Annotated in this window: 52 protein-coding genes and 1 tRNA gene (1 of these 53 only partly in view); 26 read left to right on the top strand and 27 right to left on the bottom strand. The window is 72.1% G+C overall.

Annotated elements, in window-relative coordinates; genetic code table 11:
* The 3 genes from ACZ67M_RS33545 to ACZ67M_RS33535 all read left to right on the top strand — a co-directional run.
* A protein-coding gene (locus tag ACZ67M_RS33545; RefSeq protein WP_469853888.1) for an acyl-CoA dehydrogenase family protein crosses the window boundary here: on the top strand, positions 1–997 show its 3' portion. 155 nt of this gene lie to the left of the window's left edge; only the last 997 of its 1,152 coding nucleotides appear in the window; its start codon lies beyond the left edge, outside the window; it ends in the stop codon at positions 995–997.
* 77 nt (positions 998–1,074) lie between these two features.
* Positions 1,075–1,389 (top strand): YiaA/YiaB family inner membrane protein, encoded by a 315-nt coding sequence (locus tag ACZ67M_RS33540; RefSeq protein ID WP_125495536.1) that lies wholly within the window; start codon positions 1,075–1,077, stop codon positions 1,387–1,389.
* A gap of 61 nt (positions 1,390–1,450) precedes the next feature.
* The gene (locus ACZ67M_RS33535) at positions 1,451–2,104 is read left to right on the top strand and encodes a TetR/AcrR family transcriptional regulator (protein ID WP_307010813.1); all 654 of its coding nucleotides are present in this window, start codon (positions 1,451–1,453) and stop codon (positions 2,102–2,104) included.
* Here ACZ67M_RS33535 and ACZ67M_RS33530 read toward each other — a convergent pair.
* Positions 2,095–2,556, bottom strand: a complete 462-nt coding sequence (locus tag ACZ67M_RS33530; protein WP_125495538.1) for a MaoC family dehydratase — start codon at positions 2,554–2,556, stop codon at positions 2,095–2,097. The two genes, ACZ67M_RS33535 and ACZ67M_RS33530, sit on opposite strands and share 10 nt — an antisense overlap.
* A 112-nt stretch (positions 2,557–2,668) precedes the next feature.
* Here ACZ67M_RS33530 and soxR point away from each other — a divergent pair, with 112 nt between their 5' ends.
* Positions 2,669–3,178 (top strand): redox-sensitive transcriptional activator SoxR, encoded by a 510-nt coding sequence (gene soxR, locus ACZ67M_RS33525; RefSeq protein ID WP_361360610.1) that lies wholly within the window; start codon positions 2,669–2,671, stop codon positions 3,176–3,178.
* Between the two features lie 72 nt (positions 3,179–3,250).
* On the opposite strand, the gene ACZ67M_RS33520 is transcribed toward soxR, so the two are convergent.
* Positions 3,251–3,988 (bottom strand): 3-keto-5-aminohexanoate cleavage protein, encoded by a 738-nt coding sequence (locus ACZ67M_RS33520; protein ID WP_392014041.1) that lies wholly within the window; start codon positions 3,986–3,988, stop codon positions 3,251–3,253.
* Positions 3,989–4,077: 89 nt separating this feature from the next.
* Positions 4,078–4,683 carry a hypothetical protein gene (locus ACZ67M_RS33515; protein WP_234960815.1) on the bottom strand — a complete coding sequence of 202 codons (606 nt, stop codon included), beginning with the start codon at positions 4,681–4,683 and terminating at the stop codon, positions 4,078–4,080.
* A gap of 222 nt (positions 4,684–4,905) precedes the next feature.
* Here ACZ67M_RS33515 and ACZ67M_RS33510 point away from each other — a divergent pair, with 222 nt between their 5' ends.
* A complete protein-coding gene (locus tag ACZ67M_RS33510; RefSeq protein WP_469853887.1) occupies positions 4,906–7,713 on the top strand; it encodes a penicillin acylase family protein in 2,808 nt (935 codons plus the stop codon).
* Between the two features lie 16 nt (positions 7,714–7,729).
* Here the strand turns inward: ACZ67M_RS33510 and ACZ67M_RS33505 are convergent, their stop codons facing one another.
* The gene (locus ACZ67M_RS33505; protein ID WP_469853886.1) at positions 7,730–8,986 is read right to left on the bottom strand and encodes an exo-beta-N-acetylmuramidase NamZ family protein; all 1,257 of its coding nucleotides are present in this window, start codon (positions 8,984–8,986) and stop codon (positions 7,730–7,732) included.
* 172 nt (positions 8,987–9,158) lie between these two features.
* On the opposite strand from ACZ67M_RS33505, the gene ACZ67M_RS33500 reads away from it, so the two are divergent.
* Genes ACZ67M_RS33500 through ACZ67M_RS33490 form a run of 3 tightly spaced genes read left to right on the top strand, consistent with a single transcriptional unit; the run spans position 9,159 to position 12,222 of the window.
* Positions 9,159–9,929, top strand: a complete 771-nt coding sequence (locus ACZ67M_RS33500; protein WP_361360915.1) for an SDR family oxidoreductase — start codon at positions 9,159–9,161, stop codon at positions 9,927–9,929.
* Positions 9,926–11,593: a class I adenylate-forming enzyme family protein gene (locus ACZ67M_RS33495; protein WP_469853885.1), complete on the top strand. Its 1,668-nt coding sequence runs from the start codon at positions 9,926–9,928 to the stop codon at positions 11,591–11,593. Before ACZ67M_RS33500 ends, ACZ67M_RS33495 begins: the two co-directional genes overlap by 4 nt.
* A 35-nt stretch (positions 11,594–11,628) precedes the next feature.
* On the top strand, positions 11,629–12,222 hold the full coding sequence (locus ACZ67M_RS33490; RefSeq protein WP_122617354.1) for a TetR/AcrR family transcriptional regulator: 594 nt from the start codon (positions 11,629–11,631) through the stop codon (positions 12,220–12,222).
* 47 nt (positions 12,223–12,269) lie between these two features.
* Here the strand turns inward: ACZ67M_RS33490 and ACZ67M_RS33485 are convergent, their stop codons facing one another.
* From ACZ67M_RS33485 to ACZ67M_RS33460, 6 genes are all read right to left on the bottom strand, one after another.
* Complete coding sequence (locus tag ACZ67M_RS33485; protein WP_385797242.1) at positions 12,270–13,484, bottom strand: acyl-CoA dehydrogenase family protein; 1,215 nt, start codon at positions 13,482–13,484, stop codon at positions 12,270–12,272.
* Positions 13,485–13,490: 6 nt separating this feature from the next.
* Positions 13,491–14,516 (bottom strand): phosphotransferase family protein, encoded by a 1,026-nt coding sequence (locus ACZ67M_RS33480; protein ID WP_392239332.1) that lies wholly within the window; start codon positions 14,514–14,516, stop codon positions 13,491–13,493.
* Between the two features lie 92 nt (positions 14,517–14,608).
* Positions 14,609–14,920: a DUF202 domain-containing protein gene (locus ACZ67M_RS33475; protein WP_361360624.1), complete on the bottom strand. Its 312-nt coding sequence runs from the start codon at positions 14,918–14,920 to the stop codon at positions 14,609–14,611.
* 3 nt (positions 14,921–14,923) lie between these two features.
* Entirely contained in the window at positions 14,924–15,316 is a 393-nt protein-coding gene (locus tag ACZ67M_RS33470) for a YidH family protein (protein ID WP_122617350.1), read from the bottom strand.
* A 91-nt stretch (positions 15,317–15,407) separates the two neighbouring features.
* A complete protein-coding gene (locus ACZ67M_RS33465; protein ID WP_392239330.1) occupies positions 15,408–15,917 on the bottom strand; it encodes an NUDIX hydrolase in 510 nt (169 codons plus the stop codon).
* Between the two features lie 24 nt (positions 15,918–15,941).
* Positions 15,942–16,835, bottom strand: coding sequence for a DMT family transporter (locus ACZ67M_RS33460; RefSeq protein WP_392239328.1), 894 nt, complete (start codon positions 16,833–16,835; stop codon positions 15,942–15,944).
* A 254-nt stretch (positions 16,836–17,089) separates the two neighbouring features.
* Here ACZ67M_RS33460 and ACZ67M_RS33455 point away from each other — a divergent pair, with 254 nt between their 5' ends.
* Together ACZ67M_RS33455 and ACZ67M_RS33450 are read left to right on the top strand one after the other, a co-directional pair.
* The gene (locus tag ACZ67M_RS33455; protein WP_392104961.1) at positions 17,090–18,040 is read left to right on the top strand and encodes a hypothetical protein; all 951 of its coding nucleotides are present in this window, start codon (positions 17,090–17,092) and stop codon (positions 18,038–18,040) included.
* A gap of 34 nt (positions 18,041–18,074) precedes the next feature.
* Complete coding sequence (locus ACZ67M_RS33450; protein WP_469853884.1) at positions 18,075–19,613, top strand: APC family permease; 1,539 nt, start codon at positions 18,075–18,077, stop codon at positions 19,611–19,613.
* A gap of 39 nt (positions 19,614–19,652) precedes the next feature.
* On the opposite strand, the gene ACZ67M_RS33445 is transcribed toward ACZ67M_RS33450, so the two are convergent.
* From ACZ67M_RS33445 to ACZ67M_RS33430, 4 genes are read right to left on the bottom strand one after another with little or no spacing between them, the layout of a single operon-like run.
* The gene (locus tag ACZ67M_RS33445) at positions 19,653–20,693 is read right to left on the bottom strand and encodes an L-idonate 5-dehydrogenase (protein ID WP_392014474.1); all 1,041 of its coding nucleotides are present in this window, start codon (positions 20,691–20,693) and stop codon (positions 19,653–19,655) included.
* Positions 20,694–20,710: 17 nt separating this feature from the next.
* Complete coding sequence (locus ACZ67M_RS33440) at positions 20,711–21,472, bottom strand: SDR family oxidoreductase (RefSeq protein ID WP_469853883.1); 762 nt, start codon at positions 21,470–21,472, stop codon at positions 20,711–20,713.
* A 40-nt stretch (positions 21,473–21,512) separates the two neighbouring features.
* Positions 21,513–22,910 (bottom strand): GntP family permease, encoded by a 1,398-nt coding sequence (locus ACZ67M_RS33435; RefSeq protein WP_122617345.1) that lies wholly within the window; start codon positions 22,908–22,910, stop codon positions 21,513–21,515.
* A gap of 46 nt (positions 22,911–22,956) precedes the next feature.
* Positions 22,957–23,484, bottom strand: coding sequence for a gluconokinase (locus ACZ67M_RS33430; protein WP_361360636.1), 528 nt, complete (start codon positions 23,482–23,484; stop codon positions 22,957–22,959).
* A gap of 137 nt (positions 23,485–23,621) precedes the next feature.
* Here ACZ67M_RS33430 and ACZ67M_RS33425 point away from each other — a divergent pair, with 137 nt between their 5' ends.
* The gene (locus tag ACZ67M_RS33425; protein ID WP_361360637.1) at positions 23,622–24,323 is read left to right on the top strand and encodes a FadR/GntR family transcriptional regulator; all 702 of its coding nucleotides are present in this window, start codon (positions 23,622–23,624) and stop codon (positions 24,321–24,323) included.
* A gap of 14 nt (positions 24,324–24,337) precedes the next feature.
* On the opposite strand, the gene ACZ67M_RS33420 is transcribed toward ACZ67M_RS33425, so the two are convergent.
* Together ACZ67M_RS33420 and ACZ67M_RS33415 are read right to left on the bottom strand one after the other, a co-directional pair.
* Positions 24,338–24,709, bottom strand: a complete 372-nt coding sequence (locus ACZ67M_RS33420; RefSeq protein WP_469853882.1) for a YchJ family protein — start codon at positions 24,707–24,709, stop codon at positions 24,338–24,340.
* Positions 24,710–24,762: 53 nt separating this feature from the next.
* Positions 24,763–24,850, bottom strand: a tRNA-Leu gene (locus tag ACZ67M_RS33415).
* A 164-nt stretch (positions 24,851–25,014) separates the two neighbouring features.
* Between ACZ67M_RS33415 and ACZ67M_RS33410 the strand changes: the two genes are divergently transcribed.
* The 3 genes from ACZ67M_RS33410 to ACZ67M_RS33400 all read left to right on the top strand — a co-directional run bounded on the left by ACZ67M_RS33410 (position 25,015) and on the right by ACZ67M_RS33400 (position 27,828).
* Entirely contained in the window at positions 25,015–26,340 is a 1,326-nt protein-coding gene (locus ACZ67M_RS33410; RefSeq protein ID WP_361360917.1) for a M20/M25/M40 family metallo-hydrolase, read from the top strand.
* 169 nt (positions 26,341–26,509) lie between these two features.
* Positions 26,510–26,743, top strand: a complete 234-nt coding sequence (chpH, locus tag ACZ67M_RS33405; protein ID WP_122617341.1) for a chaplin ChpH — start codon at positions 26,510–26,512, stop codon at positions 26,741–26,743.
* Between the two features lie 170 nt (positions 26,744–26,913).
* Complete coding sequence (locus ACZ67M_RS33400; protein WP_469853881.1) at positions 26,914–27,828, top strand: chaplin; 915 nt, start codon at positions 26,914–26,916, stop codon at positions 27,826–27,828.
* Positions 27,829–27,884: 56 nt separating this feature from the next.
* On the opposite strand, the gene ACZ67M_RS33395 is transcribed toward ACZ67M_RS33400, so the two are convergent.
* Positions 27,885–28,073 carry a DUF5703 family protein gene (locus tag ACZ67M_RS33395; RefSeq protein ID WP_361360644.1) on the bottom strand — a complete coding sequence of 63 codons (189 nt, stop codon included), beginning with the start codon at positions 28,071–28,073 and terminating at the stop codon, positions 27,885–27,887.
* Between the two features lie 47 nt (positions 28,074–28,120).
* On the opposite strand from ACZ67M_RS33395, the gene ACZ67M_RS33390 reads away from it, so the two are divergent.
* A complete protein-coding gene (locus ACZ67M_RS33390) occupies positions 28,121–28,906 on the top strand; it encodes a hypothetical protein (protein WP_469853880.1) in 786 nt (261 codons plus the stop codon).
* A 42-nt stretch (positions 28,907–28,948) separates the two neighbouring features.
* Here ACZ67M_RS33390 and ACZ67M_RS33385 read toward each other — a convergent pair whose 3' ends face one another.
* Together ACZ67M_RS33385 and ACZ67M_RS33380 are read right to left on the bottom strand one after the other, a co-directional pair.
* Complete coding sequence (locus ACZ67M_RS33385; RefSeq protein ID WP_469853879.1) at positions 28,949–31,135, bottom strand: helix-hairpin-helix domain-containing protein; 2,187 nt, start codon at positions 31,133–31,135, stop codon at positions 28,949–28,951.
* On the bottom strand, positions 31,132–32,118 hold the full coding sequence (locus ACZ67M_RS33380; protein WP_361360650.1) for an aldo/keto reductase: 987 nt from the start codon (positions 32,116–32,118) through the stop codon (positions 31,132–31,134). The genes ACZ67M_RS33385 and ACZ67M_RS33380 overlap by 4 nt, the downstream gene beginning before the upstream one ends.
* A 113-nt stretch (positions 32,119–32,231) precedes the next feature.
* Here ACZ67M_RS33380 and ACZ67M_RS33375 point away from each other — a divergent pair, with 113 nt between their 5' ends.
* Together ACZ67M_RS33375 and ACZ67M_RS33370 are read left to right on the top strand one after the other, a co-directional pair.
* Positions 32,232–33,287, top strand: a complete 1,056-nt coding sequence (locus tag ACZ67M_RS33375; RefSeq protein ID WP_234960835.1) for an LLM class F420-dependent oxidoreductase — start codon at positions 32,232–32,234, stop codon at positions 33,285–33,287.
* Positions 33,288–33,512: 225 nt separating this feature from the next.
* On the top strand, positions 33,513–34,301 hold the full coding sequence (locus ACZ67M_RS33370) for a ferritin-like domain-containing protein (protein ID WP_361360653.1): 789 nt from the start codon (positions 33,513–33,515) through the stop codon (positions 34,299–34,301).
* 23 nt (positions 34,302–34,324) lie between these two features.
* Here the strand turns inward: ACZ67M_RS33370 and corA are convergent, their stop codons facing one another.
* Complete coding sequence (gene corA, locus ACZ67M_RS33365) at positions 34,325–35,320, bottom strand: magnesium/cobalt transporter CorA (RefSeq protein ID WP_469853878.1); 996 nt, start codon at positions 35,318–35,320, stop codon at positions 34,325–34,327.
* Positions 35,321–35,381: 61 nt separating this feature from the next.
* Between corA and ACZ67M_RS33360 the strand changes: the two genes are divergently transcribed.
* The 4 genes from ACZ67M_RS33360 to mshC all read left to right on the top strand — a co-directional run bounded on the left by ACZ67M_RS33360 (position 35,382) and on the right by mshC (position 38,874).
* On the top strand, positions 35,382–36,068 hold the full coding sequence (locus ACZ67M_RS33360) for a histidine phosphatase family protein (protein ID WP_361360657.1): 687 nt from the start codon (positions 35,382–35,384) through the stop codon (positions 36,066–36,068).
* Between the two features lie 79 nt (positions 36,069–36,147).
* Positions 36,148–36,738, top strand: a complete 591-nt coding sequence (locus ACZ67M_RS33355) for a DUF3090 domain-containing protein (RefSeq protein WP_122617332.1) — start codon at positions 36,148–36,150, stop codon at positions 36,736–36,738.
* Positions 36,702–37,532, top strand: a complete 831-nt coding sequence (locus tag ACZ67M_RS33350) for an SCO1664 family protein (RefSeq protein ID WP_469853877.1) — start codon at positions 36,702–36,704, stop codon at positions 37,530–37,532. Before ACZ67M_RS33355 ends, ACZ67M_RS33350 begins: the two co-directional genes overlap by 37 nt.
* 112 nt (positions 37,533–37,644) lie before the next feature.
* Positions 37,645–38,874: a cysteine--1-D-myo-inosityl 2-amino-2-deoxy-alpha-D-glucopyranoside ligase gene (mshC, locus tag ACZ67M_RS33345; protein WP_361360661.1), complete on the top strand. Its 1,230-nt coding sequence runs from the start codon at positions 37,645–37,647 to the stop codon at positions 38,872–38,874.
* Positions 38,875–38,961: 87 nt separating this feature from the next.
* On the opposite strand, the gene parJ is transcribed toward mshC, so the two are convergent.
* From parJ to ACZ67M_RS33320, 5 genes are all read right to left on the bottom strand, one after another.
* Entirely contained in the window at positions 38,962–39,954 is a 993-nt protein-coding gene (gene parJ, locus ACZ67M_RS33340) for a filament polymerization regulator ParJ (RefSeq protein WP_125492588.1), read from the bottom strand.
* Positions 39,955–40,106: 152 nt separating this feature from the next.
* A complete protein-coding gene (locus ACZ67M_RS33335; RefSeq protein ID WP_469853876.1) occupies positions 40,107–41,723 on the bottom strand; it encodes a glycerol-3-phosphate dehydrogenase/oxidase in 1,617 nt (538 codons plus the stop codon).
* Between the two features lie 8 nt (positions 41,724–41,731).
* The gene (glpK, locus tag ACZ67M_RS33330) at positions 41,732–43,270 is read right to left on the bottom strand and encodes a glycerol kinase GlpK (RefSeq protein WP_122617327.1); all 1,539 of its coding nucleotides are present in this window, start codon (positions 43,268–43,270) and stop codon (positions 41,732–41,734) included.
* Positions 43,271–43,352: 82 nt separating this feature from the next.
* Positions 43,353–44,147 carry an aquaporin gene (locus tag ACZ67M_RS33325; protein WP_161329864.1) on the bottom strand — a complete coding sequence of 265 codons (795 nt, stop codon included), beginning with the start codon at positions 44,145–44,147 and terminating at the stop codon, positions 43,353–43,355.
* Between the two features lie 304 nt (positions 44,148–44,451).
* The gene (locus tag ACZ67M_RS33320; RefSeq protein WP_122617325.1) at positions 44,452–45,216 is read right to left on the bottom strand and encodes an IclR family transcriptional regulator; all 765 of its coding nucleotides are present in this window, start codon (positions 45,214–45,216) and stop codon (positions 44,452–44,454) included.
* A 351-nt stretch (positions 45,217–45,567) separates the two neighbouring features.
* Here ACZ67M_RS33320 and metH point away from each other — a divergent pair, with 351 nt between their 5' ends.
* From metH to ACZ67M_RS33305, 3 genes are all read left to right on the top strand, one after another.
* Entirely contained in the window at positions 45,568–49,080 is a 3,513-nt protein-coding gene (metH, locus tag ACZ67M_RS33315; RefSeq protein WP_385797189.1) for a methionine synthase, read from the top strand.
* A gap of 129 nt (positions 49,081–49,209) precedes the next feature.
* Positions 49,210–49,911: an HAD family hydrolase gene (locus tag ACZ67M_RS33310; RefSeq protein ID WP_361360669.1), complete on the top strand. Its 702-nt coding sequence runs from the start codon at positions 49,210–49,212 to the stop codon at positions 49,909–49,911.
* A gap of 375 nt (positions 49,912–50,286) precedes the next feature.
* Positions 50,287–51,891, top strand: coding sequence for an ABC transporter substrate-binding protein (locus tag ACZ67M_RS33305; RefSeq protein ID WP_361360671.1), 1,605 nt, complete (start codon positions 50,287–50,289; stop codon positions 51,889–51,891).
* 99 nt (positions 51,892–51,990) lie between these two features.
* Here the strand turns inward: ACZ67M_RS33305 and ACZ67M_RS33300 are convergent, their stop codons facing one another.
* Both ACZ67M_RS33300 and ACZ67M_RS33295 read right to left on the bottom strand, forming a co-directional pair.
* Positions 51,991–52,662, bottom strand: a complete 672-nt coding sequence (locus ACZ67M_RS33300) for a response regulator (RefSeq protein ID WP_064727043.1) — start codon at positions 52,660–52,662, stop codon at positions 51,991–51,993.
* A gap of 15 nt (positions 52,663–52,677) precedes the next feature.
* The gene (locus ACZ67M_RS33295; protein WP_392014101.1) at positions 52,678–53,649 is read right to left on the bottom strand and encodes a RecB family exonuclease; all 972 of its coding nucleotides are present in this window, start codon (positions 53,647–53,649) and stop codon (positions 52,678–52,680) included.
* A 173-nt stretch (positions 53,650–53,822) separates the two neighbouring features.
* Here ACZ67M_RS33295 and ACZ67M_RS33290 point away from each other — a divergent pair, with 173 nt between their 5' ends.
* Positions 53,823–55,286, top strand: a complete 1,464-nt coding sequence (locus tag ACZ67M_RS33290; RefSeq protein WP_392014104.1) for a site-2 protease family protein — start codon at positions 53,823–53,825, stop codon at positions 55,284–55,286.
* Between the two features lie 125 nt (positions 55,287–55,411).
* Positions 55,412–56,314 (top strand): tRNA (adenine-N1)-methyltransferase, encoded by a 903-nt coding sequence (locus tag ACZ67M_RS33285; protein WP_122617319.1) that lies wholly within the window; start codon positions 55,412–55,414, stop codon positions 56,312–56,314.
* Positions 56,315–56,400 lie beyond the last annotated feature (86 nt).

The raw sequence follows: 56,400 nt of genomic DNA, 5'->3' as shown, positions 1-56,400 counted from the left end.
GCTCACCGTCGACGAGGAGTACGGCGGCTCCGGCGGCGACCACCTCGCGTACTGCCTGGTGACGGAGGAGCTGGGGCGCGGCGACAGTTCCGTGCGCGGCATCGTGTCCGTCTCCCTCGGCCTGGTCGCCAAGACCATCGCCGCCTGGGGCGACGAGGAGCAGAAGCGGCGCTGGCTGCCGGGGCTCACCTCCGGCGCGTACGTCGGCTGCTTCGGCCTGACCGAGCCCGGCACCGGCTCGGACGCGGGAAACCTCGCCACCCGGGCGGTCCGTGACGGCGACGACTACGTCATCAACGGCACCAAGATGTTCATCACCAACGGCACCTGGGCCGACGTCGTCCTGCTCTTCGCCCGCTCCACCGACGCCCCGGGCCACAAGGGCGTCTCCGCCTTCCTGGTGCCCACCGACACCCCCGGCCTGACCCGGCGCACCGTCCACGGCAAGCTCGGGCTGCGCGGCCAGGCCACCGCCGAACTGGTCCTGGAGGACGTCCGGGTTCCGGCCTCCGCGATGCTCGCGCCCGAGGGCAAGGGCTTCTCGGTCGCCATGTCCGCGCTCGCCAAGGGGCGGATGTCGGTCGCGGCCGGCTGCGTCGGCATAGCCCAGGCCGCGCTGGACGCGGCCGTGCGGTACGCCGGCGAGCGCGAGCAGTTCGGGAAGACCATCGCCCACCACCAGCTGGTGCAGGAGCTGATCAGCGACATCGCCCTCGACGTGGACGCGGCCCGGCTGCTGACCTGGCGGGTCGCCGACCTGATCGACCGCGGGCAGCCCTTCACCGTCGAGTCCTCCAAGGCCAAGCTGTTCGCCTCGGAGGCGGCCGTGCGCGCCGCCAACAACGCCCTCCAGGTCTTCGGCGGCTACGGCTACATCGACGAGTACCCGGTCGGCAAACTGCTGCGCGACGCCCGCGTGATGACGCTGTACGAGGGCACCAGCCAGATCCAGAAACTGGTCATCGGACGGGCGCTGACGGGGGTTTCGGCCTTCTGAGGGCCGGGGGTTCTGAGTACCTCGACTGAGTACGGCGGCGGATGTGGCCCGGACCACATCCGCCGATCCTTGTGTCCATGAGTGACACACCGGTCAAGCAGCAGAACACGGCGGCCTTCTACGGGCAGGCCGTCGCGTCGTTCTCGGTCGCCATGGCCGCCACCGCCATCGGCATCTACCAGCTCCAGGCCGACGCCTGGGTCCGTGCCTTCCTGGCCATCGCCGTCCTGTACCTGGTCACCTCGGCCTTCACGCTGGCCAAGATCATCCGGGACCGTCAGGAGGTGGGGCAGATCGTGAGCCGTGTGGACCAGGCGCGGCTGGACAAGATCCTTGTGGAGCACGACCCGTTCCACAAGCCCGGCGGCCCCTCCGCCGGGCAGCGCGCCTAAGCGCCCGCTCAGTATCGGCGGTATGGTGGTGGCTCCTGTCACCGAGAGGGGCGAACACGCGATGAGTACGGCGGCCGAGACGACGGGCGGCGACATCGAGCCGTGGGAAGAGGTCACGCCTGACGCGGCCCGGCGGCTCCTGGTCGCCGCCGTGGAGGCGTTCGCCGAACGCGGGTACCACGCGACCACGACCCGCGACATCGCCGGGCGGGCCGGCATGAGCCCGGCCGCGCTCTACATCCACTACAAGACCAAGGAAGAGCTGCTGCACCGCATCAGCCGCATCGGTCACACCCGGGCGGTGGCCATCCTGCGCTCCGCGGCCCAGGGCGACGGCAGTGCGACCGAACGGCTCGCCGACGCCGTGAGCTCCTTCGTCCGCTGGCACGCCGGCCGGCGCACGACCGCGCGGGTCGTGCAGTACGAGCTGGACGCGCTCGGTCCCGAGGCCCGGGAGGAGATCCTCACGCTCCGCCGGCAGTGCGACGCCGCGGTGCGCGGCATCATCGACGACGGCGTGGCGACGGGCGAGTTCGACGTGCCGGACGTCAAGGGCACCACGCTCGCCGTGCTGTCCCTCTGCATCGACGTGGCCCGCTGGTTCAACGTGAACGGCGCCCGGACGCCCGACGAGGTCGGCGCGCTCTACGCCGACCTCGTACTGCGGATGGTCGGGGCCGGGGCGTCCGGCTCCGACCGGTCCGCTCAGACGTAGTAGCGGGAGACGGACTCGGCGACGCAGACCGGCTTGTCGCCGCCCTCGCGTTCCACCGTGAAGGCGACGGACACCTGGATCCCGCCCGTGACGTCCTCGACGCCGGTGATCGTCGCCGTGGCGCGCAGGCGCGAGCCGACCGGGACGGGGGAGGGGAAACGGACCTTGTTGGTGCCGTAGTTGACGCCCATCTTCACGCCCTCGACCCTGATCAGCTGCGGCCCGAAGAGCGGGAGCAGCGACAGGGTCAGATAGCCGTGCGCGATGGTGGTGCCGAAGGGGCCCGCGGCGGCCTTCTCCGGGTCGACGTGGATCCACTGGTGGTCGCCGGTGGCCTCGGCGAACAGGTCGATCCGCTTCTGGTCGACCTCCAGCCAGTCGGTGTGTCCCAGCTGCTCGCCCACCGCCGCCTTCACCTCGTCGACGGATGTGAAGATCCTCGGCTCTGCCATGCTCCCGGCCTCCCGTGTGACGCGACTCTAAGCGACTGCTTAGCATGGTCGCCCGGGAAGCGCCTGTCAACGGACCGGACGGGTGACGGGCCGGGTGGGTAGGGTTCGAGGGGTGCCTCAGATTCCCGAGAAGATCCATGAGCTCACCGTCGGCCAGCTCGCCGCGCGCAGTGGCGCCGCCGTCTCCGCCCTGCACTTCTACGAGTCCAAGGGACTGATCAGCAGTCGCCGTACCTCGGGCAACCAGCGCCGCTTCAGCCGTGACGCGCTGCGCCGCGTCGCCTTCGTACGGGCGGCCCAACGGGTCGGCATCCCCCTCGCGACGATCCGCGAGGCGCTCTCGGAGCTGCCCGAGGGCCGCACCCCCACCCGGGACGACTGGGCCCGCCTCTCGGCGTCCTGGCGCTCCGAACTGGACGAGCGCATCAAGCAGCTCAACCGGTTGCGCGACCACCTCACCGACTGCATCGGCTGCGGCTGCCTCTCCCTGGACACCTGCGTCCTGTCCAACCCGGACGACGCGTTCGGAGAGAGCCGAGCGGGTTCCCGCCTCCTGGTGGAACGCAAGCCCCGGCACCCGTCCGGCCGCAACTGCGCCCCGACCCCGACGAACTGCGACTGACCCGCCTCCGCACATCCCGTCCGGCCCCTGACACCGCTTGTGCGGCGGCGTTCCGCCGCCCCGGCGTGGTGTTCACGCCCCGCCCCGCCGTGCCGAGGCCCACTCCTCAAGGCCCGCCCTCACCAGTTCGGCGTTGGAGGCGGCGCGGCTGCCGTCCGGCAGGAACAGGGTGTCCTCCAGGCCGATCCGGGTCGGCAGGCCCAGGTGGCCGGCGAGGCGGAGCACCGGCCAGGTGCCCGCGTCCTCGCCGTGCAGCAGGACCGGGCGGCCGTAAGCCGTGCCCAGCGTGGACAGCAGGGCCCGTGCGGTGTCACGCGCGGTCGACGGGCCGGTGTCCGTGACCTCGGCCAGTACCCGCAGCACCCTCGGTCCCAGCGGTGAGCGCAGGAAGCGTGCCGCCCCGTCCGTGCCCGACCAGATGCCGGCCTCCACGCCCACCCCGCGCTCCAGCAGCGCGGCCGCGGTCTCCTCGGCGCCCGGCTCGTGCCAGTTGACCGACGCGTGGTCGGGCAGCACCGTCCAACTCCGTATCCGCGCCACCCGGGCGGCCGGGTCGGGCTCCGCCCAGGCGCCCGTCGTGACGCCGACCGGAACCGGGGCCGGCACCCGCGCGCGCACCGCCTCCAGCGTGGCCGCGAGCACGCGCGGCGACAACGTGTCCCGGCCACAGGGTGTCTTCGGGTGGACGTGGACATCCGTCGCACCGGCGGCGACCGCTCCCGCCACGGAGTCCGCGAGCGCCTCCGGCGACAGCGGCACCACCGCCCCGTCGGCGGCCTCCCGGCCCCCGTTCGCACACAGTTGCACCATCCCCCCATGGTGCCGGGCGCCACTGACAACACCCGTCGGCAGCCGGTCGTCGGGGGTGCGGCCTCCCCGGCACACCCCCGCGAGTCCGGCTACGCCGACATCAGCAGCCGTCGCCCCCGACGGGCCTCCGCGAGCGCGTCGGGGGTGAGGACCGGCCGCGGTACGAGGATCCCGCACTCCGCGCAGACGGGCCCCGTCGAGGGTTCGTGGTCGAGGTCATAGGTCCAGACGAGGCGTTCCCCGTCGCACACCGGGCAGACGGAGCCCGGTTCCCGCTCCAGCGCCGAGATCAGCCGACGCAGTACTTCCGCCAGCGGCCAGTCGGGATGCACCCGGGGGTCGTCGCACCAGGCGACACCGAAACCGCCCCAGGTCAGCCGGTGCCAGTCGTCCACGCTGCCCGGCCTGCGCAGCCCGTCGTGCTTCTCCTTCCTGCGCCGCTCGGCGAACTCGACCTCATAGGCCAGCCACACGGAACGCGCCTCCTCCAGCTCCTCCAGTGCGGCCACGAGCCGCACCGGGTCCGGAGAGCGGTCCTCGGGACCGAACCCCGCCCTGGAGCAGAGATGGTCCCACGTGGCCCTGTGCCCATAAGGGGCAAAACGTTCAAGGCACTTGCGCAGCGAATAACGCCGCAGCGCCAGGTCGCACCGTGGATCGCGGACCTGTCTCGCCAGACTTCGGAAACCGGCCATCGCCCTGCACCTCCGTCACACCTGCACCTGTACTCGGGTCACTTCGGCGTCGTCGTACGGACGTCGCCGAATAGACGTATCGACAACCGATTCGGCTCCATCCGATTTCCGATGCCCCCCATCAGCCGATCCACCCACTGGAAAAAAGTGACGCATGTTCATCTTCCAACTCGGGGATACCGGCGGTAACGTCCCGCCACACCCCCGTCGGGAGGAGCTGCCATGCCACGACGCACCCCACGCGACGCCCTCGACAGACTGAGAACTCCCCGCGGCCTCCACGGGTTCCTGAAGGGCGCCTCCGTATGCGCCCTCATCGCCGGTCTCTTGTCGCCGCTTTCCCCGGCGATGGCCGCCGACACGGAATCCACCGAAGCCGCGTCCGCCGAAGCGACGGCCCAGGACCACTGCGGAGGGCAGTGTTCCGACATCCTCCCGCCCGGCCAGAACGGCAACGCCACCCTCGCCGAAATCCTCCTCAACCAGGCATTCGGCACCCAGCCCGCCCACGCGGAGGACCAGCTCGGCCCCTACGCCAACCTCGCCACGGGCTACTCCGCCCTCACCAACGACAAGATCGACGACTTCTTCAGCGACGCCTCCTTCGGCGTCCCCGACGGACAGGTCGCCTCCACCCTCCGCCCCGCGGGCCGCGACGACGTGACCATCGTCCGCGACAAGAAGACCGGCGTGCCGCACATCACCGGCACCACCCGCTACGGCACCGAGTTCGGCGCCGGCTACGCCGCGGCCCAGGACCGGCTGTGGCTGATGGACCTGTTCCGGCACGTCGGACGCGGCCAGTTGACCCCCTTCGCCGGCGGCGCCCCCGCCAACCAGGGCCTGGAACAGCAGTTCTGGCGCAGCGCCCCGTACACCGAGGCCGACCTGGAGGCCCAGATCGAGAGCGCCGCCGCCAAGGCCGGCGAACGCGGCGAGCTGGCCCTGGCCGACGTGGACGCCTACGTCGCCGGCATCAACGCCTACATCGACCGCTCCGACCGGGGCCGCTACTTCCCCGGCGAGTACGTCCTGACCGGCCACAAGAACGCCATCACCAACGCCGGCACCATTGAGCGCTTCAAGCGCACCGACCTGATCGCGCTGGCCTCGGTCATCGGCTCCCTCTTCGGCGCCGGAGGCGGCGGCGAGGTCGGCAACGCGCGCTCCCTGCTCGCCGCCCAGGAGAAGTACGGCGTGGCCGAGGGCACCGAGGTCTGGGAGTCCTTCCGCCAGCGCAACGACCCCGAGGCGGTCCTCACCCAGCGGGACGGCAGCTTCCCCTATCTGCCGAGGCCCGACGACCCGCAGGGCCGCGCCCTGCCCGACGCCGGCTCGGTCGAGGCGGAACCGCTGATCTACGACCGCACCGGCAGCGCGGCCACGGCGAACGCGACCGGCGCCTCCACCAAGGCGGCCGACGCGGCCGTGACGTCGGCCCGGCGCGGCATGTCCAACGCCCTCGTCGTCAGCGGCGAACACACCGCCAGCGGCCACCCGGTCGCCGTCTTCGGACCGCAGACCGGCTACTTCGCGCCCCAGCTCCTCATGCTCCAGGAGATCCAGGGCCCGGGCCTGAGCGCCCGCGGCGCCTCCTTCGCGGGCCTGAGCATGTACGTCGAACTCGGCCGCGGCCAGGACTACGCGTGGAGCGCGACCACCTCGGGCCAGGACATCATCGACACCTACGCCGTCGAACTCTGCCAGGACGACTACCACTACCTCTACCGCGGCACCTGCACCCCGATGGAGAAGATCGAGCGCAAGAACGCCTGGAAGCCGACCGTCGCCGACGGCACCAAGGCCGGCTCCTACACGATGCGCGTCTGGCGCACCAAGTACGGCCCGGTCGAACACCGCGCCACCGTCGGCGGCAAGAAGGTCGCCTACACCACCCTGCGCTCCTCCTACCTGCACGAGGCCGACTCGATCATCGGCTTCCAGATGCTCAACGACCCGGACTACCTCGACAGCCCCGAGCGCTTCCGGAGCGCCGTCCAGCACATCAACTACACCTTCAACTGGTTCTACGCCGACTCCGAGCACACCGCGTACTACAACAGCGGCGACAACCCGGTCCGGGCGAACGGCGTCGACGCCGAGTTCCCGGTCTGGGCGCGGCAGCCGTACGAGTGGCAGGGCTGGGAGCCGGACGGCAACACCGCCCGGTACACCGAGGCGGCCGCCCACCCGCAGTCGGTCGACCAGGACTACTACGTCTCCTGGAACAACAAACAGGCCAAGGACTACCCGGCCTCCTCCTGGGGCAACGGCTCCGTCCACCGCGGCAACCTCCTCGACGACCGGGTCGGGAAACTGGTCGCCGAGGGCGGCGTCACCCGCGCCGCACTGGTGCGGGCCATGGCCGAGGCGGGCCTCGCCGACCTGCGGGCCGAGGACGTGCTGCCCGACCTGCTGAAGGTGATCGACTCCGCGCCGGTCACCGACCCGGAGGCCCGGGCGGCCGTCGACCGGCTCAAGGCCTGGCGCGCGGCCGGCGGCCTGCGCACCGAGACCTCGGCCGGTTCGAAGCAGTACGCCCACGCCGACGCGATCCGCACCCTGGACGCCTGGTGGCCGCTCCTGGTGAAGGCCGAGTTCGAACCCGGCCTCGGCAGCGACCTGTACACCGCCTTCGCCGCCAACCTGCCCGTCGACGAGTCCCCGTCCGCCGCCCACGGCCCCACCGGCGCCCACGCCGGCAGCGCCTTCCAGTACGGCTGGTGGAGCTATGTCGACAAGGACATCAGAGCGGTGCTCGGCGAGTCCGTCCGGGGACCGCTCGCACGGGAGTACTGCGGCGGCGGCGACCTCGCCGCCTGCCGGGGCACCCTGGTCGCCACCCTGAAGGAGGCCTCGGGACGCACGGCCGCCCAGGTCTACCCGGGTGACGACAACTGCTCGGCGGGCGACCAGTGGTGCGCCGACTCGATCGTCCACCGCACCCTGGGCGGCGTCAAACACGGAGGGATCAGCTGGCAGAACCGGCCGACCTACCAGCAGGTCGTGGAGTTCACGTCACACCGGTAACCGGCCGGTCACCGGCTCAGCGGTAGATCAGGTACTGGCGGCGGGTCCCGCGGAACGCCGCCAGTTCCCGCTGCCAGCCGTCCACCACCTCGTCGGTGCCGGCGCCCGCGTCGATCATCGTGCGCACCTGCGTGGACCCGGTGAGCTTGTCGATCCAGTTGTCCGACCGCCAGGCGAAGCCGTCCCAGGTCCGCTTGGCGGTCACCAGCAGGGCGATTCCGGTGCGCACCGGGTCGAAGGCCGCCCGGTCGTGCACGTGCAGCTGGACGCCCCCGACGGTCTTCCCCTGGAACTTGGAGAAGGTCGGCGCGAAGTACGCCTCCCTAAAGCGCACGCCGGGCAGGTCCAGTCCGTTGGCGGCGGCGGCCCAGGCGCCGTCGACGCCCTCGGCGCCGAGCAGTTCGAACGGGCGGGTGGTGCCGCGCCCCTCCGACAGGTTCGTGCCCTCGAACAGGCAGGTGCCCGAGTAGACCAGGGCCGTCTCCGGCGTCGGCATGTTCGGGCTCGGCGGCACCCACGGCAGGCCCGAGGCGTCGTAGAACTCCGAGCGCCTCCAGCCCGTCATCGTCACCGTCTCCAGCGGGACCGGCGACGGCAGGAACTCGTGGTTGAAGAGGTGCGCCAGCTCGGCGACCGTCATGCCGTGCGCCTGCGAGATCGGCTGACGGCCGACGAAGGTGGCGAACTCCTTGTGCAGGACCGGGCCGAGGGCCGCCCGCCCGGTCACCGGGTTGGGCCGGTCCAGTACGACGAACCGCTTCCCCGCCAGCCTCGCGGCCTCCATGCAGTCGAACAGCGTCCAGATGTACGTGTAGAAGCGCGCCCCGGCGTCCTGGATGTCGAAGACGACGGTGTCCACGCCGGACGCCGTGAACACGTCCGCGAGCGGCTGCCCGCTCTTGAGGTACGTGTCGTAGACCGGCAGCCCGGTCGCCGGGTCGTCGTAGCGGCCCTCGGAGCCGCCCGCCTGCGCCGTGCCGCGGAATCCGTGCTCGGGGCCGAACACGGCGGTGAGGTTCACCCGGTCGTCGGCGTGCATGACGTCGACGATGTGGCGGACGTCCCGGGTGATGCCGGTCGGATTGGTGACCACGCCGGCCTTCTGGCCGTCGAGCACGGCGTAGCCGTCGTCGGCGAGGCGCTCGAAGCCGGTGCGCAGCCGGCGGCCGCCGTAGCCCCCGGGCGCCGCCTGGGCGGGGCCGGCTGCCGCCGCCGTGGTTCCGGCCGCCACCGCGGCCGTCGTGGCGAGCAGATTCCGTCTGGACAGCGTCATGCGGTGACCTCCGTGATCGCGGCGGGTGTCATGCGCACGCACGCTAACCCGCACCGTGGGTCGCACGGAATGGAGTAGACCGCGCTTCGCCCCTTCCGTCGTACATACCGACTGGTTAGTCTGGCGCTGCAACGGGGAGTCAGCAGTGCCCGAGCCGCGTCGAAGGAGACCGATCGTGGAAGCCGTGCAGGATGCCGGAGTCGTCGTCACCGGGGCGGGAGGCGGCATCGGGGCCGCGCTGGCCCGCCGCTTCGCCGCCGAGGGCGCCCGCGTCGTCGTCAACGACCTCGACGCCGACCGGGCCAAGGCCGTGGCGGACGAGATCGGCGGGATCGCGGTGCCCGGTGACGCCTCCGCGATCGTCGGCGAGGCCCGAGCGGCGCTGGGTGGCACGGTCGACGTGTACTGCGCCAACGCGGGCGTCGGCTCCGGAGGGACCGAGGCGGCCGAGGAGGCCGTCTGGGCGCTCGCCTGGGACGTCAACGTGATGGCCCACGTCCGCGCGGCCCACGAACTGATCCCGGACTGGCTGGAGCGCGGCAGCGGCCGCTTCGTCTCCACCGTGTCGGCCGCCGGACTGCTCACGATGATCGGCGCCGCCCCCTACAGCGTTACCAAGCACGGTGCCTACGCCTTCGCCGAGTGGCTGTCCCTGACGTACCGCCACCGCGGGATCAAGGTCCACGCCATCTGCCCGCAGGGCGTGCGCACCGACATGCTCACGGCGAGCGGCAGCGCAGGCGAACTGGTGCTCCAGCCCACCGCGATCGAGCCGCAGGACGTGGCCGACGCCCTCTTCAAGGGCATCGAGGAGGACCGCTTCCTGATCCTGCCGCACCCCGAGGTCGCCGAGTACTACCAGGCCCGCGCCGCCGAACCCGACCGCTGGCTGCACGGCATGAACCGGCTCCAGCGGCAGTGGGAGGAGGGGAACGCCCGATGACCGGCTCCCCCTACGCCGCCAAGCCCTGGCTCGACCTGCTGACCGACGCCCAGAAGGCCCCGCTCGACCCCGACGCGTCCCTCGTGCACGCCCTGCGCCGGGTCGCCGCCCAGACCCCCGACCGCGTCTTCCTCGCCTACTTCGACGGCCGCCTCACCTACCGCGAGGTGGACCGGCTGAGCGACTCCGTCGCCGGGCACCTCGCCGCGCGCGGCCTGGAGCGCGGCGACCGGGTCGCGGTCGTGCTCCAGAACTCCCCGCACTTCGTGCTCGCCGTCCTGGGCGCCTGGAAGGCGGGCGCGGTCGTGGTGCCGGTCAACCCGATGTACAAGTCGGGGGAGGTCGGCCACGTCCTGCGGGACGCCGAGGCGGCCGCGCTGGTCTGCTCCGACCGGGCCTGGGAGTCGTACCTGCGCGACACGGCGTCCGGCTCGCCGGTGCGGATCGTGCTCACGGGGTGCGAGCTGGACTTCCAGACCCGCGGGGACGCGCGCGTGCTGACCTTCGAGCGGCTGCCGGACACCGACGACGCCGACGACCTCACCGCCGCCGCCCGCGCCGGCCACCCGGCGCCCGAGGGACGCGACCCGGCGCCGGACGGCACCGCGCTCATCAGCTACACCTCGGGCACCAGCGGCACCCCCAAGGGCGCCACCAACACCCACCGCAACATCATGTACAACGCCGAACGCCAGCGCACCGGCCTCGGCCTGCCCGACGCCCCGGTCTACTTCGCGCTGGCGCCGCTGTTCCACATCACCGGCATGGTCTGCGAGTTCGGCGCCTGCCTGAACAGCGCGGGCACGCTGGTGCTGGCGTACCGCTTCGAGCCGGGCGTCGTGCTGGACGCGTTCGCCGAGCACCGGCCGCACTACACGGTCGGCCCGTCCACCGCCTTCATGGCGCTGGCCGCCCAGCCGTCCGTCACCCGCGAGCACTTCGCCTCCTTCGCCAACATCTCCTCCGGCGGCGCCCCGCTGCCGCCGGCCCTGGTGGAGAAGTTCCGCGCGGGCTTCGGGCCGTACATTCGCAACGGCTACGGACTCACCGAGTGCACCGCGCCGTGCGCCTCGGTCCCGCCGCACCTGGAGGCCCCGGTGGAACCGGCCTCCGGGACCCTCGCGGTCGGCGTGCCGGGCCCCGAGACCGTCGTCCGCGTCGTCGACGAGCTGGGCGCCGAGGTGCCCCTCGGGGAGCAGGGCGAGATCGTCGTCGCCGGGCCGCAGGTCGTCCCCGGCTACTGGCGGCGCCCGGACGCCACCGCCGAGACCTTCCCCGGCGGCGAGCTGCGCACCGGCGACATCGGCTTCATGGACGCCCAGGGGTGGCTCTACGTCGTCGACCGCAAGAAGGACATGATCAACGCCTCCGGGTTCAAGGTCTGGCCGCGCGAGGTCGAGGACGTGCTCTACACCCATCCGGCGGTGCGCGAGGCCGCCGTCGTCGGCGTGCCCGACGGGTACCGGGGAGAGACGGTCAAGGCGTACATCAGCCTCCGTCCGGGTGCCGACACGGCCCCGGACGCACTCGCCGCCTATTGCGAGGAGAGACTGGCCGCCTACAAATACCCGCGTCAGGTGGAGATCCTGCCCGACCTGCCGAAGACGGCGAGTGGGAAGATCCTCCGTCGGGAACTGCGTTCCCGTAAGCACGACGGACAGTGAAGACGGACAGTTGAACGGAAAGGCAGGTGACGGCAGTGCCCAGGACCACGGACGGGGACGGCACTCCGGTGCCGCAGCGGCTCCTGGCCGCCGCCACCCGGCTCTTCGCGGAGCAGGGCTACGACCGCACCTCGGTACAGGAGATCGTGGAGGCGGCGGGCGTCACCAAGGGAGCGCTGTACCACTACTTCGGCTCCAAGGACGACCTCCTGCACGAGGTCTACGCGCGCGTGCTGCGCCTCCAGCAGGAGCGCCTCGACGCCTTCGCGGAATCCGACGAGCCGGTCGAGAAGCGGGTGCGGGAAGCGGCGGCCGACGTCGTCGTCACCACCATCGACAACCTCGACGACGCGTCGATCTTCTTCCGCTCCATGCACCAGCTGAGCCCCGAGAAGAACAAGCAGGTGCGGGCCGAGCGGCGCCGCTACCACGAGCGCTTCCGCGCGCTCATCGAGGAGGGCCAGCGGGCCGGGGTCTTCACCAAGGAGACCCCGGCGGACCTGGTGGTGGACTACCACTTCGGTTCCGTCCACCACCTGTCCACCTGGTACCGCCCCGACGGCCCGCTGGGCCCGCAGGAGGTGGCCGACCACCTCGCCGACCTGCTGCTGCGGGCACTGCGCCCGTGAGGTGACGGCCCCCGGGATTCCGGGGGCGCCTCCTCGCCCGGCCTCGCTCAGAGGTACTTCTTGATCTCCCGGCGGGCCAGCGAGCGCTGGTGCACCTCGTCCGGCCCGTCGGCGATCATCAGGGTCCTGGCGCCCGCGTACAGCTCCGCCAGCGGGAAGTCCTGGCTCACGCCGCCCGCGCCGTGCAACTGGATGGCCCGGTCGATGATGTCGACCACCGCGCGCGGCGTGGCGATCTTGATGGCCTGGATCTCGGTGTGCGCGCCCCGGTTGCCGACGGTGTCCATCAGCCAGGCGGTCTTCAGCACCAGCAGCCGCAACTGCTCGACGGTGACCCGGGCGTCGGCGATCCAGTTGTGGACCACGCCCTGCTGGGCCAGCGCCTTGCCGAACGCCTCGCGGGACACCGCGCGGCGGCACATCAGCTCGATCGCGCGCTCGGCCATCCCGATGAGCCGCATGCAGTGGTGGATGCGGCCGGGACCGAGGCGGGCCTGGGCGATGGCGAAGCCGCCGCCCTCCTCACCGATCAGGTTCGACACCGGCACGCGCGCGTGGTCGAAGGTCACCTCGGCGTGGCCGCCGTGGTAGTGGTCCTCGTAGCCGAAGACCTGCATGGCCCGGTCGACGGTCACTCCGGGCGTGTCGCGCGGGACCAGGACCATGGACTGCTGGCGGCGGATGTCCGCGCCCTCCGGGTCGGTCTTGCCCATCACGATGAAGATCTGGCAGTCCGGGTTCATCGCCCCGGAGATGTACCACTTGCGGCCCGTGATGACGTACTCGTCGCCGTCCCGCTCGATGTGCGTGGTGATGTTCGTGGCGTCCGAGGAGGCCACGTCCGGCTCGGTCATCGCGAACGCGGAACGGATCTCGCCGGCCAGCAGGGGCTGGAGCCACTGCTTCTTCTGCGCCTCGTCGGCGAACTGGGCCAGCACCTCCATGTTCCCGGTGTCCGGGGCCGCGCAGTTCGTCGCCGTGGGCGCCAGCTGCGGGCTGCGGCCGGTGATCTCGGCGAGCGGGGCGTACTGGAGGTTGGTCAGGCCCGCGCCGTACTCGGCGTCGGGGAGGAAGAGGTTCCACAGCCCCTGGCGGCGGGCCTCGGCCTTCAGGTCCTCCACGACCTGCGGGGTGTCCCAGGGGGAGGCGAGGCGGGCGCGCTGCTCGTGGGCGACCTGCTCGGCGGGGTGGACGTGCTCGTCCATGAAGGCGAGCAGCCTGGCGCGCAGCTCCTCGGTGCGTGCGTCGTACGCGAAGTCCATGGCGGGTCAGCCCTTCTGAAGGGTGGTCAGGCCGTGCTCGATGAATACGGGGACGAGGTCGCCGATGCGGTCGAAGCCGGGGCCGACCGTGCGGCCCAGCGTGTAGCGGTAGTGGATACCCTCCAGGATCACGGCGAGCTTGAACCAGGCGAACGCCGTGTACCAGGCGACGGCGCCCACGTCGCGGCCCGAGCGGTCGGCGTACCGCTGGACCAGCTCGGCGGGGGCCGGGTGGCCGGGCGCCTGGGCCGTGGTGGAGACGGGGGAGTCCGGCATGCCGAGCGGGCTGCTGTACATCACCAGCAGGCCGAGGTCGGTGAGCGGGTCGCCGAGGGTCGACATCTCCCAGTCGAGGATCGCGTTGATCTCGTCGTTCTCGCCGCCGATCAGGACGTTGTCCAGGCGGTAGTCGCCGTGGACGACCGTCGGGGCGGGGGAGCGGGGGAGTTCCCGGCCGAGCGTGGCGTGCAGTTCGTCGATGCCGGTCAGGTCGCGGTTGCGCGAGGCGTCGAGCTGCTTGGCCCAGCGGCGGAGCTGGCGGTCCAGGAACCCCTCCGGGCGGCCGAAGTCGCCGAGGCCGACCTCGGCGGGGTCCACCGCGTGCAGCTCGACGAGGGTGTCGACGAGGTTCAGCACGGCGGCGCGGGTGCGCTCGGGGCCGAGGGGGGCGAGCTGGTCGGCGGTGCGGTACGGGGTGCCCTCGACGAACTCCATGACGTAGAAGGGCGCCCCGACGACGTCCTCGTCCTCGCAGAGGAGCAGGGGGCGGGGGACCGGTACGTCCGTGGGGTGCAGGGCGCTGATGACGCGGTGCTCGCGCTTCATGTCGTGCGCGGTGGCGAGGACGTGGCCGAGCGGGGGGCGTCTGACCACCCAGCGGGCGGTGCCGTCCGTGACGGCGTAGGTGAGGTTCGAGCGTCCGCCCTCGATCAGCCGGCCGGACAGCGGGCCGGTCACCAGGCCGGGCCGCTCGCGGTCGAGCAGCTCGCGCAACCGGTCGAGATCGAGTCCGGGCGGGTGGTCGGGGGTCATCGTCGCTCCCTGCGGCAGGTGAACAGTACGCGTCTCATGATGCCGACCGGTCGGTATGCCGTCCAGTGGGCGGGCGGAACGTGATCGGTGCCTCAGAGGACTAGGAGCGCGCCGCAGACGGCGATGGCGACCGTGCACAGGGCCGCCGCCGTCGCGAGCGGTGGGGTGAGGGCCCGGGGGCGGTTCGTCGAGGCGAGGGTGGTGATGCGGCCGTGGGCGATGCGGAGGAAGGCCAGCCACAGGGCGCAGCACAGGGCGGCGGCCAGGACGGATGGGGGTGTCGCGCCGCCGTGCAGCGCGGTCTTCGCGGCGAGCACGGCGACGACGGTGCCGGAGAGGGTGGTGCGGCGCCAGGCCAGCCGGGTGCGCTCGGGCTGGAGGCCCGGGTCGCGTTCCGTGCTCACCGGTCAGCCCTCCCAGCCGACGAGGACCACGACGACCATGGCCACGGCGACGACCGCGACGACCAGACTGAGCAGGGCCGGGAAGCGGGAGGCGGGGAGGTCCTCGCCGCGGCGCATGGCGCGTTCGCAGCGCACCCAGTGGTTCACGGCGCGCAGCGAGCACAGCACACCGGAGGCGAGCAGCGCGAGCGCGAGGCCGACGCGCCAGCCCCAGCGCAGGTCGGGCAGGAACTGGTCCACCGCGAAACCGCCGCCGATCAGGGCCATGGCGGTGCGCAGCCAGGCCAGGAAGGTGCGCTCGTTCGCGAGCGAGAAGCGGTAGTCGGGCGTACGGCCCTCTCCCTTGACCTCCTCGGGCGCGAACCAGAGCCGGGCGTTCCGCACGAATTCGATCACGTGGGGACCCTATCCGGCGGGATGCCCGCGGCAGCGGGCGCCGGCCCCTGTCGCCCACCCGCCCCGCACCCGCGCCCCGCACCCTGGCTCGTCACCGCCGCCAGGCCCGCAGCCGCGCGTACGCCGCCAGACCGTCCGGCACCCACTCCCACTGCGCGAGCCGTCGCTCCAGCTCCGCCTCCGGCAGGAACCCGTGCCAGGCCACCTCCTCCACCTGCGGAGAGACCGGGCCCTCGCAGCGCACCTCGTACACCGCCGACCACCAGGTCCGCCCGGCGCCGTCGTCGTACAGGAACTTGAAGAGGAACTGGGGGCGCGGCAGCCCGGTGACCCCCAGTTCCTCCTCCGCCTCCCGCAGCGCCGCGTCGTCGTAGGACTCGCCCGCGCCCACCACCCCGCCGACGAACATGTCGTACTGGGAGGGGAACACCAGCTTCGTCGCCGTGCGGCGGTGGACGAAGACCCGGGCCTCCGCGTCCGCGGCCCACACGAACACGCAGCGGTGGCGCAGCCCGCGTGCGTACGCGTCGCCCCGCCGGGCCTGTCCGACGACGTGGTCGTGCTCGTCGACGATGTCGAGGATCTCGTCAGCAGCGCTCATGCCGACCATCCAAGCAGCGGCGGGTCAGCGCCGTTGCAGGGCCCGTTCGCGCCCGCTCTCGCCCGTCCCCTGCGGCATCGCCGGGTGCATGCCCAGCAGCACGATGCCGGCCACCACCGACGCGAGCCCGCCCGCCTCCCACGCCAGCGCCGCGGTGCCGGTGCGCAGGCGGTCGCCGAGGAAACCGACCCCGCAGGCGATGCCCGCGAGCGGCTGGGCGGCCGTCAGCGCGGGCAGCGACCTGCGCAGCGGCGCCGTCTCGAAGGCGCTCTGGACCAGGACCAGGCCGGTGACGCCGAGGACCACGACCACGTACGGCTGCCAGCCCGTCAGCAGTTCCGCGAGGCCGCCCGCGGAGAAGCGGCGTCCGCTGACCCGGGTCAGCGCGTCCTGCACCCCGTAGAGCAGCCCGGCGGCCAGGGCCAGCAGCGTCGGGCCCCAGGTCAGCCGGAAGCGTCCGGCGCACGCGGTGAGCACGAGGGCCGTGCCCAGCATCACGCCGATGATCAGCCAGTGCCGCAGCGGGTCGCTCACCGCGCTGCCGCCGCGCGGCTCGCCCGCCAGGATGAACGCCGTCACCCCGCCCGCGAGCAGCGCCAGGCCGGCCCAGCCCTGCGGGCCCAGCGGCTGCCGGGTCTGGAGGCGGGACAGCGCGAGGGCGAAGAGGAGGTTGGTCGCCAGGAGGGGTTCGACGAGGGTGAGTTCACCGCCGCCCAGCGCGATCGCGCCCAGCGCCATGCCGGCCACCATCAGCCCCATGCCGGCCAGCCAGCGGGGTACCCGGACCAGGTCGAGCAGCAGGCGGGGCGAGAGGAAGTCGCCCAGCGGAGCGCGCTGCGCGGCGTTCTGCTGGAGGACGAAACCGAAGCCCAGGCAGCACGCGGCGCTCACGGCGAGAACCAGAACCAGAACCGACACGCTGCGTACCTCGATCGTCAGTCGGGTCACGGGTGCGTCGAGGCCGACTCTAGTGTCGGCGGCGGCCGGTCGCCGGGCGAGTGCGGCATTCGGGGTGGCGTCCGGCCAAGTTGCCCTGCCCGCACCCGAGTTGACGCGTGTAACGAACGGAATCCTCTTGACGTCAAGCCTTGGCGGCCGGTTTGCTGTGCGTGATCGGTTCATGGCAGTCCGGCTACGACGACCCCCCGCGTCGCGTGAGGAAGTTTCCCGCGGTGTCCCCACCCCCGCCTCCCCTCGGCCGCGGCCGCAGACGCGCGGCCCAGGCGTTCGACGAGGCCCTCGACGACGCCGAACTCGTCACCGCCCGCGCGGCGTTGGCCCAGGGGCGCTGGCAGTCCGTCCGGTCCCTGCTGGTCCACACGGGTGACGACTGGGACCGCCGGGGACACCGGGTGGCCGTCCTCGCCAAGGAGCCCTACTGCGCCCCCTGGGCCCGCGAGTGGCTGCTCGCCGAACCCGACTCCACCGACGCGTCGGTGCTGCTCGCCCTCGCCCTGGTCCAGCGCGCCCGGCGGGGCGAGGAGAAGGCCGCCCGGGCCCGGGACGCCTGCCGGGACGCCGCCGCGCTCGTGCCGGGCGACCCCACGCCCTGGCTCGGGCTCCTCATGCTGGAGCGCTCGCTGGGCGCCGAGGAGGACGTCGTCCGGGTCTTCGACGAGGTCCGCGTGCGGTACGCCGACCACCACCACGCCCACCACCTGATGGTCGCCCGACTCGCCGAGCGCGGCGGCGACGGCGATCCCGACCCGCTGCACGAGGTGTACGACTTCGCCAACTGGGCCGCCGAGCAGGCCCCCGCCGACTCTCCGCTGGCCATCCTCCCGGTCGTCGCGCACGCCGAGCGCTACCGCGTGCTCGCCGCCGCCGGGCACGAGCACACCGACCCGCACGCCGCCGGCCACTGGGTGGGGCGCCGCGCCCGCCTGGTGATGAAGGCGGCCTTCGACTGGTGGCTCGAGTGGGAGCAGGACGGCCATCCGCGCCGGCTGATCGACCTCAACTTCCTCGCCCACGCGAAGTACTGCGAGGGCCGGGGCGCCGAGGCCGCCGCCCTGTTCCACCGCATCGGCGAGCACGTCACGCCCGCCCCCTGGTCGTATCCCGACCGCGACCCGTCAGCCGCCTTCCGGGCGGCCCGCGCGAGCGCGCTCGGTACGGCCTGACCATCCCCCGCAGACGAGCAAAGGACGTCCCCCGATGACCACGGGCAGTTCCAGCACGAGCAGAACCGCGAACGGTGGCGCCATCAGCACCTTCAAGGGCGAGGAGCGCGCACTGCGCGCCGACCGGCTGGGCACGGGCGGGCTGCTGCTGTCCGTGCTCGCCGCCACGGCCCCGCTGATGGTGGTCGCGGGCGTCATGCCCACCACCTTCGCCGTGATGGGCATCGTGGGACAGCCGCTGCTCTTCGTACTGCTCGGCGTGGTGCTGATCCTCTTCAGCGTCGGGTACGCCGAGATGAGCCGGCACGTCCACAACGCGGGCGCCTTCTACGCGTACATCTCCCGCGGCCTCGGCGGCACCGCGGGCGCGGGTGCCGCCCTGGTCGCGCTGGTCGCCTACAACGCGCTCCAGGTCGGCATCTACGGCATCTTCGGCTTCGAGGTCTCCGGGCTCCTGGCCACCTACGCCGACCTGGACGTCGCCTGGTGGATCCCGGCGCTGCTGGCCGTGCTCGCGGTCGGCACGCTGGGCTGGCTGAAGATCGACGTCAACGCGCGCGTCCTGGGCGTACTGCTGCTCATCGAAGTGGTCCTCGTGGTCGTCTTCGACATCGCCGCCGTCGCCGACCCGGGACCGCAGGGGCTCTCGCTGCACGCCTTCAACCCGGACACCCTGACCGGCGCCGGGGTCGGCACCGCCCTGTGCTTCTGCATCGCCGCCTTCCTCGGCTTCGAGCAGGCGCCCGTGTACGCCGAGGAGACCAGCCGGCCGCACGTGCTGGTCCCGCGTGTCATGTTCCTGGCGGTCGGCGGGGTCGCCGTCTTCTTCGCGCTCAGCAGCTGGGCGCTGACCGTCGCCACCGGGCCGGACAGGATCGTCGGTACCGCCCAGGAGCAGAGCGCCGGGCTGCTCTTCTTCCTGACCGAGTCGCGGCTCGGCTCCGCCTTCACCGACGTGCTGCACGTGCTCTTCGTGACCGGCATGTTCGCCGCCCTGCTCAGCTTCCACAACGTCGTCGCCCGGTACGCCTTCGCCATGGGCCGCGAAGGACTGCTGCCCGCCGCCTTCGGGCGGACCAGCGGCTCCAGCGGCGCCCCGGGCACCGGCTCGCTGCTCCAGACCGCCGTGTCCCTGGTCGTCGTGGCCGGGTTCGCGCTCGCCGACGACAAGCCGAACGGCGACCCCACCCAACCCGTGCTGCACCTGTTCACCTGGGGCGGCAACATCGGCGCCCTCGGCGTGATCCTGCTGATGGCCACCGCCTCGTTCTCCGTGGTCGCCTTCTTCGTACGCCGGGGAGCCGCCGGCGCCCAGGGCGTGCGGCTGGCCACCTCCGCCGTCGCGGGCGTCGCCCTGCTGGTGATCGCCGGGTACACGGTCAAGGACTTCGACGTCCTGGTCGGCGCGGGTCCCGACTCCGCCCTGAGCTGGGTGCTGCCCGGCATCATCGGCCTCGCGGCCGTCGCCGGCGTGGTGCAGGGGCTGCTGCTGCGCTCGCGGGCACCCGAGCGGCACGCCCGCATCGGGCAGGGAAACGAGGCGTTCCAGCTGGACAAGGCGGCGTCCTCCTGACCCGTCGGAGGGTGTGGGAGACGTGCGGATCCCGGGGCCTCAGAGCGCCGGGTCCGCCCCGAAGTCCAGGAGCACCTTGCAGGACCGGCTCCGGTCCGCGGCCAGTTCGAACGCCGACTCCGCGTCGCGCACCGGGACCACCGCGCCGACCAGCGCGTCGAACGCGGGCTCGGCGGCGAGCAGCTCCAGCGCCGTGTCGAACTCGCCGTCGAAGCGGAAGGCCCCGCGCAGCTCGATCTCCCGGCTCACCACCAGGTTGCCGGCGAACGGGCTCCGGCCCGGCGGCAGCATGCCGAGCTGGACCACCACCCCGCCGCGCCGGACCAGCCGCAGACAGGCGTCCAGGCCCGCGGCCACCCCGGACGCCTCGATCGCCGCGTCCACCTCGGCCGGCCACCCGGCGTCGTCCGGGTCGTCGGCCCGTACCAGCACGTCGGCGCCCGCGGCCCGCGCGTACTCCAGGGCCGCCGGCAGCAGGTCCGAGACCGTCACGCGGGCCGCGCCCGCCGCCCTGGCCGCCGCGACCACCAGGCAGCCGATGGGCCCGGCGCCGGTGACCAGGACGTGCCGGCCGGTCAGGTCCCCGGCCCGGCCCACGGCGTGCAGGGCGACGGCGAGGGGTTCGGCGAGGGCGGCGCGCCGGGGGTCGAGGCCGGACGGGAGGGCCCGGAGCTGGGCGGCCGGGACGGCGATCCGGGACGCGAAGCCGCCCTGCACGTGCGGGAAGCGGGCCGCGCTGCCCAGATAGCGGGTGTCCCGGCAGACGTTGCGCCGCCCGTCCACGCACTCCGGGCATACCCCGCACGGGGTCGCCGGGTGCACGGCGACGGGCGTACCGATCTCGGGGCCCGGCGTGCCGGGGGAGCCATACGCCACCACCGTGCCGACCACCTCGTGCCCGAGCAGCATCGGCTCGCGCAGCCGGAAGTCGCCGACCCCGCCGTGCCGCCAGTAGTGCAGATCGGAGCCGCACACGCCGCCGTAGCGTACGGCGACCAGTGCCTCGCCCGGACCCGGACGGGGGACCGGCAGCTCCTCGACCCGGAGGTCACCGGCGCCGTGGATCACGCAACCCCGCATGGCGGCCTCCCCGGCGTTCACAGCACGCTCGTCATGCCGCCGTCGACGTACAGCACCTGTCCGCCGACGAAGTCCGCGGCGGGCGAGACGAGGAACAGCAGCCCGCCCACCAGGTCCTCCGTGGTGCCCCAGCGCCCGGCAGGCGTGCGCCCGCGCACCCAGGCGCTGAACTCCTCGTCCTCGACCAGCGGCCGGGTCAGCTCGGTCTCGATGTAGCCGGGACCGAGCCCGTTGACCTGGACCCCGCGCGGGCCCCAGTCGGCGCACATGCCCTTGGTGAGCATCTTCAGCGCGCCCTTGGTGGCCGCGTAGGGCGCGATGCCCGGGCGGACCACCTCGCTCTGCAACGAGCAGATGTTGACGATCTTGCCGTGGCCGCGTTCCGTCATCCGGCGCGCGGCCTCCCGGCCCACCAGGAAGGCGCTGGTGAGGTTGGTGTCCAGGATGCGGTGCCAGTCGGCGTCCGCGAACTCCAGCAGCGGCGCCCGCAGTTGCATGCCCGCGTTGTTGACCAGGATGTCGAGCGGGCCCACCCGCTCCTCGGCCTCCGCGATCCCGGCGGCCACGGACGGGCCGTCGGTCACGTCGAAGGCGGCCGTGTGCACGTCGCCCGGGAGGCCGGCGGCCGCCTCGGTGAGGCGTTCGCCGTCGCGCCCGTTGAGGACCACGCGGCAGCCGGCCTCGGCCAGGCCCCGGGCCAGGGCCAGCCCGATACCGCGGCTGGAGCCGGTCACCAGGGCCGTGCGCCCGCCGATGTCGAAGAGGGGGTGAGCCGTCATCGTCGTACTCCTGTTTCCGGCCGACCGGTGTGCCGTGCGCCTAGATGACCAGGGACAACAGCAGGACCAGCGCTCCGGCGACCACCGAGATGATCGTCTCCATGACGGACCAGGTCTTGATGGTCTGGCCGACGCTCAGCCCGAAGTACTCCTTCACCAGCCAGAAGCCGGCGTCGTTGACATGACTGAAGAAGAGCGAGCCGGCGCCGATGGCGAGGACCAGCAGGGCGGCGTGCGTGGTCGACATGTCGGCCGCGAGCGGCGCGACCAGACCGGCCGCCGAGACCGTCGCCACCGTCGCCGAACCGGTCGCCAGCCGGATCGCCACCGCGATCAGCCAGGCCAGCAGCAGCGCCGGGATCGACCAGTCCTTGGAGATCTCCAGGATCATCTGGCCCACGCCGGAGTCGATCAGCGTCTGCTTGAAGCCGCCGCCCGCGCCGACGATGAGCAGGATGCCGGCGATGGGCGCCAGGCCCTTCTCGACCAGGCCCGACAGCCGGTCCTTGCCGAAGCCGGCGGGCCGCAGCAGCGTGAAGATACCGACGATCACGGAGACCAGCAGGGCGATCAGCGGGTTGCCGATGACGTCGAAGGTGCGCTGCACCAGGTTCTCCGGGTCGTCGACGATGATGTCGACGAGCGCCTTGAGCAGCATCAGCACGACCGGCAGCAGGATCGTGGCCAGCGTCGCGCCGAAGCCCGGGCGCTTCTCCAGGTCCTCGGAGGCGCGCGTCGGGATCATCCGGTCGGGAGCGGGCACGTCCACCCAGCGGGCGGCGTACTTGGAGAACACCGGACCGGCGATGATCACCGTCGGGACGGCGATCAGCACGCCCAGCGCGAGGGTCACACCGAGGTTGGCGCCGAGCGCGTCGATCGCGACCAGCGGGCCGGGGTGCGGCGGGACCAGGCCGTGCATCACGGAGAGACCGGCGAGGGCCGGGATGCCGATCCGCATCAGCGAGTAGTTGCCGCGCTTGGCGACCATCAGCACCACCGGGATCAGCAGCACGATGCCGACCTCGAAGAAGAGCGGCAGTCCGATGACCGAGGCGATCAGCACCATCGTCCACGGCATCGAACGGGGCGTCGCCCTGGCGAGGATGGTGTCCACGATCTGGTCGGCGCCACCGGAGTCGGCGAGCATCTTGCCGAGGATCGCGCCGAGGGCGATCAGCACGCCGACGCCCGCGACGGTGGAGCCGAGCCCGGCGGTGAAGCTGGTGATGACCTTGTCCAGCGGCGCACCGGCGAACGCGCCGAGCGCCAGTGACCCGATGGTCAGCGACAGGAAGGCATGCAGCTTGAACTTGGTGATGAGCAGCACGATGACGGCGATGCCGAGGAGCACGGCGATGCCCAGCTGGGCGTGGCCGGCCGAGGTGATCGGCTCGACGGTGTCCGCTGCCAGCATCTCGACGCTGAGTCTGGTCACGGTGGGTTCCTTGCGGTGATGGGGGTTCGGGGGACGGTGCGGGGGGTTACTGGACCGGCTCGGGGAGGTCGCTCAGGGCGCTCGCCGCGCGTTCGGTGATCTCCTCGGGCGTACCGGACACGTCCACCGCGACCCCGGCCTCGTCCGACTGGAGCGGCTGGAGGGTGGCGAACTGGGAGTCGAGCAGGGCCGTCGGCATGAAGTGGCCCTGCCGGTGCGCCATCCGGTCCTCGATCAGTTCACGGCTGCCCGTGAGATGCACGAAGACGACACCGGGAGCGGCGGCCCGCAGCCGGTCGCGGTACGACCGCTTGAGTGCCGAACTGCTCACCACCCCGCCGAGCCCCGCACGCCCGTGGGCCCAGCCGCCGATGGCGTCCAGCCACGGCCAGCGGTCCTCGTCCGTCAGGGGGGTGCCGGCCGTCATCTTGGCGATGTTGGCCGGCGGGTGGAAGTCGTCGCCCTCGGCGTAGGGGACGCCGAGCCGGGCCGCGAGCAGGGGGCCGATGGTGGTCTTCCCGGTGCCCGCTACGCCCATGACCACGACGACATGGGGGGTGTGCAGTCGCTGCATCGCACTCTCGCTGTCTGCTGTCTTCGTCGACACGTGATGTCGACGCAACTGAAACCCATTAGGTACGACTAATTCAAGAGGCTGTGACATATAAGTCTGACTTTTTGTTCCCGTGACGCGCCCCGTACGCTGAGTGCATGAGCACACCGGGCCGGGGGCTGCACGGCCGCGTACTGGACACCCTCGGTCCCGCGATCACAGCGGGCGAATACCCCGCGGGCAGCGTCTTGCGCACGGACGAACTCGCGCAGCGCTTCGAGGTGTCGCGCTCCGTGATGCGCGAGGCCGTCCGGGTCCTGGAGTCCATGCACCTGGTCGAGTCGCGCCGCCGTGTGGGCGTCACCGTCCTGCCCGAGTGCGAGTGGAACGTCTACGACCCCCAGGTCATCCGCTGGCGCCTGGCCGGCGCCGAACGCCCCCGGCAGCTGCGCTCACTGACCGTGCTGAGGTCGGCGGTCGAGCCGGTCGCGGCCGGCCTGACGGCGCGGCTCGCCACACCGGAGCAGTGCGCCGAGCTGACCGAGTGCGCGCTCGGCATGGTCGCCAACTCGCGCGGGCACCGGCTGGAGGAGTACCTCTTCCACGACGTGGCCTTCCACCGCGTCATCCTCACCGCCTCGGGCAACGAGATGTTCGCCCGCCTCGGCGGCGTCGTCGCCGAGGTGCTGGCCGGCCGCACCCACCACGACGTGATGTTCGAGGACCCCGACCCGGCCGCCGTCACCCTGCACGTCCAGGTCGCCGAGGCGGTCCGGGCCCGGGACGCCGAGCGCGCCGAGCGGCTGACCCGGGAGATCACCGTCGGCGCGCTGCACGAACTGGACATCCTGGCGCCCTGAGTGCCGGGCGGGCGTCAGTCGAGGAACTCCCCGTCCACGTACACCCATGCCCCGTCCACCCGCTCGAAGCGGCTGTGCTCGTGCAGCGAGCCGCCGCGGTGGGAGGCGCGGAAGGTGACCGTCCCGGTGGTGTGGAAGGCGGACCCGCCCGTCGAGTCCAGGATCTCCAGGCCGGTCCACCGCGTCCCCGGGTCCAGATCCAGGCGCGCGGGCCGGGTCCTCGGGTGCCAGGTCCGCAGCAGGTATCCGGCGTGGCCCTTCACGAAGGCGCTGTAGCGCGAGCGCATCAGGGCCTCGGCGGTCGGGGCGGCGGCCCCGGCGTGGAAACGCCCGCAGCACTTCTCGTACGCCTCGGACCGCCCGCAGGGGCAGGAAGGGGTGGTCATGGCGACCACTGTAGGGGAAAAGCAGAAAACCCCTGCTCAGCAGGGGTTTCAGCTGGTGTCCGAGGGGGGACTTGAACCCCCACGCCCGATAAAGGGCACTAGCACCTCAAGCTAGCGCGTCTGCCATTCCGCCACCCGGACAAGGTGTCTGCCGCGCGGGGCGTTGCCCGCGGCGACGACGTAAACATTACCAGGCTTTCGGGGGTGGCCGATCACCCCCCTTCTTGGGCACGGGCGTCCGGAGAGAGAGGATGAGAGCGACCCACCAGCAGGGACCCACCAGCAGTGACAGCGGGAGGAACCACGTGAGCGACTCGGGCACGGCCAGGAGCGTCACCGGCGAGGACGAGGTCGTCGACCTCTGCCGCGAGCTGATCCGGATCGACACCAGCAACTACGGCGACCACTCGGGGCCGGGCGAGCGCAAGGCCGCCGAGTACGTCGCGGAGAAGCTCGCGGAGGTGGGACTCGAACCGCGGATCTTCGAATCCCACCCCGGACGAGCCTCCACCGTGGCCCGGATCGAGGGCGAGGACCCGTCCCGGCCCGCGCTGCTCATCCACGGCCACACCGACGTCGTCCCGGCCAACGCGGACGACTGGACCCACCACCCCTTCTCCGGCGAGGTCGCCGACGGCTGCGTGTGGGGCCGCGGTGCCGTCGACATGAAGGACATGGACGCGATGACCCTCGCGGTCGTCCGCGACCGGCTGCGCAGCGGACGCAAGCCCCCGCGCGACATCGTGCTGGCCTTCCTCGCCGACGAGGAGGCCGGCGGCACCTACGGCGCCCGGCACCTCGTCGACAACCACCCCGACCTCTTCGAGGGCGTCACCGAGGCGATCAGCGAGGTGGGCGGCTTCTCCTTCACCGTGAGCGAGCAGCGCCGCCTCTACCTGATCCAGACGGCCGAGAAGGGCATGCACTGGATGAAGCTGACCGTGGCCGGTACCGCCGGGCACGGGTCGATGATCCACCGCGACAACGCGATCACCGAGCTGTCGGAGGCCGTCGCGCGCCTCGGCCGGCACCAGTTCCCGATCCGCGTGACCAAGACGACCCGGGCGTTCCTCGACGAACTGGGCGACGCGATGGGCATCGAACTCGACGCGGACGACATGGAGGCCACGCTCGCCAAGCTCGGCGGCATCGCCAAGCTCATCGGCGCGACCCTGCGCAACACGGCCAATCCCACGCAGCTGGGGGCCGGCTACAAGGTCAACGTCATTCCGGGCTCGGCCACCGCGCACGTCGACGGGCGGTTCCTGCCCGGGTACGAGGAGGAGTTCCTCGCTGACCTCGACCGGATCCTCGGCCCGAAGGTGCTGCGCGAGGACGTGCACGCCGACAAGGCCGTCGAGACGACCTTCGACGGAGCGCTCGTCGAGGCGATGCAGTCCGCGCTGGTGGCCGAGGACCCGGCCGCGAAGGCGATCCCCTACATGCTCTCCGGCGGCACGGACGCGAAGTCCTTCGACGACCTGGGCATCCGGGGGTTCGGCTTCGCGCCGCTCAAGCTGCCGCCGGAGCTGGACTTCGCGGGCATGTTCCACGGGGTGGACGAGCGGGTGCCGGTGGAGGGACTCCAGTTCGGCGTGCGGGTGCTCGACCGCTTCATCGACGCCTCCTGAACCGCCCCCTCCGGTCAACGGGTTCCGCACGCGCCGGTATTCGGCCGCGCGTGCGGACGCCGACCGGGACGAGTGAATGCGCTCATAAGCTCGTAGCCTCATTACTTCCTCCTCGTTACAGGTGATGCGATCAGCAAGCTGGGATCGCGTTTTCCAACTAGGAGGAACAATGCTCAAGAAGGTCGTCGCCGCCGCGGCTGCCACCGGTGGTCTGGTTCTCGCGGGCGCGGGCATGGCCGTCGCCGACTCCGGTGCGCAGGGTGCCGCCGTGCACTCGCCCGGTGTCCTTTCCGGCAACGTCGTCCAGGTTCCCGTGCACGTCCCGGTGAACGTCTGCGGCAACACGGTTTCCGTGATCGGTCTGCTGAACCCCGCCTTCGGCAACGCCTGCGTCAACAAGTGACGTTGTGCCTCGCCCCATGAGGGTCTGAGTCCGCCGGCCCCGGAGCGCGCGCCATGCGCTCCGGGGCCGACGGACTTTTGATCGGCCTTCGAGGCGGGGGAGCGATGGCAACGCCGGAATTCCCGGCGTTCTCCGTACCACGGGACTAGGGCAAGGCAGGGATCCAGGAAATGCGACAGGTCACCCGCAAGGGCCTGATGACGATGGCGGCGGCCACCGGTGTGATCGCCGCCGCGGGCGGCGCCGCGCACGCCGACTCGGGGGCGCACGGCTCGAGTTCGGGTTCGCCCGGCGTGCTGTCCGGCAACACCGTGCAGGCGCCGGTGCACGTTCCGGTCAACGTGTGCGGCAACACGGTCGACGTCGTCGGCGTCCTCAATCCGGCGATGGGCAACTCGTGCGCCAACCGGGGCGGCGGCGCCTCCGGGGGCTCGGGCGGATACGGCGACTCAGGCGGCCGGGACGGTTCTCACGGAGGCTCGCACGCCGACGGTCACGCCAAGGACTCGCCGGGCGTCGCGTCCGGCAACCACATCGAGGTACCGGTGCACGTTCCGGTGAACGTGTGCGGCAACAGCATCGACGTCGTCGGTGTCCTCAACCCGGCCACCGGCAACGACTGCCGCAACGGGGGCGGGGACCACGAGACGCCTCCCGGCGATCCGGGCGATCCCGGTGACCCCGGCAATCCCGGTGACCCGGGTGACCCGGGTGACCCCGGTGACCCCGGTGACCCGGGCGATCCCGGTGACCCCGGTGACCCGGGTGACCCCGGTGACCCGGGTGACCCCGGTGACCCGGGTGACCCGGGTGACCCCGGTGACCCGGGTGACCCCGGTGACCCGGGTGACCCCGGTGACCCGGGCGACCCCGAGAACCCGGACACCCCGCCGGGCTCGGACGGCCCCGACGGCGGGACCCCGGACGAGGACGGTTCCGGTAGCCGGAACACCACCCAGCCGCAGGGCGACGCCCGCCTCGCCGAGACCGGCAGCGGCCTGCCGCTGGGCCTCACCCTGCCGGTGGGCGCGGGTGCGCTGCTCGCGGGCACCGTGCTCTACCGCAAGGCGCGCGCCTCGGCCTGATGCGGGCGGCGCGGTACAGCGGAGCGGGCCCCGCGTCGGCGGGGCCCGTCTGCGCCTCACCAGGTGGCGCGTACCTGGCGGATGATCCGCCGCCGCAGCCGCACCTTGCGGCTGCCGTCGAGCAGCAGGGTCAGTCGGTACAACTCCCAGTGTCCGTACTCGGCATGTTCCGTCAGCAGGCGTGTCGTCTCCTTGCGGGTGACCCCGCGCGGCACGTACACATCGACAAATTCGTATTCCGGCATCGAATCTATTGTGCGGGCTGGGGCCCGGTACGGATAGCGTCTGCACTATGTCTGATGCTGCGCAGCCCACCGCTGCCGAGGTACGCGCCGCCGCCGAGGCCGTCAAGACCGCGCTCGACCGCCACCTGGCCGCGGTCGAACGCCGGTCGGGGGAGGACGACCCGGCCGTCTACGACGCGTTCAACCAGCTGGCCGCGGCCGCGGAGGCGTACGACGAACTGCTCTACGACCGGTACGACGAGGTCACTCCCTTCGAGATCCCCGGTACCGGGGACTCGATGCCGCCCTACACGGGCCCCGAGGAGCCCAGCGCGCTCAGCGTGCTGATCCGCCGCGACTACTCGGTGGCCGAGCCGCAGCGTCTGATGGCCCAGGCCCGGCGGGTCGAGGCGGCGGACGAGGAGGGCGTGGGCGCGGAGGCCTCCGGCACGGTCCACGGGGCGCTGGGCCTGCTCTTCGGCGAGTTCGAGCCGGACGAGATCGCCTCCCGGCACAAGGAGTTCGGACTGGAGGAGGGCGACTCCACGCTCTGGGTGACGGCCGCGGACGAGACCGCCGAGCCCGGCGAGTGGCTGGAGGCCCCGTTCGACCAGGCCGACCCGCAACTGGTCGTCTGCCGCTTCGACGTCAGCGCGGTCTTCGACGACGAGTACGACGACGGTCTCGACGAAGACGAAGACGAAGACGAAGACGACGACGAGGCGGACGCGGACGAGGAGGAGAGCGGCGGCGTCGGTGCGGGGGAGCTGGACGAGGACCTCGACACGGACCTGGACGACGACTTCGGTCCGGACGAGGACACCGAACCGGCACGTCCGACCGCGGGTCGCTGAGTCACCGGCCCCCGGGAGCGCTCCGGGGGCCGGCGCTCGGCGTCAGCCGGCCGTCGGGACCTGCGGCGCGAGCAGTGCCGGCAGCCGGGTCGTGCGCGGCCTGGCCGGGACCTCGGCCACGGCGCGGGGCAGCGCCTGCTCCACGCCGTGCACCACGGAGAGGTGCCGGGCGGCCCGGCCGAAGGCCGTGTAGACCCAGGGGCGGCTGAGGGCCTGCGCGGCGTCGCCGGGCAGGACCACGACCACCGCGGGCCACCGGCCGCCCACCGCCTGGTGCGCGGTGAGGGCCCACCCGTGCCGCACGGACCCCTCGACCCGGTCCTTCGGGACGACCACGTCCTCGCCCCCGCACGACAGGTGCAGTCCGTCGGCGTCGGCCTTCACCACGCGGCCGGGCAGCGTACGGCCCGGCGCGGGGGAGTAGGCGACACGGTCGCCGGGGTCGAAGCCGCCGAAGCGGCCGGGGCCGGGATTCAGCCGTTCCTTCAGCGCCGCGTTGAGCGCCCGGGTGCCGGCCGCGCCGCCGTGGCCCGGGGTGATCACCTGGGTCTCCTCGGCGGGCACGCCGATCGCGCGCGGCACCGAGTCCGCGACGAGCTGGACGGTGCGGTGCACGGCCTCGCCCGCCTCCCGCACCGGCACGATCACGACCTCCTTGCCGGGCGCCTCCACCTGGCCCAGCTCGCCGATGCCGATGCCGGAGACGAGTTCGCCGAGCGGGCCCTGGTCCGGGAGACGCGAGGCGATCTGCGGGCAGACCCCCGCCGCCAGCAGGTCCGCGAAGATCCGGCCGGGCCCCGTCGAGCCGAGTACCGCCGGGTCCCCGGCGAGTACCAGCCGGGCCCCGTCCGGCAGTGACTCCGCCAGCAGCGCGCCCGCCTCGACGTCCAGCTGCGGTGCGTCGAGGACCACCAGCAGATCCAGGTCCACCGCGCCGTCGGTGTCCCGCCCCGGCCCCTCGGCACCGGCCAGCAACCCGGCCAGGGTGACGACCGCCGGACCCTCCGCGGCCGCGGAGCCCAGCAGCGCGGCGAAGCGGTCGCGGCCGAGCGGGCCCGGCGCGGCGGCCCAGGCGCGCAGCCCCAGGGCCCGCGCGGCGTGCAGCAGGGCCGCCGGTTCGGCCAGGGACGCCTCCCCGCCGGTGTGCAGGACCAGCCCGTGGCCCGCGACGGCGCGGATCAGCTCGGCGGCGGACCCCTGCGCCGAGTCGGCGGCCCGCTCCCAGTCCGCGGCCGAACCGTCCTGCTTCGGTGCCGCGTTGACGAGCCGGGCGAGACCGTCGGCCAGGCTCTCCTCGGCGAGCGCGTACCGCTCCAGGCCGATCAGGACGCGGACCGGGCGCTCGTCGGCCCCCTCGCCCTCCTCGTCCGCACCCTCCGCGCCGCCCGCAGCGCGCTCCGGGCGGGCGCCGGGCTCGTCCAGGGCGTCCTGGAAGGCCAGCGCCTCGCCCTCGGCCAGCGTGCTCTGAACGGCCGCGTCGGGATCCGGCACGCCACGCTGGGCCAGCGTGGCGGTGAGGCGCGCCAGCTCCAGGGCGGTGTGCCCGGCCAGCGCCGCCTGCTCCAGCAGCCACACGGTGACGGCACGGCCGCGCCGCTCGTCGTCCGGGCCGCACTCCGCGCCGAGCAGTGCGCGGGCGAAACCGTCGGCCTGCTCGGGCCGCACCCCGCCGACCCGGAGCAGCTGCCAGGGGTCCGTGCGCAGGGCCTCCGCCGCCCCATCGCCGAGGACCGCGGCGGTCTGCGGGGCGAGGGCCTCCGGGGCGCCGCCCTCGGCCAGCACGCGCCGGACCGCCTCGACGGTCTCCGGCGGGGGGCCCGCGGGTGCGGCGGACGGCTCGGCGGGTGCGGGCCGCGGCGGCCGCACCGGCTCGGGGGCCTGGCGGCGGGCCGGGCCGGGGTCGCCGAAGACGGTGGCCGCGGGCTTCTCGCCGCCCTCCACGGCCCGGACGGCGGCCAGCAGATCGGCCGCGGTGCCGCTGAGCTTCCCCCCGGCCTCGATCGGCCCCTGCTTCTCCGCCTTCCGCCGTTCGATCCGCTCCCGCTCGACCCGCTGGGCGGCCAGCTCGGCCTCGGTCTCGGACACCTGCGCCGCCGGGGCGGCCGCGTCGCCCCCCTCGTCGCCCCCCTCCCCGCCGGTCCCGGAGGCGTCCGCGGAGCCCGGAGTTCCCGGCCCGGGCTCCACGGTTTCTGCGGTGTCCTCGGGGGCGGGCTCGGGCTCCGTGCTCACAGCGTGCTCCAGTCGTGATCGGGATAGCGGTGCACCGGCGCCGACACGTCGTCGAGCGCCCGGCAGATCTCGTCAGGAAGACTAAGGGCCTCCACTGACAACGCCGCCGTGAGCTGCCGCGCGTTGCGCGGTCCGATGATCGGCGCGACCACACCAGGCCGGTCGCGGATCCAGGCCAGCGCCACCTGGAGCGGCGTCACCGCCAGCCCGTCGGCCGCCGTCGCCACCGCGTCCACGATGTGCCCGGCCGTGTCGTCGAGGTAGGGCGCGACGAACGGCGCCAGCTGCTCCGAGGCGCCCCGCGAGTCCGGGGGCGTGGCGTCCTTGCGGTACTTGCCGGTCAGGACCCCCCGGCCCAGCGGCGAGGAGGGCAGCAGGCCGACGCCCATGTCCAGGGCGGCCGGCAGCACCTCACGCTCGACGCCCCGCTGTAGCAGGGAGTACTCCATCTGCGTGCTCGCCACCCGGTTCCGTACGCCCGGCGCCGCCAGCTGCCAGGTCGCGGCCTTGGCCAGCTGCCAGCCGCAGAAGTTGGAGACCCCCGCGTACCGGGCGCGGCCGCTGCTCACCGCCACGTCGAGGGCGTGCAGCGTCTCCTCCAGCGGGGTGTGCGGGTCGAAGGCGTGCAGGTGCCACACGTCGACGTGGTCGGTGCCGAGGCGGGCGAGCGAGGCGTCCAGCGCGGAGAGCAGATGGCCGCGCGAACCGTCGAAGCGGCGGTCGGGATCGGGCACGCTGCCCGCCTTGGTCGAGATCACCAGGTCCCGGCGCGGCACCAGGCCCTCCATGAGCCGGCCGAGCAGGTACTCCGACTCCCCGTCGCCGTACACGTCCGCCGTGTCGACGAGTGTGCCGCCCGCTTCCCAGAAGGTCTTCAAGAGGTCCGCGGCGTCGTGCTCGTCCGTGCCCCGGCCCCAGGTCAGGGTGCCGAGACCGATGCGGGACACGCGCAGGCCGGTGCGGCCGAGATGCCTCTGCTCCATGAACGGCGACATTACTGGCCACGGCTTGCGCTGTGGGGGCCTGTGGACAACCGATTTCCGCGCGCTAAGGTCGGGGCACCAGCGACGTTACTGATGGGTAAGGGGAATCGGCCATGCAGCTCGGGATCAACCTCGGCTACTGGGGTGCCGGAATGGACGCGGACAACCTGGCCGTGGCCAAGGAGGCCGACCGGCTCGGATACGCCGTGTGCTGGGCCGCCGAGGCCTACGGCTCCGACGCGGCCACCGTGCTCACCTGGGTCGCCGCCCAGACCGAGCGCATCGACGTGGGCTCGGCCATCTTCCAGATCCCGGCCCGCCAGCCCGCGATGACCGCGATGACCGCCGCCACCCTGGACTCCCTCTCCCAGGGCCGCTTCCGCCTCGGCCTCGGCGTCTCCGGACCGCAGGTCTCCGAGGGCTGGTACGGCGTCAAGTTCGACAAGCCGCTGGCCCGCACCCGCGAGTACGTGGAGATCGTGCGCAGGGCGATGACCCGCGAGCGGCTGTCGTACGAGGGACAGCACTGGACGCTGCCGCTGCCCGGCGGCCCCGGCAAGCCGATCAAGCTGACCGTGCACCCGCAGCGCGAGCACATCCCGCTCTACATCGCCGCCATCGGCCCCAAGAACCTGGAGCAGACCGGCGAGATCGCCGACGGCGCCCTGCTCATCTTCCCCTCCGCCGACCACCTGGAGGAGACCGCCGTCAAGCACCTGCGCGCCGGACGCGAGAAGGCCGGCCTGACCCTCGACGGCTTCGACGTCTGCCCGACCCTGCCGCTCGCCCTCGGCGAGGACAAGGACGTCACCACGCTCGCCGACACCTTCCGCCCCTACACCGCGCTCTACGTCGGCGGCATGGGCAGCCGCAAGCAGAACTTCTACAACCAGCTCGCCCAGCGCATGGGCTACGAGCGGGAGGCCGCCGAGATCCAGGACAAGTACCTGTCCGGCGACAAGCAGGGCGCCGCCGCGGCCGTGCCGCACGAGCTGATCGACCAGACGACCCTGCTCGGCTCCGTCGACCGGATCGCGGACCGGATGAAGGCCTACGCCGCGGCCGGCGTCACCACCCTGACGCTCGCCCCCGCGGGCTTCACCCTGGACGAGCGCCTCGCCGCGCTCCGCGCCGGCACCGAGGCCCTGGAGCGTGCCGGACTGGCGTGACCCCCGGAAAGGTTCCGCGGCCGTGGTGGGGGCTCGGGGGTCTTCCCCGCCACGGCCGTCACGGGGAACAACGCGCCCGCGCCCCGGTGGTTACGCGTCCCCGCTGGTCCTTCTTTCGGCGGAGCTGCCCGCCGCACCTGTTGCCGAGTCCCCGCTTCCGCACTTGACTCGTTTAGCGGAGTGTGCGGAACCTGCGGACCTTGCAGCGGCAGAAGGGTGCCACCGATGCTTTCGGCGAAGAGCCTGTTCCAGGAGATCCTCGACAACGACGAGTCGTTCCGTCTCTTCTGCTCCATCGCTGCCAGCGGTGAGTCGCAGGGCGGCTGGGAGAACGCGCGCATCGCCGCGCTGGTGCCGGAGAGCGAGCGCGGACTCGCCCCCAAGATCACCCGGCACGGGGCGGACGAGGACAAGCACGGCCGGATCTTCAACGCCCTGCTGAAGAAGCGCGGCCTCGAACCCGTGGCGGTACCCCCCGAGACCGACTACACCATGCTGCTGGAGCGGCACGGCATCGGCCTCGCCCACGAGAAGCTCAAGGCCGACCGGCCCCTCACCGTGCGGGACGTCATCACCTACCTCGCGCACAGCAGGGTCACCGAGCAGCGCGCGGCCGAGCAGATGGCGATGCTCCTCAAGTACTTCGGCGACGACCCGGACCTGGGCCGGGCCGTCCGCATGATCTCCGCCGACGAGGACAACCACCTCGCCTACTCCCACGAGGAACTGCTGCGCTACACCGCCGACGGGCACGGCGCGTACATCCGGCGCACCCTGCGCGAGTGCGCGCTGGCCGAGATCCGCGTCCACCGGGACGTCAGCCTCGCCGTGATGGCCCGCATGGGGCGCGTCCTGGGCTGGTCCCGCGGCAGGTCGGCGCTGCTCGCGGCCGGCATCCACGCGACGTACGCCTACGAGCGGCTGACCGGCTGGCGCCGCATGGTGCGGCTGCGGACCCCGGACCGCCGCGACGCGCTCGGCGGTCCCGCGACCCCGGCCCCCGAGATCGCCTGAGCCGGCCCTGGGCCGCGTCCGGCCTAGAGCCAGCCCCGGCGCTTGAACTGCCGGTACAGCAGTACCTCCAGCACGGCCATCAGCAGGATCACCGCCGGGTAACCGCCGACCCAGTGCAGTTCCGGCATGTGGTCGAAGTTCATGCCGTAGATCCCCGCGATCATCGTGGGGACCGCGGCCATGGCGGCCCACGCGGAGATCTTCCGCATGTCGTCGTTCTGCCGGACGCTCATCTGCGCCAGATGCGCCGACAGGATGTCCGAGACGAGCCGGTCCAGGTTCTCCACCGACTCGTTCACGCGCGTGAGGTGGTCGCTCACGTCCCGGAAGAACGGCCGCGCCCGGTCGTTCACGAACGGCACCCCGGCGCCGAACGCGCCCGTTCCGGCCAGCCGGGCCAGCGGCGGCGCCAGCGGGCCGGTCGCCCGCCGGAACTCCAGGATCTGACGCTTGAAGTTGTAGATCCTCGACGCCGTGTGCCGCGAGCCGGCGCCGTCCGGCGAGAAGACCTCCGTCTCCAGCTCCTCCAGGTCGTTCTGGAGCTCGACCGCCACGTCCAGGTAGTGGTCCACGGTGGCGTCCGCGATCGCGTACAGCACCGCCGTGGGCCCTTTGCCGAGCAGGTGGGGCTCGTGCTCCAGACGCTGCCGCACGGCCTTCAGCGGGGAACCCTCGCCGTGCCGGACCACGACCGCGAAGGCGTCCCCCAGGAAGATCATCAGTTCGCCGCTGGAGACGGTGTCGCTGTCCGGCTCGTACACCACCGGCTTCAGGACGGCGAAGAGCGAGTCGTCGTACACCTCCAGCTTGGGCCGCTGATGCGCCTTGAGCGCGTCCTCCACCGCCAGCGGGTGCAACCCGAACTCCTGGCTGACCAGCTCGAACTCGGCCTCCGTCGGCTCATGCAGCCCGATCCAGACGAAGCCGCCGGCGGACCTCGCCTCGCCGAGCGCGTCGGACAGGTCCTCGGGCCCGTCCGTGCGGTGCCCGTCCCGGTAGATGGCACAGTCGACGATCACCGAACGCATTCTCCCCTCGCCCCGGCGCCCCTGTACGGCGCCGTACGCCTACCCTGGCCGCATGCCCACGCTGATCCTGGTTAGGCACGGACGTTCCACCGCCAACACCGAGGGGCTGCTCGCCGGGTGGACGCCCGGCGTGGCCCTCGACGAACGCGGCGCCGCTCAGGCCGCCGCGCTGCCCGCGCGGATCGCCGGCCTGCCACTCTCCGAGATCGTCACCAGCCCGCTCCAGCGCTGCCAGGAAACGATCCGGCCGCTGCTCGACGCCCGGCCCGGTCTGCGGGCGCACACCGACGAACGCATCGGCGAGTGCCACTACGGCGACTGGTCCGGGCGCAAGCTCGCCGAACTCAAGGACGAGCCCCTCATGGAGGTGGTGCAGTCCCACCCGTCCGCCGCGGCCTTCCCCGGCGGCGAGTCGATGCGCGCGATGCAGACCCGCGCCGCCGAGGCGGTACGCGAGTGGAACGCGCGCGTGGAGCGCGACCACGGCGCCGACGCCGTCTACCTCATGTGCTCGCACGGCGACATCATCAAGTCCCTGGTCGCGGAGGCGCTCGGCCTGCACCTCGACCTCTTCCAGCGGATCTCCGTCGAGCCCTGCTCCGTCACCGCGATCCGCTACACGCGCCTGCGGCCCTTCCTCGTCCGCCTCGGTGACACCGGCGACTTCGCCTCCCTGGCCCCGCGGCAGACGTCGCCGGACGACCAGGCCCCGGTCGGGGGTGGTGCGGGCGCACCGTGATCGTCCGCCGCAGTAGGGTGAACCGGTCGCGGCAGTGACCCCGATCTTCCGCTTTCCCCGACTTCCATGGAGACAGGACGTGTCCCGTCAGGTGTTCCTCTACGACCAACCGGAACGTTTCGTGGCCGGCACGGTCGGGCTGCCCGGGCGCCGTACGTTCTTCCTCCAGGCCACCGCGGGCTCCCGGGTGACCAGCGTGGCCCTGGAGAAGACCCAGGTCGCCGCCCTCGCCGAGCGCATGGACGAACTGCTCGACGAGGTCGTGCGGCGCAGCGGCGGCAGCACCGTCGTCCCCGCCGTGGCCCCCACCGAGCCGTCCGACACCGCGCCGCTCGACACCCCCGTCGAGGAGGAGTTCCGGGTCGGCACCATGGCGCTGGCCTGGGACGGCGAGGACCAGCGCATGATCGTCGAGGCGCAGGCCCTGGTGGAGCTGGAGGCCGAGTCCGAGGAGGACCTGGCGGAGGCCGAGGAACGGCTCCTCCAGGACGAGGAGAACGGCCCCCCGATGCTCCGGGTCCGCCTCACCGGCGCGCAGGCCAGGGCCTTCGCCAAGCGCGCCCTCGACGTCGTCAACGCCGGGCGCCCGCCGTGCCCCCTGTGCAGTCTCCCGCTCGACCCGGAAGGACACGTATGTCCGCGCCAGAACGGATACCGCCGCGGAGCGTGACCACCGACGCGACCGCGGCCGAGTTGCTCGCGCTGGGCGAACTGACCGTGCGCGGGCGCATCCGTGAGGCGTCCAACGCCGCGCTGTACTGCACCGTGACGCACGAGGGCCGCGAGGCGGCCTGCATCTACAAGCCGGTCGCCGGCGAGCGGCCCCTGTGGGACTTCACCGACGGCACCCTCGCCCAGCGCGAGGTCGCCGCCTACGAGGTGTCGGAGGCCACCGGCTGGGGCCTGGTCCCGCCCACCGTGCTGCGCGAGGGGCCCTACGGCGAGGGCATGGTCCAGCTGTGGATCGAGGCGGTGCCGGAGACGGAACTGCTCGCCCTGGTGGACGAGGAGGACCCCGGCCCCGGCTGGAAGGGGATCGCCCTGGCCGAGGTCGGCGAGGGCCGCACCGCGCTGCTCGTGCACGCCGACGACGAGCGGCTGCGCCGGCTCGCCGTACTGGACGCCGTGATCAACAACGCCGACCGCAAGGGCGGTCACCTGCTGCCCGCCGACGGCGAGCGGCTGTACGGCATCGACCACGGGGTCACCTTCCACGCCGAGAACAAGCTGCGCACCCTGCTGTGGGGCTGGGCGGGCGACCCGCTCACCGGGGAGGCCCTGGCGGCGCTCGACGCCCTCAGGGAGGCACTCGAGGACGGCGGCGCCCTGGCGCTCAGACTCGGCGGCCTCATCACCCCCGCCGAACTCGACGCCACCCGCGCGCGGGTCGACACCCTGCTGGCCTCCGGGAAACACCCCGAACCCGGCGGCGAGTGGCCGGCCATCCCCTGGCCTCCGGTCTAGGCACCCCGGTGACGCGGAAGCACGACGGCGGGGGCCGGCGCAAGAGCGCCTTACCGGCCAACCGGACCGGTCCGGTTCGTGTACGGAACATCCGTCCGGTTACGCTCATGACATGCATGCCTGGCCCGCTTCCGAGGTCCCCGTCCTGCCCGGTCAGGGCCGCGACCTGAGGATCCACGACACCGCGACCGGAGACCTGGTGACCCTCGCCCCCGGTCCCGTCGCCCGCATCTACGTCTGCGGCATCACGCCGTACGACGCGACCCATATGGGGCACGCGGCGACCTACAACGCGTTCGACCTCGTGCAGCGCGTGTGGCTCGACACCAAGCGACAGGTGCACTACGTCCAGAACGTCACCGACGTCGACGACCCGCTCCTGGAGCGTGCCGTGCGCGACGACGTCGACTGGACCGCCCTCGCGGAGAAGGAGACCGCCCTCTTCCGCGAGGACATGACGGCGCTGCGGATGCTGCCGCCGCGGCACTACATAGGTGCCGTCGAGGCCATACCCGGCATCGTCCCGCTCGTCGAGCGGCTGCGCGACGCCGGAGCCGCCTACGAGCTGGAGGGCGACACCTACTTCTCCGTCGAGGCCGACCCCCACTTCGGCGGCGTCTCCCACCTCGACGCCGCCGCCATGCGGCTGCTCTCGGCCGAGCGGGGCGGCGACCCGGACCGGCCGGGCAAGAAGAACCCGCTCGACCCGATGCTGTGGATGGCGGCCCGTGAAGGGGAGCCCAGCTGGGACGGCGCGTCCCTCGGCCGCGGGCGCCCCGGCTGGCACATCGAGTGCGTGGCCATCGCCCTCGACCACCTCGGCATGGGCTTCGACGTCCAGGGCGGCGGCTCCGACCTCGCCTTCCCGCACCACGAGATGGGCGCCTCGCACGCCCAGGCCCTCACCGGCGAGTTCCCCATGGCCAAGGCGTACGTCCACGCCGGCATGGTCGGTCTCGACGGCGAGAAGATGTCCAAGTCCAAGGGCAACCTGGTCTTCGTGTCGGCGCTGCGCCGCGACGGCGTCGACCCCGCCGCCATCCGGCTGTCGCTGCTCGCCCACCACTACCGGGCCGACTGGGAGTGGACCGACCAGGTGCTGCGGGACGCCGTCGCCCGGCTGGACCGCTGGCGCGCCGCCGTGTCCCGGCCCGACGGCCCGCCCGCCGAGGCGCTCGTCGAGGAGATCCGCGCCGCCCTTGCGAACGACCTGGACTCGCCGGCCGCGCTCGACGCCGTCGACCGCTGGGCCGCCCGCCAGGAGGAGAGCGGCGGCACGGACGAGGGCGCGCCCGGCGTCGTCTCCCGCGCGGTGGACGCCCTGATGGGCGTGGCCCTCTAGGCAGCCGCACAGCCGCAGCACACCCGCGCACGCGGAACGGGGGCGCTTCCGCCGGGAAGCGCCCCCGTCCCACATCGGTGAGCCCGCTCAGTCCTCCGACGACTCCTCGTCGTCCCCGGTCGCCTTGGGCGGCCGCGGCGGACGGGTCCGGCCGCTGGGGTTGTCCCGCAGAAACGGCGTGCCGGGCGGCCCGTCGCCGCCGTCCGCCGTGGCGTGTCCACCCGGTCCGCCCGTCCCGGAGCCGTCCCGGCGACGCAGGTACCGCTCGAACTCGCGGGCGATCGCCTCGCCCGAGGCCTCCGGCAGCTCCGCGGTGTCCCGGGCCTCCTCCAGCGACTGCACGTACTCGGCGACCTCGCTGTCCTCGGCGGCCAGCTGGTCCACGCCGGTCTGCCAGGCGCGGGCGTCCTCGGCCAGCTCGCCCAGCGGGACGCGCACCCCGATCAGGTCCTCCAGCCGGTTCAGCAGGGCCAGCGTCGCCTTCGGGTTGGGCGGCTGCGACACGTAGTGCGGCACCGCGGCCCACAGCGACACGGCCGGTACGCCCGCGTGGGCGCACGCCTCCTGGAGGATGCCGACGATGCCGGTCGGCCCCTCGTACTTGGTCTCCTCCAGGTCCATGCGCCGGGCCAGGTCGGCGTCCGACGTGGTCCCGCTGATCGGCACCGGACGGGTGTGCGGGGTGTCGCCCAGCAGTGCGCCCAGGACGACCACCAGCTCGACGCCCAGTTCGTGGGCGAAGCCGAGCAGTTCGTTGCAGAACGAGCGCCAGCGCATGGACGGTTCGATGCCGCGGACGAGGACGAGGTCGCGCGGCTTGTCGCCGCCGATCCGCACCACCGAGAGTCTGGTCGTCGGCCAGGTGACCTTGCGGACGCCGTCCTCCATGAAGACGGTGGGACGGTTGACCTGGAAGTCGTAGTAGTCCTCGGCGTCCAGCGCCGCGAAGACCTCGCCCTTCCATTCCCTGTCGAGATGCGCGACCGCGGTGGAGGCGGCGTCGCCGGCATCGTTCCAGCCCTCGAACGCGGCCACCATGACCGGGTCGACCAGCTCGGGAACCCCCTCGAGCTCGATCACCCAGCGCCTCCTTCCGACGTGCCCTCGCGTACCCCCCAACCTTACGGCGTGCGGAGGGGCCGCCCGCAGCCCCCTTGCACGGGGGAGTGAACGGATCACTGCCCCGCGCGAGGGGGCCGGACACCCTCCTGGCCTGCCCGGAAAGCGTCGGCCTACTTCCCGTCGAGCAGGCCCTGGACCTTCGCGCGGACGTCGTCGGTGGCCAGGCCGCGGATGGTCAGCGTGGTCCGGCGGCGCAGCACGTCGTCCGCCGTCTCCGCCCACTCGTTGTCCCGGGCCCACACGACCTGCGCCCAGATCTCCGGGGCGTCCGGGTGGACCCGCTCGGCCAGTTCCGGGCTCTCGTTGGCCAGCCGGGCGATGTCGAAGGCCAGCGAACCGTAGTGGGTGGCCAGGTGCCGTGCGGTGTCCGCGGCCATGCGCGGGCCGGGCGCCGGACCGTCGACCAGCAGCCGGTGGGCGACCGCGCGCGGGTTGGCGACACCGGGCAGCGGCAGCTTCTTCGGCAGCGACGCGATGGGCTCGAAGTCCTCGCCCAGCGGGTGGCCCGGCAGCGCCTCCAGCTTCTTCATCACCGTGCGGCCGATGTGGCGGAAGGTGGTCCACTTGCCGCCGGCCACGGACAGCATGCCGCCCCGGCCCTCGGTGACGACCGTCTCGCGCTTGGCCTTGGCGGTGTCACCCGGACCGCCGGGAAGTACCCGCAGGCCCGCGAAGGAGTACGTGATCAGGTCCCGGTCGAGCTGCTGGTCGCGGATGGAGAACGCGGCCTCGTCCAGGATCTGGGCCATGTCCTTGTCGTTGACCGCGACGTCCGCCGGGTCGCCCTCGAACTCCTCGTCGGTCGTGCCGAGCAGCAGCATGTCCTCCCAGGGGAGGGCGAAGGTGATCCGGTACTTGTCGATCGGGGTGGCCAGCGCCGCCTTCCAGGGCGCGGTGCGCTTGAGCACCAGGTGCGCGCCCTTGGACAGGCGGATGGACGGCGCCGCCGCCGGGTCCTCCATGCGGCGCAGGTGGTCGACCCAGGGACCGGTGGCGTTGAGCACCAGGCGCGCGTTCACCCCGAACTCGTCGCCGGTCAGCCGGTCCTTCAGCTCCGCGCCGGTCACCCGGCCCTTGGTGAAGCGCAGGCCGGTGACCTCGGCGTGGTTGAGGACGACCGCGCCGGAGTCGACCGCCGCGCGGACGGTCATCAGCGCCATGCGGGCGTCGTTCATCTGGTCGTCGCCGTACACGGCCACGGCCTTGAGGTTGTCGGTGCGCAGCTCCGGCACGTCCTGCGCGGCCTTGGCCGGGGAGAGCAGGTGGCCGACGCCGTCACCGAAGGCGGACAGCGCCGAGTACGCGAAGACGCCGGCCCCGAGCTTCGCCGCGCCGTGCGGCCCGCCCTTGTACACGGGGAGGTAGAACGTGAGCGGGTTCGCCAGGTGGGGGGCCACCTGGCGCGAGACCGCACGGCGCTCGAAGTGGTTCTCCGCCACCAGCTTCACCGCGCCGGTCTGCAGGTAGCGCAGTCCGCCGTGGAGCAGCTTGGAGGAGGCTGAGGAGGTGGCGCCGGCGAAGTCGCCGGCGTCGACCACGGCCACCCTGAGGCCGGACTGCGCGGCGTGCCAGGCGGTGGAGATGCCCAGGATGCCGCCGCCGATCACGAGAAGGTCGTACGACGCCTTGGAGAGCTGCTCCCGGGTCTCGGCCCGGCTCGGGTTCGAGCCGGAGGCCGGGTGCGTACCCAGGGCAGGCACGGACTGCAGGGTGGACTGAGTGGTCATTGCGGTTCTTACTCCTCGTCCTCGAGCCAGCCCATGGTCCGCTCGACGGCCTTGAGCCAGCTCTTGTACTCACGGTCGCGGGTCTCCGCGTCCATGCGGGGGGTCCACTCGGCGGCCCGCCGCCAGTTGGCGCGCAGGTCGTCGGTGCTGTTCCAGAAGCCGACGGCCAGGCCGGCGGCGTAGGCGGCGCCGAGGCAGGTGGTCTCGGCGACCATCGGGCGCACCACGGGGGCGTCCACGAAGTCGGCGAGGGTCTGCATCAGCAGGTTGTTGGAGGTCATGCCGCCGTCGACCTTGAGGGCGGTCAGCTCCACGCCGGAGTCCTTCGTCATGGCGTCCGCGATCTCCCGCGTCTGCCAGGCGGTGGCCTCCAGGACGGCGCGCGCGAGGTGCGCCTTGGTGACGTACCGGGTGAGGCCGGCGATCACACCGCGGGCGTCGGAGCGCCAGTACGGGGCGAACAGGCCGGAGAAGGCCGGGACGAAGTAGGCGCCGCCGTTGTCCTCGACCGTCAGGGCGAGGGTCTCGATCTCGGCGGCGGTGGAGATCAGGCCCATCTGGTCGCGCATCCACTGCACCAGCGAACCGGTGACGGCGATCGAGCCCTCCAGGGCGTAGACCGTGTCCTGGTCGCCGATCTTGTAGCCGACGGTGGTCAGCAGCCCCGAGTAGGAGTTGATGAGCTTGTCACCGGTGTTCATCACCATGAAGGTGCCGGTGCCGTACGTCGACTTGGTCTCGCCCTCGGAGAAACAGGTCTGCCCGAACAGGGCCGCCTGCTGGTCGCCGAGCGCGGAGGCGACCGGGATGCCGCCCAGCAGGTCGCCGAGCCGGCCGCCGGTGATCTCGCCGTAGACCTCGGCGGAGGAGCGGATCTCCGGAAGCATCTGCATCGGCACGCCGATGGACTCGGCGATCTTCTCGTCCCACGCCATGGTGTGCAGGTTCATCAGCATGGTGCGGGAGGCGTTGGTGACGTCGGTGACGTGCTTGCCGCCGTTCACACCGCCCGTCAGGTTCCAGATGACCCAGGTGTCCATGGTGCCGAAGAGCAGGTCGCCCGCCTCGGCGCGCTCGCGCACCCCGTCGACGTTGTCGAGCAGCCAGCGGGCCTTGGGGCCGGCGAAGTAGGAGGCCAGCGGCAGGCCGGTCTCGCGGCGGAAGCGGTCCTGGCCGACGTTGCGGCCGAGTTCCTTGCACAGGGCGTCGGTGCGGGTGTCCTGCCAGACGATGGCGTTGTGGACGGGCTCACCGGTGTTCTTGTCCCAGACGAGGGTGGTCTCGCGCTGGTTGGTGATGCCGATGGCCTTGATGTCGTCGCGGGTGATGCCGGCCTTCTCGACGGCGCCGGCGACGACCTCCTGGACGTTGGTCCAGATCTCGGTGGCGTTGTGCTCGACCCAGCCCGGCTTCGGGAAGATCTGCTCGTGCTCCTTCTGGTCGACGGAGACGATGCGCCCGTCGCGGTCGAAGACGATGCAGCGGGACGACGTGGTGCCCTGGTCGATGGCCGCGATGAAGGGTCCGGCGGTGTGGGCGTCGGTCACTGTGTGCTCCTGGTTCCGTGGTGGGTGGCCGGTCGGTGCGGCGCGTGTGCTGCGGCCCGATGATGGCCGAGCGTAGGTCCGCTCAGGCGAACGCGAGGTTGTAGACACCTCCGGCGATGGCGCCGCCGATCAGCGGACCGACGACCGGGATCCACGCGTAGGACCAGTCGGAACCGCCCTTGTTGGGCAGGGGCAGCAGGGCGTGCACGATGCGCGGGCCGAGGTCGCGGACCGGGTTGATGGCGTAGCCCGTCGGGCCGCCGAGCGACAGGCCGATGGAGACCACCACGAACGCCGTGATCAGGACGCCCAGGACGCCGAGGCCGTTGCCCTCCCCGTTGAGGCCCTGGGTGAGGATGGCGAGCAGCAGGACGAAGGTGCCGATGATCTCGGTGGCGAGGTTCTGGACCACGTGCCGGATCTCGGGGCCGGTGGAGAAGACGCCCAGGACGGGTCCCGCGCCCTTCTCCTGCGCCTCGACGGCCTTGGCCGTCGTGTCCTGGGCGCCGGGACCGCCGACGATCTCGCGGTCGGTGAGGTGGGCCTGGAACTGGCCGTAGTAGGCGACCCAGACCAGGACCGCACCGATCATGGCGCCGAGCATCTGGCCCGCGAAGTAGGTCGGGACGTTGCTCCAGTCACCGTCCTTGATCGCGATGCCGATCGTCACGGCCGGGTTGAGGTGGGCGCCGGAGAGCGGCGTCGAGATGTACGCCGCCGTCATGACGGCGAAGCCCCACCCGAGGGCGATGGCGACCCAGCCGGCGTTGCGCGCCTTGGAGGCCTTGAGCGTCACGGCGGCACACACACCGCCGCCGAGCAGGATGAGTATGGCGGTACCTATGGTCTCGCCGATGAAGATGTCGGAGCTGGACACCCGCGACTCCTTTGTCCTTCGTCCAGGGGAAGCCGAACCCCGGGTCCCTCCGGGTGTTCCGGCGCCCTCGGTATGAGAGCGATGGCGGCCCTTGGCGTTGTCCCACTCTAACGCGTATTGCCGGTAGGTGTTCGACAATGCCGACCGATGGACGCGAGTCTGGCTCGGTGTCACGGGTGCGTCAAGAGCCCTGTTATCGAAAGCACGATCGTTATTGATCGTCTCGGGCTATCGGTCCTGGGGCGGACATGACCGAGGGCCGGGACGCCCCCCGGCGCCCGGCCCTCTGCTTCCTCCCCGGACGCTAGAAGCGCCCGGCCCCCAGGTCCCGCGAGACCGCGCGGGCGCAGTCCCGGACCGCCGCGACCAGCTCGGGCCGCAGCTCGCCCTCCCGGCGCAGCCGCTCCACCGCGCCGGTGATGCCGACCGCGCCGACCGGCATGCGCCGGCGGTCGTGGATGGGGGCGGCGATGGAGGCGATCCCCTCCCAGGTCTCCTCCACGTCGGCCGCGTACCCGCGCGCGCGGGTGATGTCCAGGATGTGCTCGAACCCCTCCGGCTCGCAGACCGTCCGGTCCGTGTACGCCTTGCGGTCCGCCTCCAGCGCCTCGCTGTGCGCGACCGGGTCGTACGCCGACAGCACCTTGCCCAGCGCCGTGGAGTGCAGCGGCTGCATGGCACCGATCTCCAGGACCTGCCGGCTGTCGTCGGGCCGGAAGACGTGGTGCACGATCAGGACGCCCTGCTGGTGCAGGACGCCCAGGTGGACGCTCTCCCCGCTGGAGCGGGCCAGGTCGTCCGTCCACACCAGGGCGCGGGCCCGCAGTTCGTGCACGTCGAGGTACGTCGTGCCCAGGCGCAGCAGCTCCGCGCCCAGCTGGTAGCGCCCGGAGGCGTCGTCCTGCTCGACGAAGCCCTCCTGCTGGAGGGTGCGCAGGATGCCGTGCGCGGTGCCCTTGGCCAGACCCAGCGAGGAGGCGATGTCCGACAGGCCGAGCCGCCGCTCACCGCCCGCGAGCAGGCGCAGCATCGCGGCCGCCCGTTCGAGCGACTGGATGTTCCGTGCCATCGACGTACTGCCTCCGTCCCCTTCGAGTGCCGACCTCGGCGCCACTGACGTCGTTCGGCAATGCCGAACACTACCGGTCGATGCCGACCTCCCGCTAACCGTCGGCGGGCAACTGTTGCACTTCGGCCACGTCCCGGTCGTCCCGGCCGCCCTCCAGAGGCAGTCGAGGGCCGGGCGTCATCCTTTCGGCGGCCCTTACGGCCCGCCACACTCGTCCGCGTCGTGGACGCCCCGACCATCCGTCCCCGGTCCCGGCTACCCTGACGACGTGCGTTCTCCCCCGGGGCGTCCCCAGCGGACGCCACCGGGCAGCGCAAAGCCGACAGCCGTCGCATCCTAGGGAGCCCTTTCATGGCCTCGTCGCCATCCACCCCGCCCGCCGACACCCGGACCCGTGTGTCCGCCCTCCGCGAGGCCCTCGCCAGCCGCGTCGTGGTCGCCGACGGCGCGATGGGCACCATGCTCCAGGCGCAGAACCCCTCAATGGACGACTTCCAGCAGCTGGAGGGGTGCAACGAGGTCCTGAACCTCACCCGGCCGGACATCGTGCGCTCGGTGCACGAGGAGTACTTCGCCGCCGGCGTCGACTGCGTGGAGACGAACACCTTCGGCGCGAACCACTCCGCGCTGGGCGAGTACGACATCCCCGAGCGCGTCCACGAGCTGTCCGAGGCCGGTGCCCGGGTGGCCCGCGAGGTGGCCGACGAGTTCCAGGTCCGCGACGGCCGGCAGCGCTGGGTCCTGGGCTCGATGGGCCCCGGCACGAAGCTCCCCACCCTCGGACACGCCCCGTACACGGTGCTGCGCGACGCCTACCAGCGCAACGCCGAGGGCCTGGTCGCGGGCGGCGCCGACGCCCTGCTGGTGGAGACCACGCAGGACCTCCTCCAGACCAAGTCCTCCGTACTCGGCGCCCGGCGCGCCCTCGACGCCCTCGGCCTCGACCTGCCGGTGATCGTGTCGGTGACCGTCGAGACGACCGGCACCATGCTGCTCGGCTCGGAGATCGGCGCCGCGCTCACGGCGCTGGAGCCGCTGGGCATCGACATGATCGGCCTGAACTGCGCCACCGGCCCGGCGGAGATGAGCGAGCACCTGCGCTACCTCGCCCGGCACTCCCGCATCCCGCTGTCCTGCATGCCCAACGCCGGTCTGCCCGTCCTGGGCAAGGACGGGGCGCACTACCCGCTGACCGCGCCGGAGCTGGCGGACGCCCAGGAGACGTTCGTCCGCGAGTACGGCCTGTCCCTGATCGGCGGCTGCTGCGGCACCACGCCCGAGCACCTGCGCCAGGTCGTCGAGCGGGTGCGGGACACGGCACCCGGCGAGCGCCGGCCCCGGCCCGAACCGGGCGCCGCCTCCCTCTACCAGACGGTCCCCTTCCGGCAGGACACCTCGTACCTGGCGATCGGCGAGCGGACCAACGCCAACGGCTCGAAGAAGTTCCGCGAGGCCATGCTGGAGGGCCGCTGGGACGACTGCGTGGAGATGGCCCGCGACCAGATCCGCGAGGGCGCGCACATGCTCGACCTGTGCGTGGACTACGTCGGCCGCGACGGAGTGGCCGACATGGAGGAGCTGGCGGGGCGCTTCGCGACCGCGTCGACCCTGCCGATCGTGCTGGACTCCACCGAGGTCGAGGTCGTCCAGGCCGGGCTGGAGAAGCTCGGCGGCCGCGCGGTGATCAACTCGGTGAACTACGAGGACGGCGACGGCCCGGAGTCCCGCTTCGCGCGGGTCACGACGCTGGCGCGGGAGCACGGCGCCGCCCTGATCGCGCTGACCATCGACGAGGAGGGCCAGGCCCGCACCGCCGAGAAGAAGGTCGAGATCGCCGAGCGGCTCATCGACGACCTCACCGGCAACTGGGGCATCCACGAGTCGGACATCCTCGTCGACTGCCTGACCTTCACCATCTGCACCGGCCAGGAGGAGTCCCGCAAGGACGGCATCGCCACCATCGAGGGCATCCGGGAGCTGAAGAGGCGGCACCCGGACGTGCAGACCACGCTCGGCCTGTCCAACATCTCCTTCGGCCTCAACCCGGCCGCCCGCATCCTGCTGAACTCCGTCTTCCTGGACGAGTGCGTCAAGGCGGGCCTGGACTCGGCGATCGTCCACGCGTCCAAGATCCTGCCGATCGCCCGGTTCGACGACGAACAGGTCACCACCGCGCTCGACCTGATCTACGACCGGCGCAGCGAGGGCTACGACCCGCTGCAGAAGCTGATGCAGCTCTTCGAAGGCGCCACCGCCAAGTCCCTCAAGGCGTCCAAGGCCGAGGAACTGGCGGCGCTGCCGCTGGACGAGCGGCTCAAGCGGCGCATCATCGACGGTGAGCGCAACGGCCTGGAGCAGGACCTGGACGAGGCCCTCCAGGAGCGCCCGGCGCTGGAGATCGTCAACGAGACCCTGCTGGACGGCATGAAGGTCGTCGGCGAGCTGTTCGGCTCCGGCCAGATGCAGCTGCCGTTCGTGCTCCAGTCCGCCGAGGTCATGAAGACCGCGGTCGCGCACCTGGAACCGCACATGGAGAAGACGGACGACGACGGCAAGGGCACCATCGTGCTCGCCACGGTCCGCGGCGACGTCCACGACATCGGCAAGAACCTCGTCGACATCATCCTGTCCAACAACGGCTACAACGTCGTCAACCTCGGCATCAAGCAGCCGGTCTCCGCGATCCTGGAGGCGGCCGACGAGCACAAGGCCGACGTCATCGGCATGTCCGGGCTCCTGGTCAAGTCCACGGTGATCATGAAGGAGAACCTGGAGGAGCTGAACCAGCGCAAGCTGGCCGCCGACTACCCGGTGATCCTCGGCGGCGCGGCCCTCACCCGCGCCTACGTCGAGCAGGACCTGCACGAGATCTACGACGGCGAGGTCCGCTACGCCCGCGACGCCTTCGAGGGCCTGCGCCTCATGGACGCGCTGATCGGGATCAAGCGGGGAGTGCCGGGCGCCAAGCTGCCGGACCTCAAGCAGCGCAGGGTGCGGGCGGCCACCGTCCAGGTCGAGGAGCGCCCCGAGGAGGGCCACGTCCGCTCCGACGTCGCCGTCGACAACCCGGTGCCCGAGCCGCCGTTCCGCGGCACCCGCGTCGTCAAGGGCATCCAGCTCAAGGAGTACGCCTCCTGGCTCGACGAGGGCGCCCTGTTCAAGGGCCAGTGGGGCCTCAAGCAGGCCCGCACCGGCGAGGGACCCTCGTACGACGAACTGGTCGAGACCGAGGGCCGGCCGCGGCTGCGCGGCCTCCTCGACCGGCTCCAGACCGAGAACCTGCTGGAGGCGGCCGTCGTCTACGGCTACTTCCCCTGCGTCTCCAAGGACGACGACCTGATCGTCCTCGACGACGACGGCAACGAGCGCACCCGGTTCAGCTTCCCGCGCCAGCGCCGCGGCCGGCGGCTGTGCCTGGCCGACTTCTTCCGGCCGGAGGAGTCCGGCGAGACCGACGTCGTCGGCTTCCAGGTCGTCACCGTCGGCTCCCGCATCGGCGAGGAGACGGCCCGCATGTTCGAGGCCAACGCCTACCGCGACTACCTCGAACTGCACGGCCTGTCCGTGCAGCTCGCCGAGGCCCTCGCCGAGTACTGGCACGCGCGCGTGCGCTCCGAGCTGGGCTTCGCCGGGGAGGACCCCGCCGAGATGGAGGACATGTTCGCCCTGAAGTACCGGGGCGCCCGCTTCTCCCTCGGCTACGGCGCCTGCCCGGACCTGGAGGACCGCGCCAAGATCGCCGACCTGCTCCAGCCGGAGCGCATCGGCGTCCACCTGTCGGAGGAGTTCCAGCTCCACCCCGAGCAGTCCACCGACGCCATCGTCATCCACCACCCCGAGGCGAAGTACTTCAACGCCCGCTGAACCCCCGTGTGAGCCGCTCCACAGGCCACACCAGGCGTTCCGGTCCCGCACGACGTACACTGGTCGGTCCACCGCAGGCCGGTTCCCCACGTGGGAACCGGCCTGATCGTCCCTCAAGGAGGTACGTGGATGACCAGCACGGTCCCCGCACTCGGAACCCGTACGGCCGAAGGCTCAGCCCTGCAGGCCGTGCTCCTCGACATGGACGGCACCCTGGTGGACACCGAGGGCTTCTGGTGGGACGTCGAGGTCGAGGTCTTCGCCTCCCTCGGCCACACCCTCGACGACTCCTGGCGCCACGTGGTCGTCGGCGGCCCCATGACCCGCAGCGCCGGCTTCCTGATCGAGGCCACCGGCGCCGACATCACCCTCGCCGAACTGAGCGTCCTGCTCAACGACGGCTTCGAGGAGCGCATCGGCAGCGACCTGCGGCTCATGCCGGGAGCCGCCCGGCTGCTCGCGGAGCTGTCCGCGCACGAGATCCCCACCGCCCTGGTCTCCGCCTCGCACCGGCGCATCATCGACCGCGTGCTGACGTCGCTCGGCCCGCGGCACTTCGCCCTCACCGTCGCCGGTGACGAGGTGCCGCGCACCAAGCCCCACCCCGACCCCTACCTGGCCGCCGCGGCCGGGCTCGGCGTGGACCCCGCGCGGTGCGCCGTCGTGGAGGACACCGCGACCGGGGTCGCCGCCGCCGAGGCCGCCGGCTGCCAGGTCGTCGCCGTGCCCTCGGTCGCCCCCATCACACCGGGCGCGCGGCGCACCGTGGTCGGCTCCCTGGAAGAGGTCGACCTGACATTTCTGCGCGGTCTGATGACCGTAATGCTCTAGGCGTTCAGGGGGATATTCCCGGCTTCCCCGATGGCCGAATTGCAGCACCGGTCACCGACCTCGAAGTGTGACGTTCCCCACGTTGCCAGGGGTCGACAGGCATGCGTAGGTGTGCTGCTTTCGGCCAGGCGAACGTTGTCGAGGAGTCCTTGTGTCCTGATTGGTGAAAGCCTGCACTAATCCTTCCACTGTCGGGTTTTCGGTGTGTCCACACCCGGTTTCGCTCCGTGATGAGCCCCCAACTCCGGTGGCTGCGAGCCCCCGTGCGGGCGCGGACTAATCTCGTCGCGAGAACGTCCGCCACTACCCCCGTGATCCGCCGCGACACCCCTGCATTCCGGATACACGGACCGACAGCTCTGGAGAAACTCGAGCATGAACCGCAAGACTTTGGTGCTGCCGGTCGTCGTCGGCCTGCTCGCGCCGGTACTCGCCGCCTGCGGCGGGTCCGACGGCGGCAGCGGCGGCGGGGACGCGATAGTCGTCGGCACCACGGACCGGTTCACCATCACGAAGGACGTCACGGCGCCCCTCGACCCGGCCTGGGCCTACGACGTCGGTGCCTGGAACATCATGCGCCACACCTCGCAGACGCTGATGACCCAGCCGCGCGGTGACGGCGAACCCGTCCCCGAGGCCGCCGAGAAGTGCGGCTTCACCGACACCGGCAACGAGCGCTACGCCTGCACCCTGCGCGACGGCCTGCAGTTCTCCGACGGCGACGCCATCACCGCCGAGGACGTCAAGTACTCCATCGACCGCGCCATGTCCCTGAAGGCGGACAGCGGCGTCTCCGCGCTGCTGTCGACCGTGGACACCGTGGAGACCCAGGGCGACCGCGAGGTCATCTTCCACCTCAACTCCGCCGACGCGACCTTCCCGTACAAGCTGTCCACGCCCGTGGCCGGCATCGTGGACAAGGACTCCTACCCGAAGGACAAGCTGCGCGAGGGCTTCGAACTCAGCGGGTCCGGTCCGTACGAGATGAAGGGCGAGTCCAAGGACGGCGTCCTCGACAAGGTCGTGTTCACCAAGAACCCCAACTACAAGGGGAGTCTCAAGGTGAACAACGACAAGGTGGAGCTGGTGTCCTTCGACGACGCCGACGCCATGGGAAGCGCCCTGGAGAAGGGCGACATCGACGTCATGACGCGCGCGATGACGCCGGAGCAGATCCGCAAGCTCTCCAACAGCTCCGACAGCGACGTCAAGCTCATCGAGGTCGCCGGCCTCGAGATCCGGTACCTGGGCTTCAACGTCGACGCGCCCAGCGTGAAGGACAAGGCCATCCGGCAGGCCATGGCCCGGCTCATCAACCGCGACGAACTCGTCGCCAAGGTCTACGGTTCGCAGGCCGAGCCGCTGTACTCGATGGTCCCGGCCAGCATCACCGGCCACTCCAACTCGTTCTTCAACAAGTACGGCGACCCGGACCCGGGCGCGGCGAAGCAGGCGCTGAAGTCGGCCGGCATCGAGACGCCGGTCAAGCTGACCCTGCACTACACCACCGACCACTACGGTGCCGCGACCAAGCCGGAGTTCGAGGAACTGCAGCGCCAGCTCAACGAGAGCGGCCTCTTCGACGTCGCCATCGAGGGCAAGCCCTGGGACGTCTTCCGCCCCGCCGAGCGCGACCTCAAGTACGACGTCTTCGGCATGGGCTGGTTCCCCGACTTCCCGGACGCGGACAGCTTCATCGCGCCGTTCCTCGACCGGGACAACACGCTCAACTCGCCCTACCTGAACCCGAAGATCATCAACGATCTGATCCCCGAGTCCCGGCGTGAGGCCGACCGCCTCTCCGCGGTGGACACCCTCACGGAGATCCAGGACATCACCGCCGAGGACGTCCCGGTCATCCCGCTGTGGCAGGGCAAGCAGTACGTGGCCGCCGGCGACGACGTCACCGGCACCGCCTACCTGCTCAACTCCTCCTCGTCGCTCCAGCTGTGGGAGCTGGGCCGGGGCGTGAGCGGCTGACACCCTCGCAGGACCACACGAAGGGCGCCCTCCTCCGACCGGAGGAGGGCGCCCTTCGCGCTGCTCTGCTGCTCTACCGCACTGCTCTACCGCACCGGTCTACTGCGCGCCGGGGCGGACCAGACCGCTCTCGTACGCGTACACCGCCGCCTGCACCCGGTCCCGCAGGCCCAGCTTGGTCAGCACATGACCCACATGCGTCTTCACGGTGGTCTCGCTGACGAACAGGTCGGCGGCGATCTCCGCGTTGGACAGACCCCGGGCCACCAGCTTCAGCACCTCGACCTCGCGGTCCGTCAGCGTGTGCAGCGTGTCCGGCACCGGCTCGTCGCCCGAGGGCAGATGCGTGGCGTACTTGTCGAGCAGCCGCCGGGTGATGCTCGGCGCCAGCATCGCCTCGCCGCCCGCCACCACCCGGATCGCCTGCACCAGCTCGTTGGCCGGAGCGTCCTTCAGCAGGAACCCGCTGGCGCCCGCCTTCAACGCCTCCACCACGTACTCGTCGAGGTCGAAGGTGGTCAGCACCAGCACCTTCGCCGGACCGTCCCGCTCGGGCCCGGTGATCTGCCGGGTCGCCTCCACACCGTCCATCCGCGGCATGCGGATGTCCATCAGCACCACATCGGGCTGCAGCGCCCGCACCTGGTCGAGTGCCTGGAGGCCGTCGCCGGCCTCGCCGACGACCGCGATGTCCTGCTCCGCCTCCAGAATCATCCGGAAGCCCGTGCGCAGCAGCGGCTGGTCGTCGACCAGTAGGACGCGGATGGCCACGTAAGTCTCCTTCGGCTAGCCCGGCCCCATTCTGCCCTGCTCGGTGCCACCGGACTCGGCCGCCCTCACGGGCAGCGGATAGGGCGGGGGAGTACCGCCGAATTCCGGGCAGTGCGCCTGGTGGTCGCACCAGCCGCACAGCTTCGTGGGACGCGGACGCCACTCACCCGTCTCGGTCGCCAGCCGGATCGCCTCCCACAACGCCAGCAGCTTGCGCTCCACCCGCTCCAGGTCGGCGAGGACCGGATCGTAGGTGAGCACGTCGCCGCTGCCGAGATAGACGAGCTGAAGGCGCCGTGGGACGACCTTCTTCAGCCGCCACACCACCAGCGCGTAGAACTTCATCTGGAACAGCGCGCCCTCGGCGTACTGCGGCTTGGGAGCCTTGCCCGTCTTGTAGTCGACGATCCGCACCTCGCCCGTGGGAGCCACGTCGACCCGGTCGATGATGCCGCGCAGCCGCAGCCCCGAGTCCAGCTCCGCCTCCACGAACAGCTCCCGCTCGGCGGGCTCCAGCCGGCTCGGGTCCTCCAGGGTGAACCACCGCTCGACGAGCCGCTCCGCCTCCCCGAGCCACCGCCCCAGCCGCTCACCCTCCGGATCGTCCGCGAACAGCTCGCCGACCTCCGGCCTGCTCTCCCGCAACCGGTCCCACTGACCGGGAACCAGCGCCTTGGCCCGCGGCGCGGTGCGCTCGGCCGCCGGGGCGTCGAAGAGCCGCTCCAGCACCGCGTGCACCAGCGTGCCCCTCGTCGCCGCCTCGCTCGGCTTCTCCGGCAGCCGGTCGATCACCCGGAACCGGTACAACAACGGGCACTGCATGAAATCGCCGGCCCGGGAGGGCGAGAGCGAGGCCGGCCGTATCGCCACGGGGGCGGGGGCGGCGGCCTCCGCGCCCACCGCCGCGTCCGCGCCGTCCGCCACGGTCGTTGCCGGTCGGGCGGGTCCGCCCGCGTCCTCCGCGACATCCTCGATGCTCGTCTCCATGCCCACAGACCTTACGGCCCACCACCGACAGTGACCCACCCCGTGGCCCGTGACCCGTGCGACGGAAGGGAAGCACAGGGGTGCCGGGGCGGAACGGACGGGGGCGGACGCATACCATCGACAGGAGACCCTCCCGTCCGGCAGGCGGGAGACGCTTCGAACGAGGGGACACCGTGGACGTGAGCGGCGGGAGCGGGCACCCGCGGTCCGGCAACGACGAGTCGGCCCGGCCCCGGTCGGGGCCCACGACCCCGGCCGCCGACGGCGCACAACCGGACCCCGCGGCCCCCACGACACCCGGCACACCGGGCCCGGAGCCCCAGGGCCCCCACGCCGACCAGGACCCGGGCCGGAACAACGACCACCAGAACCCCGACCGGACCCCGCCCCCGCAGTCCCCGCCCGGTCCCCCCGCCCACCACGCCGGCGGCGAACCCCACGGCGGCGGCAAGGGCGGACCCGGGCGGCCGCCGCAGCGCCGGCCCGAGCCCGGCGGAGGGATCCTGATGGGCAGGCCCTTCGGCGTGCCCGTGTACGTCGCACCCAGCTGGTTCCTCGTCGCCGCCCTCATCACCTGGGTCTTCGGCGGCCAGCTCGACCGCGTCCTGCCCGAGCTGGGCGCCGCCCGCTACCTCGTCTCCCTCTTCTTCGCCGTCGCCTTCTACGCCTCCGTCCTCGTCCACGAACTGGCGCACACCGTCGCCGCACTCCGCTTCAAGCTCCCCGTGCGCCGCATCCAGCTCCAGTTCTTCGGCGGCGTCTCCGAGATCGAGAAGGAGGCCGAGACCCCAGGCCGCGAATTCGTGCTGGCCTTCGTCGGCCCACTCCTCTCCCTGGTCCTCTCCGGCGTCTTCTACCTCGCCCTGCTGCCCGTGGAACCCGGCACCGTCCCCGGCGTCCTGCTGGCCGGCCTGATGATCTCCAACCTGATCGTGGCCGCCTTCAACCTCCTGCCCGGCCTCCCCCTCGACGGCGGCCGCATGCTCCGCGCCGTCGTCTGGAAGATCACCGGCAAGCCCATGCACGGCACCGTCGCCGCCGCCTGGGTCGGCCGGGCCCTCGCCGTCTCCGTCCTCATCGGGCTGCCCCTGCTCACCCAGTCCGGCGCCCTCGGCTCCGACGCCGTGGACAACGTCGGCATGGACACCGTCCTGGACGCCCTGCTCGCCGCGATCCTCGCCGCCATCATCTGGACCGGCGCCGGAAACAGCCTGCGCATGGCCCGCCTGCGCGAACACCTCCCCGAACTGCGCGCCCGCGCCCTCACCCGGCGCGCCGTCCCCGTACCCGCCGACACCCCCCTCTCCGAGGCCCTGCGCCGCGCCAACGCCTCCGGAGCCCGCGCCCTGGTCGTCGTCGACACCGAAGGCGGACCCGTCTCCCTGGTCCGGGAGGCCGCCATCGTCGGCGTACCAGAACACCGACGCCCCTGGGTGGCGGTCAGCACCCTCGCCCAGGACCTCACCGACGGCATGCGCGTCTCCGCCGAACTCTCGGGCGAGGAACTCCTGGACGCCCTGCGCGCCAACCCCGCCAGCGAGTACCTCGTGATCGAGGAGACCGGCGAGATCTACGGCGTCCTGTCCGCGGCCGACGTCGAGCGGGCCTTCGTCAAGGCAATGGCAAGGCCCAGCTGAACGCGCCCCCAAGGCACGCGGCGAACCGCGCGAGCACCCCCACACGGCCCGCGCCGCTCGCACCCGCGCAGCCACCACCCCCTGCGCTGGTCCAGCCCCCGGCGGGGAACCGGTAGGCTGGTCACATGTCCGAACCGACCGGTGCCGCCCGCAGGCGCGGGCCCTTCAAGGTCGGGGACCAGGTTCAGCTGACCGACCCCAAGGGCCGCCACTACACGTTCACGCTCGAGGCCGGGAAGAACTTCCACACCCACAAGGGTTCCTTCCCCCACGACGAACTGATCGGTGCTCCCGAGGGCAGCGTTGTCCGCACCACCGGGAACGTCGCCTACCTCGCGCTGCGCCCCCTGCTCCCCGACTACGTCCTCTCCATGCCCCGCGGGGCAGCCGTCGTCTACCCGAAGGACGCGGGGCAGATCCTCGCCTTCGCCGACATCTTCCCCGGCGCACGCGTCGTGGAGGCCGGCGTGGGCTCCGGCTCGCTGAGCAGCTTCCTGCTGCGCGCCATCGGCGACCAGGGCATGCTGCACTCCTACGAGCGCCGCGAGGACTTCGCCGACATCGCCCGCCAGAACGTGGAGCGCTACTTCGGGGAACCGCACCCCGCCTGGCAGCTCACCGTCGGCGACCTCCAGGACAACCTGTCCGACACCGACGTCGACCGCGTCATCCTCGACATGCTCGCCCCCTGGGAGTGCCTGGAGGCCGTCTCCAAGGCCCTCGTGCCCGGCGGCATCCTGTGCTGCTACGTCGCGACCACCACCCAGCTCGCCCGGACCGTCGAGTCCATCCGCGAGATCGGCTCCTTCAACGAGCCGACCTCCTGGGAGACGATGATCCGCAACTGGCACGTCGAGGGCCTCGCCGTCCGCCCGGACCACCGGATGATCGGCCACACCGGCTTCCTGCTCACCGCCCGCCGCCTCGCCGACGGCGTCGAGCCCCCCATGCGCCGCCGCCGCCCCGCCAAGGGCGCCTACGGCGAGGACTACGCCGGACCCAACGCCGACGGAGGCGCCGGCCGCTGAGGCGTCCCCGCGCCCCGATCAACGCAAGTACGCCGTGGTGGAGTTCCCGGCAGCCCCCGGGAACTCCACCACGGCGTACTTGCGTT

It is taken from the genome of Streptomyces sp. NPDC107500, from assembly GCF_055582785.1.
The sequence above is the reverse complement of the archived record's forward strand: the minus strand, read 5'-3'. Positions and strand labels throughout refer to the sequence as shown.

Excerpts from the sequence above, each read along its gene's own strand:
- ACZ67M_RS33360 (WP_361360657.1), top strand. The coding sequence starts at position 35,382 with ATGCCCACGCTGATCCTGGTTAGGCACGGACGTTCCACCGCCAACACC.
- metH (WP_385797189.1), top strand. The coding sequence starts at position 45,568 with ATGGCCTCGTCGCCATCCACCCCGCCCGCCGACACCCGGACCCGTGTG.
- chpH (WP_122617341.1), top strand. The coding sequence starts at position 26,510 with ATGCTCAAGAAGGTCGTCGCCGCCGCGGCTGCCACCGGTGGTCTGGTT.
- ACZ67M_RS33375 (WP_234960835.1), top strand. The coding sequence starts at position 32,232 with ATGCAGCTCGGGATCAACCTCGGCTACTGGGGTGCCGGAATGGACGCG.
- ACZ67M_RS33285 (WP_122617319.1), top strand. The coding sequence starts at position 55,412 with ATGTCCGAACCGACCGGTGCCGCCCGCAGGCGCGGGCCCTTCAAGGTC.
- ACZ67M_RS33350 (WP_469853877.1), top strand. The coding sequence starts at position 36,702 with ATGTCCGCGCCAGAACGGATACCGCCGCGGAGCGTGACCACCGACGCG.
- ACZ67M_RS33430 (WP_361360636.1), bottom strand. The coding sequence starts at position 23,484 with ATGCAGCGACTGCACACCCCCCATGTCGTCGTGGTCATGGGCGTAGCG.
- ACZ67M_RS33335 (WP_469853876.1), bottom strand. The coding sequence starts at position 41,723 with ATGACCACTCAGTCCACCCTGCAGTCCGTGCCTGCCCTGGGTACGCAC.
- ACZ67M_RS33510 (WP_469853887.1), top strand. The coding sequence starts at position 4,906 with ATGCCACGACGCACCCCACGCGACGCCCTCGACAGACTGAGAACTCCC.
- ACZ67M_RS33370 (WP_361360653.1), top strand. The coding sequence starts at position 33,513 with ATGCTTTCGGCGAAGAGCCTGTTCCAGGAGATCCTCGACAACGACGAG.
- ACZ67M_RS33320 (WP_122617325.1), bottom strand. The coding sequence starts at position 45,216 with ATGGCACGGAACATCCAGTCGCTCGAACGGGCGGCCGCGATGCTGCGC.
- ACZ67M_RS33520 (WP_392014041.1), bottom strand. The coding sequence starts at position 3,988 with ATGGTGCAACTGTGTGCGAACGGGGGCCGGGAGGCCGCCGACGGGGCG.
- ACZ67M_RS33445 (WP_392014474.1), bottom strand. The coding sequence starts at position 20,693 with ATGCGGGGTTGCGTGATCCACGGCGCCGGTGACCTCCGGGTCGAGGAG.
- ACZ67M_RS33480 (WP_392239332.1), bottom strand. The coding sequence starts at position 14,516 with ATGACCCCCGACCACCCGCCCGGACTCGATCTCGACCGGTTGCGCGAG.
- ACZ67M_RS33390 (WP_469853880.1), top strand. The coding sequence starts at position 28,121 with ATGTCTGATGCTGCGCAGCCCACCGCTGCCGAGGTACGCGCCGCCGCC.
- ACZ67M_RS33295 (WP_392014101.1), bottom strand. The coding sequence starts at position 53,649 with ATGGAGACGAGCATCGAGGATGTCGCGGAGGACGCGGGCGGACCCGCC.
- ACZ67M_RS33485 (WP_385797242.1), bottom strand. The coding sequence starts at position 13,484 with ATGGACTTCGCGTACGACGCACGCACCGAGGAGCTGCGCGCCAGGCTG.
- ACZ67M_RS33310 (WP_361360669.1), top strand. The coding sequence starts at position 49,210 with ATGACCAGCACGGTCCCCGCACTCGGAACCCGTACGGCCGAAGGCTCA.
- ACZ67M_RS33505 (WP_469853886.1), bottom strand. The coding sequence starts at position 8,986 with ATGACGCTGTCCAGACGGAATCTGCTCGCCACGACGGCCGCGGTGGCG.
- ACZ67M_RS33400 (WP_469853881.1), top strand. The coding sequence starts at position 26,914 with ATGCGACAGGTCACCCGCAAGGGCCTGATGACGATGGCGGCGGCCACC.
- ACZ67M_RS33465 (WP_392239330.1), bottom strand. The coding sequence starts at position 15,917 with ATGAGCGCTGCTGACGAGATCCTCGACATCGTCGACGAGCACGACCAC.
- ACZ67M_RS33305 (WP_361360671.1), top strand. The coding sequence starts at position 50,287 with ATGAACCGCAAGACTTTGGTGCTGCCGGTCGTCGTCGGCCTGCTCGCG.
- ACZ67M_RS33530 (WP_125495538.1), bottom strand. The coding sequence starts at position 2,556 with ATGGCAGAGCCGAGGATCTTCACATCCGTCGACGAGGTGAAGGCGGCG.
- ACZ67M_RS33420 (WP_469853882.1), bottom strand. The coding sequence starts at position 24,709 with ATGACCACCCCTTCCTGCCCCTGCGGGCGGTCCGAGGCGTACGAGAAG.
- ACZ67M_RS33515 (WP_234960815.1), bottom strand. The coding sequence starts at position 4,683 with ATGGCCGGTTTCCGAAGTCTGGCGAGACAGGTCCGCGATCCACGGTGC.
- ACZ67M_RS33450 (WP_469853884.1), top strand. The coding sequence starts at position 18,075 with ATGACCACGGGCAGTTCCAGCACGAGCAGAACCGCGAACGGTGGCGCC.
- ACZ67M_RS33425 (WP_361360637.1), top strand. The coding sequence starts at position 23,622 with ATGAGCACACCGGGCCGGGGGCTGCACGGCCGCGTACTGGACACCCTC.
- ACZ67M_RS33380 (WP_361360650.1), bottom strand. The coding sequence starts at position 32,118 with ATGGAGCAGAGGCATCTCGGCCGCACCGGCCTGCGCGTGTCCCGCATC.
- ACZ67M_RS33395 (WP_361360644.1), bottom strand. The coding sequence starts at position 28,073 with ATGCCGGAATACGAATTTGTCGATGTGTACGTGCCGCGCGGGGTCACC.
- ACZ67M_RS33440 (WP_469853883.1), bottom strand. The coding sequence starts at position 21,472 with ATGACGGCTCACCCCCTCTTCGACATCGGCGGGCGCACGGCCCTGGTG.
- ACZ67M_RS33535 (WP_307010813.1), top strand. The coding sequence starts at position 1,451 with ATGAGTACGGCGGCCGAGACGACGGGCGGCGACATCGAGCCGTGGGAA.
- mshC (WP_361360661.1), top strand. The coding sequence starts at position 37,645 with ATGCATGCCTGGCCCGCTTCCGAGGTCCCCGTCCTGCCCGGTCAGGGC.
- ACZ67M_RS33495 (WP_469853885.1), top strand. The coding sequence starts at position 9,926 with ATGACCGGCTCCCCCTACGCCGCCAAGCCCTGGCTCGACCTGCTGACC.
- ACZ67M_RS33540 (WP_125495536.1), top strand. The coding sequence starts at position 1,075 with ATGAGTGACACACCGGTCAAGCAGCAGAACACGGCGGCCTTCTACGGG.